General features: G+C 28.8%; 44 protein-coding genes and 3 riboswitches (2 of these 47 only partly in view). Of the genes, 2 read left to right on the top strand and 42 right to left on the bottom strand.

Translation table 11 applies throughout. From position 1 onward, the window contains the following. Window positions 1-610, top strand: the 3' portion of a protein-coding gene (locus HCG70_RS01120; protein ID WP_243279617.1) for an IS3 family transposase. The gene continues 236 nt to the left of window position 1, outside the view; only the last 610 of its 846 coding nucleotides appear in the window; the start codon falls outside the window, past its left edge; its stop codon occupies window positions 608-610. Between the two features lie 65 nt (window positions 611-675). Here HCG70_RS01120 and ligA read toward each other — a convergent pair whose 3' ends face one another. The 37 genes from ligA to HCG70_RS00935 all read right to left on the bottom strand — a co-directional run bounded on the left by ligA (window position 676) and on the right by HCG70_RS00935 (window position 50,044). Next, entirely contained in the window at window positions 676-2,661 is a 1,986-nt protein-coding gene (ligA, locus tag HCG70_RS01115) for an NAD-dependent DNA ligase LigA (protein WP_042399244.1), read from the bottom strand. Between the two features lie 27 nt (window positions 2,662-2,688). Beyond that, complete coding sequence (locus HCG70_RS01110; protein ID WP_221697381.1) at window positions 2,689-6,099, bottom strand: UvrD-helicase domain-containing protein; 3,411 nt, start codon at window positions 6,097-6,099, stop codon at window positions 2,689-2,691. 409 nt (window positions 6,100-6,508) lie between these two features. Continuing rightward, entirely contained in the window at window positions 6,509-7,225 is a 717-nt protein-coding gene (locus HCG70_RS01105) for a pseudouridine synthase (RefSeq protein WP_042399239.1), read from the bottom strand. Window positions 7,226-7,347: 122 nt separating this feature from the next. After that, window positions 7,348-9,345 (bottom strand): triple tyrosine motif-containing protein, encoded by a 1,998-nt coding sequence (locus tag HCG70_RS01100; protein ID WP_042399236.1) that lies wholly within the window; start codon window positions 9,343-9,345, stop codon window positions 7,348-7,350. A gap of 170 nt (window positions 9,346-9,515) precedes the next feature. After that, window positions 9,516-9,959: a YaiI/YqxD family protein gene (locus HCG70_RS01095; protein ID WP_042399233.1), complete on the bottom strand. Its 444-nt coding sequence runs from the start codon at window positions 9,957-9,959 to the stop codon at window positions 9,516-9,518. Between the two features lie 79 nt (window positions 9,960-10,038). Then, window positions 10,039-11,391, bottom strand: coding sequence for a glucose-6-phosphate isomerase (locus tag HCG70_RS01090; RefSeq protein ID WP_042399228.1), 1,353 nt, complete (start codon window positions 11,389-11,391; stop codon window positions 10,039-10,041). Window positions 11,392-11,647: 256 nt separating this feature from the next. Next, window positions 11,648-12,259 (bottom strand): DUF6241 domain-containing protein, encoded by a 612-nt coding sequence (locus HCG70_RS01085; RefSeq protein ID WP_052330695.1) that lies wholly within the window; start codon window positions 12,257-12,259, stop codon window positions 11,648-11,650. 81 nt (window positions 12,260-12,340) lie between these two features. Next, the gene (locus HCG70_RS01080) at window positions 12,341-13,213 is read right to left on the bottom strand and encodes a M15 family metallopeptidase (protein WP_221697380.1); all 873 of its coding nucleotides are present in this window, start codon (window positions 13,211-13,213) and stop codon (window positions 12,341-12,343) included. A 282-nt stretch (window positions 13,214-13,495) separates the two neighbouring features. Beyond that, on the bottom strand, window positions 13,496-15,037 hold the full coding sequence (gene guaA / locus HCG70_RS01075; RefSeq protein ID WP_042399225.1) for a glutamine-hydrolyzing GMP synthase: 1,542 nt from the start codon (window positions 15,035-15,037) through the stop codon (window positions 13,496-13,498). A 147-nt stretch (window positions 15,038-15,184) separates the two neighbouring features. After that, window positions 15,185-16,639: an IMP dehydrogenase gene (guaB, locus tag HCG70_RS01070; RefSeq protein WP_221697379.1), complete on the bottom strand. Its 1,455-nt coding sequence runs from the start codon at window positions 16,637-16,639 to the stop codon at window positions 15,185-15,187. A 169-nt stretch (window positions 16,640-16,808) separates the two neighbouring features. Further along, a riboswitch (purine riboswitch) is annotated at window positions 16,809-16,906 on the bottom strand. A gap of 388 nt (window positions 16,907-17,294) precedes the next feature. Then, window positions 17,295-19,655 carry a hypothetical protein gene (locus HCG70_RS01065; RefSeq protein ID WP_042399218.1) on the bottom strand — a complete coding sequence of 787 codons (2,361 nt, stop codon included), beginning with the start codon at window positions 19,653-19,655 and terminating at the stop codon, window positions 17,295-17,297. Window positions 19,656-19,678: 23 nt separating this feature from the next. Further along, entirely contained in the window at window positions 19,679-20,953 is a 1,275-nt protein-coding gene (locus HCG70_RS01060) for a PilW family protein (RefSeq protein WP_221697378.1), read from the bottom strand. Window positions 20,954-20,957: 4 nt separating this feature from the next. Next, a complete protein-coding gene (locus tag HCG70_RS01055) occupies window positions 20,958-21,479 on the bottom strand; it encodes a type II secretion system protein J (protein WP_042399212.1) in 522 nt (173 codons plus the stop codon). Next, a complete protein-coding gene (gene pilO, locus HCG70_RS01050) occupies window positions 21,433-22,188 on the bottom strand; it encodes a type 4a pilus biogenesis protein PilO (RefSeq protein ID WP_042399209.1) in 756 nt (251 codons plus the stop codon). The genes HCG70_RS01055 and pilO overlap by 47 nt, the downstream gene beginning before the upstream one ends. Beyond that, window positions 22,160-23,932, bottom strand: coding sequence for a pilus assembly protein PilM (gene pilM / locus HCG70_RS01045; protein ID WP_042399206.1), 1,773 nt, complete (start codon window positions 23,930-23,932; stop codon window positions 22,160-22,162). The genes pilO and pilM overlap by 29 nt, the downstream gene beginning before the upstream one ends. Window positions 23,933-23,950: 18 nt before the next feature. Then, window positions 23,951-24,340 carry a type IV pilin protein gene (locus tag HCG70_RS01040; RefSeq protein WP_042399205.1) on the bottom strand — a complete coding sequence of 130 codons (390 nt, stop codon included), beginning with the start codon at window positions 24,338-24,340 and terminating at the stop codon, window positions 23,951-23,953. A 59-nt stretch (window positions 24,341-24,399) separates the two neighbouring features. Further along, window positions 24,400-24,816, bottom strand: coding sequence for a prepilin-type N-terminal cleavage/methylation domain-containing protein (locus tag HCG70_RS17625; RefSeq protein WP_052330693.1), 417 nt, complete (start codon window positions 24,814-24,816; stop codon window positions 24,400-24,402). A 106-nt stretch (window positions 24,817-24,922) separates the two neighbouring features. After that, window positions 24,923-26,125: a type II secretion system F family protein gene (locus HCG70_RS01030; RefSeq protein ID WP_042399203.1), complete on the bottom strand. Its 1,203-nt coding sequence runs from the start codon at window positions 26,123-26,125 to the stop codon at window positions 24,923-24,925. A gap of 14 nt (window positions 26,126-26,139) precedes the next feature. After that, window positions 26,140-27,816, bottom strand: a complete 1,677-nt coding sequence (locus HCG70_RS01025; RefSeq protein ID WP_042399264.1) for a GspE/PulE family protein — start codon at window positions 27,814-27,816, stop codon at window positions 26,140-26,142. Between the two features lie 149 nt (window positions 27,817-27,965). Continuing rightward, window positions 27,966-28,715: an A24 family peptidase gene (locus HCG70_RS01020; protein WP_042399201.1), complete on the bottom strand. Its 750-nt coding sequence runs from the start codon at window positions 28,713-28,715 to the stop codon at window positions 27,966-27,968. Window positions 28,716-28,973: 258 nt separating this feature from the next. Further along, window positions 28,974-30,602, bottom strand: a complete 1,629-nt coding sequence (gene groL / locus HCG70_RS01015; RefSeq protein ID WP_042399199.1) for a chaperonin GroEL — start codon at window positions 30,600-30,602, stop codon at window positions 28,974-28,976. 22 nt (window positions 30,603-30,624) lie between these two features. Next, complete coding sequence (groES, locus tag HCG70_RS01010; RefSeq protein WP_042399195.1) at window positions 30,625-30,909, bottom strand: co-chaperone GroES; 285 nt, start codon at window positions 30,907-30,909, stop codon at window positions 30,625-30,627. 205 nt (window positions 30,910-31,114) lie between these two features. After that, window positions 31,115-32,431, bottom strand: a complete 1,317-nt coding sequence (locus tag HCG70_RS01005) for an O-antigen ligase (RefSeq protein WP_042399192.1) — start codon at window positions 32,429-32,431, stop codon at window positions 31,115-31,117. A 194-nt stretch (window positions 32,432-32,625) separates the two neighbouring features. Beyond that, window positions 32,626-34,128, bottom strand: a complete 1,503-nt coding sequence (locus HCG70_RS01000; RefSeq protein WP_042399189.1) for a 4Fe-4S dicluster domain-containing protein — start codon at window positions 34,126-34,128, stop codon at window positions 32,626-32,628. A gap of 270 nt (window positions 34,129-34,398) precedes the next feature. Beyond that, window positions 34,399-35,466, bottom strand: coding sequence for a M28 family metallopeptidase (locus HCG70_RS00995; RefSeq protein WP_042399186.1), 1,068 nt, complete (start codon window positions 35,464-35,466; stop codon window positions 34,399-34,401). Window positions 35,467-35,551: 85 nt separating this feature from the next. Continuing rightward, window positions 35,552-36,475: a DNA-3-methyladenine glycosylase gene (locus HCG70_RS00990; protein WP_042399183.1), complete on the bottom strand. Its 924-nt coding sequence runs from the start codon at window positions 36,473-36,475 to the stop codon at window positions 35,552-35,554. Between the two features lie 306 nt (window positions 36,476-36,781). Further along, window positions 36,782-37,204 (bottom strand): C-GCAxxG-C-C family (seleno)protein, encoded by a 423-nt coding sequence (locus HCG70_RS00985; RefSeq protein WP_042399180.1) that lies wholly within the window; start codon window positions 37,202-37,204, stop codon window positions 36,782-36,784. A gap of 113 nt (window positions 37,205-37,317) precedes the next feature. Beyond that, window positions 37,318-37,716: a PH domain-containing protein gene (locus tag HCG70_RS00980; RefSeq protein ID WP_042399177.1), complete on the bottom strand. Its 399-nt coding sequence runs from the start codon at window positions 37,714-37,716 to the stop codon at window positions 37,318-37,320. Between the two features lie 230 nt (window positions 37,717-37,946). After that, window positions 37,947-38,795 carry a 3-hydroxybutyryl-CoA dehydrogenase gene (locus tag HCG70_RS00975; protein WP_042399175.1) on the bottom strand — a complete coding sequence of 283 codons (849 nt, stop codon included), beginning with the start codon at window positions 38,793-38,795 and terminating at the stop codon, window positions 37,947-37,949. A gap of 276 nt (window positions 38,796-39,071) precedes the next feature. Continuing rightward, a complete protein-coding gene (locus HCG70_RS00970) occupies window positions 39,072-40,100 on the bottom strand; it encodes an electron transfer flavoprotein subunit alpha/FixB family protein (protein ID WP_042399172.1) in 1,029 nt (342 codons plus the stop codon). 22 nt (window positions 40,101-40,122) lie between these two features. Next, window positions 40,123-40,902: an electron transfer flavoprotein subunit beta/FixA family protein gene (locus HCG70_RS00965; RefSeq protein WP_042399169.1), complete on the bottom strand. Its 780-nt coding sequence runs from the start codon at window positions 40,900-40,902 to the stop codon at window positions 40,123-40,125. 16 nt (window positions 40,903-40,918) lie between these two features. Then, a complete protein-coding gene (locus tag HCG70_RS00960; RefSeq protein WP_042399166.1) occupies window positions 40,919-42,058 on the bottom strand; it encodes an acyl-CoA dehydrogenase in 1,140 nt (379 codons plus the stop codon). A gap of 202 nt (window positions 42,059-42,260) precedes the next feature. Continuing rightward, the gene (locus HCG70_RS00955; RefSeq protein ID WP_242833252.1) at window positions 42,261-43,070 is read right to left on the bottom strand and encodes a short-chain-enoyl-CoA hydratase; all 810 of its coding nucleotides are present in this window, start codon (window positions 43,068-43,070) and stop codon (window positions 42,261-42,263) included. 414 nt (window positions 43,071-43,484) lie between these two features. Next, entirely contained in the window at window positions 43,485-44,114 is a 630-nt protein-coding gene (locus HCG70_RS00950) for a redox-sensing transcriptional repressor Rex (protein ID WP_042399163.1), read from the bottom strand. A 396-nt stretch (window positions 44,115-44,510) separates the two neighbouring features. Further along, window positions 44,511-46,706, bottom strand: a complete 2,196-nt coding sequence (locus HCG70_RS00945) for a heavy metal translocating P-type ATPase (RefSeq protein ID WP_221697372.1) — start codon at window positions 46,704-46,706, stop codon at window positions 44,511-44,513. Between the two features lie 60 nt (window positions 46,707-46,766). Next, window positions 46,767-47,126, bottom strand: coding sequence for a metalloregulator ArsR/SmtB family transcription factor (locus tag HCG70_RS00940; RefSeq protein ID WP_394805632.1), 360 nt, complete (start codon window positions 47,124-47,126; stop codon window positions 46,767-46,769). 251 nt (window positions 47,127-47,377) lie between these two features. Continuing rightward, window positions 47,378-50,044, bottom strand: a complete 2,667-nt coding sequence (locus HCG70_RS00935) for a cation-translocating P-type ATPase (protein ID WP_042399157.1) — start codon at window positions 50,042-50,044, stop codon at window positions 47,378-47,380. Window positions 50,045-50,648: 604 nt separating this feature from the next. On the opposite strand from HCG70_RS00935, the gene HCG70_RS00930 reads away from it, so the two are divergent. Then, window positions 50,649-50,951, top strand: a complete 303-nt coding sequence (locus HCG70_RS00930) for a hypothetical protein (protein WP_042399154.1) — start codon at window positions 50,649-50,651, stop codon at window positions 50,949-50,951. 64 nt (window positions 50,952-51,015) lie between these two features. Here the strand turns inward: HCG70_RS00930 and mgtE are convergent, their stop codons facing one another. The 5 genes from mgtE to HCG70_RS00905 form a co-directional block, all read right to left on the bottom strand. Next, a complete protein-coding gene (mgtE, locus tag HCG70_RS00925; protein WP_042399153.1) occupies window positions 51,016-52,359 on the bottom strand; it encodes a magnesium transporter in 1,344 nt (447 codons plus the stop codon). Between the two features lie 267 nt (window positions 52,360-52,626). Further along, window positions 52,627-52,790, bottom strand: a riboswitch (M-box (ykoK) riboswitch). A gap of 91 nt (window positions 52,791-52,881) precedes the next feature. Continuing rightward, window positions 52,882-53,451 carry a xanthine phosphoribosyltransferase gene (locus tag HCG70_RS00920; protein ID WP_042399150.1) on the bottom strand — a complete coding sequence of 190 codons (570 nt, stop codon included), beginning with the start codon at window positions 53,449-53,451 and terminating at the stop codon, window positions 52,882-52,884. Between the two features lie 85 nt (window positions 53,452-53,536). Next, window positions 53,537-53,638, bottom strand: a riboswitch (purine riboswitch). A gap of 255 nt (window positions 53,639-53,893) precedes the next feature. Then, window positions 53,894-56,311, bottom strand: coding sequence for a L,D-transpeptidase family protein (locus tag HCG70_RS00915; protein WP_055291592.1), 2,418 nt, complete (start codon window positions 56,309-56,311; stop codon window positions 53,894-53,896). 160 nt (window positions 56,312-56,471) lie between these two features. Beyond that, window positions 56,472-56,972, bottom strand: coding sequence for a DedA family protein (locus HCG70_RS00910; protein WP_172676143.1), 501 nt, complete (start codon window positions 56,970-56,972; stop codon window positions 56,472-56,474). A gap of 222 nt (window positions 56,973-57,194) precedes the next feature. Then, a protein-coding gene (locus HCG70_RS00905) for a uracil-xanthine permease family protein (protein ID WP_042399147.1) crosses the window boundary here: on the bottom strand, window positions 57,195-57,671 show its 3' end. 876 nt of this gene lie beyond the right edge of the window; only the last 477 of its 1,353 coding nucleotides appear in the window; its start codon lies beyond the right edge, outside the window; the stop codon is at window positions 57,195-57,197.

Below are 57,671 nucleotides of genomic sequence, written 5' to 3'. Positions count from 1 at the left end.
TTATAGATTAATGAAATCTATGAATATGTCTGCTGTAATTCGTAAGAAGAGAAAGAGATATGTTCATAGTACCCCTCAAATAACTGCTGAAAATTTATTAAACAGAAACTTTATAACTGAAAATATTAATGAAAAATGGTTAACTGATGTTACAGAATTTAAATTAACTAACGGAACAAAAGCTTATCTAAGTGCAATTTTAGATCTTGGAGACAATAGCATCGTTTCTTATGTATTAGGTACTTCTAATAATAATAAATTAGTTTTTGATACACTAGATAAAGCTGTTATAACTAATCCGACGGCAACGCCACTATTTCATAGTGATCGCGGATTTCAATATACAAGTAAGAGCTTTAAACTTAAGCTAGATGCTATTAACGCCAAACAAAGTATGTCTAGAGTTGGGCGATGTATTGATAATGGACCTATGGAAGGTTTTTGGGGAATATTAAAATCTGAAATGTATTATTTAGAAAAGTTTCATACTTACGAACAGCTTGAAAAAGCTATAGATGAATATATAGAATTTTATAATACAAAAAGAATACAAAAAAAGCTAAAAGGCATGGCTCCGCTTGAATATAGGAGTCATACCTTAGCATCATAATTTTTTATTATTTACCCTGTCTACTTGACAGGGAGCAGTTCAAATTTGTAACTACTTTTTTATGTCTAAATCATTTTTTCAAATTCTTCTTCAGTTAAAACAGTAACTCCTAAATCTTGAGCTTTAGTCAATTTAGAACCTGCCTCTTCTCCTGCAATAACATAATCAGTCTTTTTACTTACACTTCCTGAAACCTTAGCTCCTAAACCTTCAAGTTTAGCCTTTATTTCACCTCTAGAGTAATTTTGCAATGTACCTGTTACTACAACTGTCTTACCATTAAAAGAACTCTCTACTATTACAGTTTCTTCAAATATAGGTTTTACTCCTAAATTGAATAATTCTTCTATTGTATTTAATACTTTTTCTTCATGGAAAAATTCTAATACACATTTAGCTACTATATCACCAACATCTTGGACTGAAATTAACTCTTCAAATGTAGCATTTTTTAATCCCTCAATAGATTTAAACTTATTTACTAAATCTTTAGCAGTTTTAACTCCTACATTAGGAATTCCAAGTGCATATATAAATCTATATAATTCTGGTGTTTTACTTCTTTCAACTGCATCTAAAAGATTTTGAGCCTTCTTTGGTCCAAATTTATCTAAAGTTAATAGTTCATCAAAATTAAGTTTATATAAATCTGCTATTGATCTAATATCTAGTTTTTCGAACAATTGCTCTGCTGTCTTTTCTGAGAATCCCTCGATATTCATAGCATCTCTACAAGCAAAATGAACTATACTTTTTACCAATTGCGGCTTACAAGATAATGTATTTTCACAGAAATAATGTGCTCCATCTAAAACTAAATGACTTCCACAAGCCGGACAAGTTTCTGGTACTTTTATTTCAGTAGCATTTTCTAGAGAATCTTCTACAACACCCATAATTTCTGGAATAACATCATTAGATCTTCTTATGAATACTTCTGCTCCAATCATTACTCCTTTTCTTTTAATATCATCCATGTTGTTTAAAGTTGCTCTTTTTACAGTTACCCCTGCTAGTTCTACTGGTTCAAGTATTGCTGTTGGTCCAACTCTTCCACTTCTACCAACATTCCATTCAACATCTAATAATGTAGTCGTAGCTTCTTGAGCTTCAAACTTAAATGCAATTGCCCATTTTGGGAATTTAATAGTATATCCAAGTAGCTCTCTAGTTCTTATGTCATCAATAGCAATAACTACTCCATCAATATCATAATTTAAATCAAATCTCATATCTTTGATTTCGTCTATATATTTTTTTACATCCTCTAGATTGTCTGCATACCTTATATATGCATCCATAGGAAGTCCCTTTTCCTTTATAAAGTTTAACATTTCTTCATAACTTTTAAAGTTTTGCCCTTCTTTATAACCTACATCATAAAAGAACGCAGAAAGTCCTCTTCTTGCTGTTTCTTTAACATTTAAATTTCTAAGTGCTCCTGCTGCCCCATTTCTTAAATTCTTAAGAGGAGTTTCTGATGTTGCATTATATTTCTCAAAAGCTTCAGTAGTCATAATTGCTTCACCATGAACTTCAAACAAGTCTCCTTTTGAAGTTTTTAAAGGAATAGATTTTATTGTCTTAACTTGAGCTGTTACTACCTCACCAGTTTCACCATTTCCCCTTGTAGCTGCAACTTCCATTACTCCATCTTCATTATAAGTTAAATTAATAGTAAGCCCATCAAACTTCTTTGTTATTACATATCTTAATGGCGGTAAGTTTTCGCCTCTAGAATTCATTTCATTTACAAATTTAACATTTCTATTATGCCAATCTATTATTTCTTCAAAGCTTTGTGCTTTATCTAAACTCCATAATCTAGCTTTATGTGTATATTTAGAAAACCCTTGTAAAGTAACATCTCCAACTCTTTGTGTTGGTGAATAAGGAAGTACATATCCTGTTTCTTCTTCTAAAGCCTTTAATTCATCATATTTACTATCATATTCTTTATCTGTAACTGATGGATTATCTAAAGAATAATATTCATAAGCATATTTATTTAAAAGTTCAACTAATTCTTCTATACGAGCTTTCTTATCCATTAAAATCTTCCTTTCTTAAATGGCAATTTATAAAAGTTCAAGCTTTGCCATTGATAACATTAAGTTCTTTATTCCTTGTTTATCAAATGCAATAGTTAATTTTTTATCTCCATTAACATCAGCAACTGATACAATTGTTCCTTCTCCAAACTTATTATGCTTAACTTTTCTTCCCATAGTTGCCTCTGCTGCTGTCATTAATGAAGATGAACTATTTGAATTTGTTGAACTATTTGTTCTTGATAGCCCACTTCCACCAAAGTTTCTATTTTCAAATGTTCCGTAATCACTTCTTAAACTATGTGGATTACTATAAGTTGGCTTAAATCTATTAGTTGAAGGTGTCTTAGCTGCACCCTGAGTTAAGTCTCTTGTTTCTCCAGTCATAGATACATATTCTCTTAATTCTGGCTTAATTTCTGAAATAAAGTCTGATTGAGGATATGCAACAGTTCTACCAAATACTCTTCTTACTTCAGCAGATGTCATAAATAAGGTTTCTTTTGCTCTAGTTATTCCAACGTAACAAAGTCTTCTTGATTCTTCCATTTCAGCATCACTATTAAATGAAGCTTGACCTGGGAATATTCCATTTTCCATTCCAACCATAAATACAACTGGGAATTCTAACCCCTTTGCACTATGAATGGTCATTAATACAACTGTTCCATTTTCATCTTCTTCATCTTCAAGTTTATCAGTATCTTGAACAAGTGATACCTTTTCTAAATAAGCTTCTAATTGAGTTTTATTTATATCAAAATCAGCTGATCCACTTCTCTTTTCTGCTTCATATGTTTTTTCAAAATCAACAGCATCTGATACTAATTCTTTTAAGTTTTCTATTCTACTCTTATCTTCTATTTGCTTTGAAGCCTCAAGTTCTCTAATATATCCTGTATCCTCTAGAATTGTTTCTATTAAATGTGATACTGGAACAGTCTCAGATATCATCATTAAATTTTCCATAAGTTCCATGAACTTTTCAATACCAGCACAGTTTCTCGCTGTTAGTGTTGGTATAGTTCTAACTTCTGATAATGCATCCCATAAAGTTAATTCATAACTTTCAGCAAAATCTAAAACTTTTTGTATAGTTGCATCTCCTATTCCTCTTTTAGGAACATTTATAATTCTTCTTAAAGCTATACTATCTGAAGGATTAACAAGCACCTTTAAGTAACTTAACATGTCTTTAATTTCTTTTCTATCATAGAACTTTGTTCCACCAACAATTTTATAAGCTATTGCAGCTCTTCTTAAGCTTTCTTCAAATATACGTGACTGAGCATTTGTTCTGTAAAGTATAGCAAAATCCTTGTATTGTCTATTTTGCTCTCTTTTTATTTTTTCAATTTGATTTGCTACGAAAGTACCTTCATCACTATCTGAAAACGCTCTATATATTTTAATTTTACTACCTAATTCTTGTTCAGTTCTTAATACTTTACTTTTTCTATTTGCATTATTAACTATAACAACATTAGCTGCATTTAATATATTACCTTTTGAACGATAATTTTGCTCAAGTTTTATAACCTTAGCTTCTGGATAATCCTTTTCAAAGCCAAGGATATTCTTAATATCTGCACCTCTCCATTGATAGATACAGTTGTGAACTACAATATCATTTGCAATATAGTTTCTTGCATTATCTATATTTAAATCATAAACGAATCCACTATATAATTCTCTTTCAATAGATACTATTCTATCTTCTTCTATTACACCATTATTATTTACAGCTATTATCATACCTTCTCTTAAACTTCCCATTGGCATGAACATAAAGCTCTTATCAGTACTTAATTTTGCTTTTCTTAATATTTCAAAATCTTCAACTGCGGCTAAATTTCTTGTAAATTCTTCTGCTTCATCATATAAAGCTCTTTCAGTTTCTACTCTATAGGTATTTCTCTCACCATTTCTAACATTAAATCCAGCAGATACAAACTTTTCTCTTTCTTCTTCTCCTGATGAATTTAATCCAATTCTATGGCTATATAATCCCCTTTGTATAGATTTTTTACCAGCAAAGAAGCTTATATTAACTCTCTTTCTAACCGAATTTTCCCTTATAACTGCATTACATAAATGATGTGGATATTCTTTATATAAATACTCTTCTTCCATAAGCCTTTCTGCTGCATCAACTGTATTTATTTCTTCAAACATTTTATTTATTTTCTCTTGAGATAAAACAATGTTTCTGCCTCTTGCATTAAATACCACTGTTGGTATTCCATATTTAATAGCATAATATTGTTCATAATAAGTTGCATCTTCTTTAGAATCACATACCTTTATTACCCAAATCTTATCTGCCTGTTCTCCATTTAATCTTACAGCTAATCCACTAGTATTTTTATTCTCTCTACTTCTTATAGATGAGGTTTGACCTATTCTATATCCAAGTCCATTTTTATACATTAAGTAAACATAATACTTATCTTCTTCTAATGCCACTTTTCCAAAAGTTAAATGATTTGGTGTTGATTTAATTACCTTTCCATTAACAGTTCTAACCTTAATTACTTCATTAGTATACTGTTTCTTACTTATATCAGTAATAGGTAAAATAGCTGTTTCTCCATTACCAGCTGCAACAAGTATATTATCTCCACACTTTAAATCTTCAATTTTCTTTGTTCCGTCTTTTGTAGTTATTAATGTTCCTTCAACTAAACATTGGTCATCATCACCTACTACACATAAATTTCTATGTTTAGCTGCAAGCAAAGTCACCAATTCATATTGAGCTCCATTTGTATCTTGATACTCATCTACCATGATATATTGAAACTTTCTTTGATAAAACTCTAAAGTCTCAGGATCTTTCTTAAATAATTCAACAGTCTTACAAATTAAATCATCAAAATCTAAAGCATTATTTTCCTTCAATCTTTTTTGATACATTTTATAAACTTCAGCAATCTTCTTTTCCCTAAAGTTTGATTCATGTTCTCTATAATAAGAATCAGCACTTTGCATATTATCTTTTGCTTTGCTTATCTTACCCATTATTTCTTGTTCAGTAATTTCTTTATCATTAATTTGAAGAATTTTTATACATTCTTTTATAAGTGTCTTTTGATCTGTTCCATCATATATAGTAAAATTCTTTTTATATCCTAACTTTTCAATTTCTCTTCTTAATATTCTCACACAAGTAGAGTGGAATGTTGAAATCCACATATCTTTGGCCTTATCTCCTATAATAGCCTGAACTCTTTCCTGCATTTCCTTTGCAGCCTTATTAGTAAAAGTAATAGCTAAGATTTTATATGGAAAGATATTAAGATCTTCTATCATATGAGCCATTCTATAAGTTAAAACTCTAGTTTTTCCTGAACCTGCTCCTGCTAAAATAAGTACAGGTCCATCCACAGTTACTGCGCCTTCATATTGTTCTTTGTTTAATAAAGATTTTAAATCCAAAAGAACATCCTCCCTTCAAAAACATATCTAAGTCAAATACCTTCAAAATCAAATCGAACGTATAATCTATCTAAAGCTTATTATAGCATAACAGTATATATTATTACCTTAAAATAAAAATTTAATTGTATGTTTATGGAATTTTATGGTTTTTATACCCTGTTTATTTATCAAATTTCCACTCCAAAAATTGCAAATTTAAAAAAGAACGCAAAAAAACGCAACCCTTGGGGCCAGGTTGCGCTTCAGCAATAAGCAATAAATAAAAAGGGGGCTATTTAATTCCTTTTATTTATCCTTGCATTAATATTATAGTAGAGAAAAAATTATATTGCAAGGGATTTTTGAAAAATATCTTGCTGATTTTTAACATCATGAATGTTATTCTATCATTTTTTGTTTTCTTTCGTTAAAAGCTCTTTAAAATGGCTAATTCCTCTTCTGTTAACTCTCTATATTCGCCTTCTTCTAAATCTTCATCTAAAGGTAAAGTTCCAAATTCTGTTCTTTTTAGATATACAACGCTCTTACCAACAGCTTCAAACATTCTCTTAACTTGATGGAATTTTCCTTCTTGAATAGTTACCATAACTTCTGAACCTTCATCAGTTGCATTTAATATTTCAAGCTTTGCTTCTTTACATAAATAACCATCATCTAAAGTAATTCCAGCTTTAAATTTTGCAACATCTTCATCAGTTACTTTTTTATCTATTTTTGCGTAATAAACTTTATCAACTTTCCATTTAGGAGAAATTAATCTATGATTTAATTCTCCATCATTAGTTAATAATAATAACCCTACTGTATCCTTATCTAATCTTCCAACTGGGAATGGTTCAAATACTTGATGATCAATTTCTAATAAATCAACAACAGTTTCATCTCTGTTATCATATGTAGCTGAAACAACCCCTTCTGGTTTGTTCATCATTAAATAAATAAATTTTCTATAAAATATTTCTTCACCATTAATTATTATTTTATCTTTTTCAGGATCAACTTGCATTCCACTATCCTTAGCTATTTCTCCGTTAACTTCAACTAATCCACTTCTGCAAATTTTCTTAAGTTCTTTTCTTGTACCATATCCTAAATTAGACAGTACCTTATCTAGTCTTTCCATACAACACCTCGTTAAACTTTATATAGCTTATTCTATTATTAATATTCCACAAATGCAAGAAATTAAAAGTACCGCTTCAATAGAACCTTCAAAATATGAATGTTCCATTAAAACGGCATTTCTTATTTTACTTCAAATTCTATTGTATCATAATCTTCATAAGGAATATCTTTATGGAAACTCTTAGCTAATACTAAAACTCTATAACTTCCATTTTTAAATGGAACAAATGTATAGTAACTCTTTCTACTATAACTTTGAGATAATACCCATTCTCCATTTATCATAATATAAAATTCATAACAAACTTCTTTTCCACCATGTGATGTTGCTTCAAAAGTTACTTCTTGTCCTATTTTGAATTCATCAGAGTAAAGCTGTATTTTAGTAGAATTAACAGGAGTTACTTCTTGAACATAGATAGAAACCTCTTTTTTACTATCATATTCTTCAGTAGACTTCACATTTTTCGCATAAATTACAAATGAATATTTTCCAGGACATTTCGGCTTTATTTTTATTGCTTTTTCTGTTACAAATCCAGTATTTTCTACCTCATATCCATTTATCTTTGTAACAAATTTAACTAAAACATCTTTAGTATTTTTAACTATTGCTTCAACATTAATAATATCATCTACTAAATAAATTTCCTTACTATTTAATAATACATAATCAATATCCGCTGCTATATAATCCTTTGCATCTATAAATAATGATGTTGATGCATCATATGGCCTTGAAGAAAATTCATCTTTAACTTTAATATCTACTTCATATGTTCCTGATTCAGCTGGAATAAAATCAATCCAATTATTTATTCCATAATCTATACTTTCTTTTTGAATTCCTTCTTTATAAATTGTAAATTTATAAAGAGGTTTTATACCACCATCAGTTTTTACTTTAATATTTATTTTATCTCCAATTATACACTTTCTGCCCTTATCACACTTAACATCAGATATTCTAACTGGCTTTTCTCCCTTATTAAAAATTTCATATTGAATAGAAGTAATATCCTCATGATCACCTTCAAATGAAATATCTTTAACTTTTAATGTTATTTTATATTTGCCCTCATCTCTAGGTTCCCAAACACACTCATTTCCTCTAATATATCCACTATCTTCAGAAATAGGCCCTTCTATTATATATCTATATAATAATTCTCTTCCTCCATCAACATCTGCCTTTAAATTAATAACAGTTCCAGCTGCTTGTGGTGATTTAACATCACTTTTAAAACTCCTAATTTTAATTTCTTCATACGGATCAACGTTATATAATATAACAGCCCTATCATCAAAACTTTTTGATGAAAACATATCCCTTACTAAACATAATAATTTATATTGACCAGGAACCTTTTCTTTAAACGTGACTATGCTTCTAGAAGAAAAATCTTGAATACAAATAACCTTTCCTTCCTTATTTACCTTCAAAAATTTATATAGTAATGGCCTATTTTGCTGATAATTTGATTCCACCTTAAAAATTAATTCTTCATTTACTAACTTATTGTTTGTTAAGCATTCAAAATTAGTAATTTCTATTTTATCTAATTCATTAACTTCAATCTTAACAGTAGTAAAATCATCTACATTTCTTTCAGAATCTATCTTTTTACATTCTATTAATATTTCAAAATTGCCAGCTTCAACTCCAGTAAAAATATATTCTCTCTCAGTGCTATAATCCCTTAGAATTTCCCAATCCTTTTCTCCATTAACCCAAAATCTATATAATACTAAATCTTCCTTAGAAGTTACACTTATCGTAGATTTTTCACCTACTCTTATTTTATTATTAACTTCTACTTCTTTTATCAACTTCTCATTTTCTATAACTTCATATTCTGATTTCCCAAGATAATCGTATGATTTCTTACATGAAGTTGATTTTCCTTGAACCATTATCATGTATCTTCCTGGCTTAGAGGGTTTCCATGTACATATATTGCTTTTAGAAAAATCCTGTATAGGCTTCCAAATTCCTTCTAATCCTTCTATAAATTTATATTCAACATCATCATTTTCAGTTGAAAATGCTGTAATATTTACACTCTCGTTCAAATCAGCAGGGCTTTTATTGTCAAAATCAATTAGTACCTCTTTCATTTTTCTTCCCCCTCACCATATTATCTATAATTAAGTTAATCACTTTACATAGCTTTATCGTTTTACATAATTTTCTATATAAATTATACTCTTTACTTTGCAAAATAAAAACTGAAATTTGTCTATGAAAGTATAAAAAAAAGAACAAACTATAGATATTTTTCTACAGTTTATCCTATATTTTTTTCTTTTATTAAATATAATAAATTTTTTCGTAATCTATCGTCATCTTCATAAGACCTTTTCTTTGCATTTGGTGTCTTTCCACCGCCTCTTCTTATCTTTTGAGATAAATGTCTTTGTTCAAGCATAGCACCTATATTTTCATTAGTATAAATATATCCCTTTGGACTAATTACACTAGCTTTTTTCCCTAAGCAAATGGCAGCTACACCATAGTCTTGTGAGATTACAATATCATTACTTAAACATTCATTTACAACCTTCATATCAACACTCTGAAATCCACTATCTACAATTCTAACTTCACCATAGCTTACATTTATATAGTGATTAATATCACAATATATTATAAGCTCTAATCCATATTCCTTTGCTATATTTACAATAATGGAGATACCAGGACAGGCATCTCCATCAACAATAATCTTCATTGTACTAAAACTTAAGGTAAACTCCTTTTCCCATCGTCAAAGGAGTAAGTTCGCCTTGCCAAATATAAAATTTGGAGGCTTACTTAAGTCTTGCTTCTAATTCAGCTTTTAAATCTTCGAATCCTGGTTTACCAAGTAAAGCAAACATATTCTTCTTGTATGCTTCAACACCTGGTTGGTCAAATGGATTAACTCCTAAAAGATAACCACTAATTGCACAAGCTTTTTCGAAGAAGTAAACTAATTGTCCAAAGTAATATGGTGTTAATTCTGGAATATTTAAAATCATGTTAGGAACTCCACCATCACAGTGAGCTAATAATGTTCCGTTGAATGCTTGTTTATTAACAAAGTCAACTGTCTTACCAGCTAAGAAGTTTAATCCATCAATATTTCCTTCAACTTCTTCTATAGTAAGTTCTTTTGTAGCTTTTTCTACATTAAGAACTGTTTCAAACATTATTCTGCTACCATCTTGAATGAATTGTCCCATTGAATGTAAGTCTGTTGAGAAATCAACAGCAGCTGGGAATATACCCTTTTGATCTTTACCTTCTGATTCTCCATATAATTGCTTCCACCATTCATTAAAATAGTGTAATGAAGGTTCATAGTTAACTAAAACTTCTACATTCTTTCCTTTATTGTATAATGCATTTCTCATAGCTGCATACTTATAACAATCATTATCTTTTAATGATGGGTTAGAGTATTTTTCTCTAGCATCAGCAGCTCCTTGCATTAATTCATCTATATCAATTCCAGCAACTGCGATTGGTAATAACCCAACAGCTGTTAATACTGAGAATCTTCCACCAACATCATCAGGAACTACAAATGTTTCGTAACCCATAGTGTCAGCTAATCCTTTTAATGCTCCTCTTTCTTTATCAGTAGTAGCAAATATTCTTTCCTTAGCTCCATCAACTCCATATTTCTTTTCCATGAAGTCTTTGAACATTCTGAAAGCTATAGCTGGCTCAGTAGTTGTACCAGATTTAGATATAACATTAACAGAAACATCTAACCCTTCAATAGCTTCAAATAAATCGCTAATATATGTTGAACTTATGTTATTTCCTACGAAGAATACCTTAGGTGTCTTTCTTGCATTATTTGGTAACATATTATAAAAGTTATTTGTTAACCCTTCTATAGCAGCTCTTGCTCCTAAATATGATCCACCAATACCAATAACTATTAATACATCTGAATTTTCTTTAATTTTGTTAGCTGCAACTTTAATTCTTGCAAATTCCTCTTTATCATAATTTACAGGTAGGTCTAACCATCCTAAAAAGTCGCTCCCTGCACCAGTTCCTTCATGAACAGTATTGTGAGCAAAATTAACCATACCTTCCATTTTATCTAATTCAGCCAAAGATGCATATGGTTGAACTTTTGATAAATCTAAACTTAAACCATTTTTCATAATTTTACCTCCGAATATTGTGGTATTTTTAACATTTTTTATTATATCATAATTTATCTTATGCTAACAATTTAAACCCAAATTATTTATCTATTTTGACGACATTATACGATATTACTTTCCGACTTTTCAAGACCTAAAATAATTTTTGTAATCCTACACTATAAATTCCTTATTTTTATAGAAATTTATAAATTATTTATCATTAATTCTTATATGCATATCCATATATATTATATTCATAAATATAATTAGATTATTCACTTAAAGAGTTAACAATAGTTTCTATACTTTGCTCATCTAACGATTTTGCCTTACCTATAGTTCCACCAAGTTTTGTCCATACATAATTATGAACTTCTACACCATTAGAAAAATCTAACCCTTTCCACTTCTTTAATTCTGTATCAAGATATTCATCTCTACCATTTAGCTGATATAAAACTTTATCTATGTTATCTTCAGTTATCTCATCTTTTCCCCATATGTTACCATCTTCAGCTATTATTATAGTATTTGCCATACGATGAATCATATCATATATTGTGTTAATATCAACAGCTTCAGCTGTAATATTCTCTTCTGTGTTATCAACATTTTCTTCTTGTATTTCTACCTCATTTTTTGATTCACTTACCTTGTTCAAAGCAAAATTAACTATTTCATATCCATTTGCCCATAAAACAGCAACAGTTGAAAGCGATAATATTAAAACAATTATAATTATTATAGCTTTTTTTGCTTTAGAACTTCCTTCTTCATAATCATCTTCATCTTCCTCATAGTCATTTTCATATTCTTTTGCATCAACAGTTTTAAATTCTTCTATTTTTTCTTTATCCTTATTTTCCATTTCATCTTTTCCCATATCAATACTCCTTTCACTTCTTCTCTTAACTATAACTTAAATCAATATCAACATATTAATATTTAATAAAATACTTTTTACCTAGTTACTTACACCCTTAAGTTCTTCTATTTGAAAATTCACTTCATTAATAAATTCTTCAAAACAAATCCCTCTATCCATAATATCTTTAGCTATATTAGCATTTCCAATATATCTAAAATGCCATGGTTCATAGTTATATCCTGTAATATCTTCCTTTCCCTTTTGATACCTAAGAATAAAACCATACTTATAGCAATTATTATATAGCCACTTAAATGCATCAGTATTTTCAAAACCCTCATCTAAGTATGGATAATCATTACACACTATGTCAATCGCCAATCCTGTTTGATGTTCTGATGCACCTGCCTCAGCTGTATATTGTCTAGTTTTTTCAACTCCTTTTACTTCTACTCTTGAATTATATAAATTTTCTTGAACGCTATAACTTCTATATCCAGAAATAGCTATAAGATTAACATTATCATTCAACGCAGCATTAAACATTTCCTTTGCTGCATTACTTGTCCTCTCATCTAACTGCTTACATTCAATATACTCTTCAAAAGCTATATCTGACTCAACCAAAGTACTAGGCACATAATCATCCTCAAGTTTATTATTTTCATTTACTAATATAAATAATTCATCATTCAATATACCTTCTAATCTTTTAATTTCATTACTTTTTAAAGTATCACTATCTGTACTAAAAGATTTATTCTGCTCTTGACTTCTAGACTTTGCTAACAAACCCTCTTTATTATTTATCTCCTCTATACTTTCATTTTTCTTGCTACTATTAACACTACTTTTATTATTATCTATATTATTATCACTTACGTTTCTAATTCCTAATGCAATTGCAACAACTACAAATATCCAACAGGACATTATTTTTAATTTATTAACCTCATTTCTATTATTCATATCCTCCTCCTATTAACACTATAATATTTGGTATATATTACCACAGTTTTTACTATAATACTTTTCACAACCTTTTTCTAGTAATTTTCTAAAAAAGCAGATAAGATTTTACCCTATCTGCTTTATAATTATCATAGTAAAAATTATGTCCATTATTAAATTTCATCACGCACTTACTGTTAAATTTTAACACATTTTAATTGTTTTTTCCATACAACTTTCAATATTGTAAATAAAAAAACTCGGAATGCTTAATAAAAGACATTCCGAGAATTTTATTTATTATTCAAATTCAATAGTTGCAGGTGGTTTTCCTGTACAATCATACATTACTCTGTTTACACCATTAACTTCATTTACTATTCTAGTAGTTACTTTTCCAAGAACTTCCCATGGTAAATCAGCAGATTCTGCTGTCATGAAATCACTTGTAGTTACAGCTCTTAAAGCAATTGCATAATCATAAGTTCTTTCATCACCCATAACTCCTACAGATCTCATATTAGTTAAAGCTGCAAAGTATTGACCGATTTCTTTATCAAGTCCAGCCTTAGCTATTTCTTCTCTATAAATAGCATCTGCATCTTGAACTATTCTTACTTTTTCAGCAGTTACTTCACCAATAATTCTAATACCAAGTCCTGGTCCTGGGAATGGTTGTCTGTATACTAAATGTTCTGGTATATTAAGCTCTAAACCAGCTTTTCTAACTTCGTCTTTAAATAATAATCTTAATGGTTCGATTATTTCTTTGAAATCAACGTAATCAGGAAGTCCTCCAACATTGTGGTGAGACTTAATTACAGCTGAATCTCCTAATCCACTTTCAATTATATCTGGATAAATTGTACCTTGAACTAAGAAGTCCACAGCTCCAATTTTCTTAGCTTCTTCTTCAAATACTCTAATGAATTCTTCACCTATGATTTTTCTCTTAGTTTCTGGATCTTCTACCCCAGCAAGAGCCTCATAGAATCTTTCTTGAGCATTAACTCTAATAAAGTTTAAGTCATATTGACCTTCTGGTCCAAATATAGCTTCTACTTCATCTCCCTCATTTTTTCTAAGTAAACCATGGTCAACAAATACACAAGTTAACTGCTTTCCAATAGCTTTTGATAATAAAACTGCTGCAACAGATGAGTCAACTCCACCTGATAATGCACATAAAGCTTTACCATTTCCTACTTTTTCTCTTATTTCTTCAATTGTCTTTTCAACAAATGAATCCATTTTCCAATCTCCAGAACACTTACAAATGTTATAAACAAAGTTTGATAACATCTTAGTTCCTTCTTGAGTATGCATAACTTCTGGATGGAATTGAACTGCATATAAGTTCTTTTCTGCACATTCCATAGCTGCAACTGGACAAACAGGAGTATTTCCTATAATTTTAAATCCTTCTGGAGCTCTTTCTATGTAATCAGTGTGACTCATCCAACAAATTGTTGATGGTGCAACACCTTCAAATAATTTTGATTCAACATCAACAGCAACTTCTGTCTTACCATATTCACTTACAGGCGCAGTAGCAACTTTTCCTCCAAGTACATGAGACATAAGTTGTGAACCATAGCAAATACCAAGTACAGGTATTCCTAATTCAAATATAGACTTATCACATAAAGGAGAATTTTCACCATATACACTGTTTGGCCCTCCAGTGAAGATTATTCCTTTTGGGTTCATTTCTCTTATTTTTTCAACGCTTAAATTATAAGGATGAACCTCACAATATACATTACACTCTCTAACTCTTCTTGCAATTAATTGATTATATTGACCACCAAAGTCAAGTACTAATACTAATTCTCTACTCATTAGAATCCTCCTAATGTTTTTTCTTTAATTATCTCGTAAAATTATACACTTTTCAACAAAAATGTTAAAATCTAAACACAGAAACTCCAAAAAGGAGTTTCCATATCTAACTATTAACTAAGAACTATTAACTATTAACCATCCAAACTATTCTCTAACACTATAATTTGGTGCTTCCTTAGTTATATTTATATCATGTGGATGACTTTCTCTTATTCCTGATGCAGTTTGAACAACAAATCCAGCATTTTCAAATAAATCTTCTAAAGTTGGAGCTCCAAGGTATCCCATACCTGATCTTATTCCACCTATTAATTGGTATAAAGTATCAGCTACTGGTCCCTTATATGCAACTCTTCCTTCAACACCTTCTGGAACAAATTTCTTAGTACCATTTTGGAAGTATCTATCAGAAGAACCTTTCTCCATAGCCCCTAAAGAACCCATTCCTCTATAAACTTTATAGCTTCTTCCTTGATATATTTCCATTTCACCTGGTGCTTCTTCACAACCAGCAAGCATTGATCCCATCATACAAGCACAAGCTCCACCAGCTAAAGCCTTAACTATATCTCCTGAATACTTAAGTCCACCATCAGCAATTACTGGAACTCCATGTTTTCTTCCTTCTTCAGCACAATCCATAACTGCAGTTAATTGAGGAACCCCTACCCCAGCAACTATTCTTGTTGTACAAATTGATCCTGGTCCAATACCAACCTTTATACAGTCAGCTCCAGCTTCAACTAAATCTCTTGTAGCTTCTGCAGTAGCAACATTACCAGCAATTATTTGAAGATCAGGATATTTAGCTTTTATCTTTTTAACACCATCAATAACTCCTTTAGAGTGACCGTGAGCTGTATCTAATGTAATAACGTCAACTTGAGCTTTAACTAAGGCATCAACTCTATCCATCATATCATTAGTTATTCCAACTGATGCTCCACAAAGCAGTCTTCCTCTTGAATCCTTTGCTGCGTTTGGATATGCTCTAACTTTTTCTATATCCTTTATTGTTATAAGACCTTTTAAGTTGTTTTCTGAATCAACTAAAGGTAATTTTTCTATTTTATGAGTCTTTAATATTTCTAAAGCTTCTTCTAATGTTGTTCCTTCTGGAGCTGTTACTAATGGACTCTTAGTCATAACTTCTGAAATTACTTTATCATAGTTTGTTTCAAAAACTATGTCTCTGTTAGTTATGATTCCTACTAATTGAGTTCCTCTTGTAACTGGAACACCTGAGATTCTATATTGAGACATTAATTCTAATGCTTCTCTTACTGTATGGTCTTCATTCAAGAATATTGGATCTGTAATTACTCCATTTTCTTGTCTCTTAACTCTATCAACTTCTTTTGCTTGATCTTCAATTGTCATGTTTTTGTGTATTATTCCGATTCCGCCTTCTCTAGCCATTGCAATTGCCATCTTAGATTCAGTAACAGTATCCATACTTGCACTCATTAGTGGTATGTTTAGTGTTATTGTCTTTGTTAATTGAGTTTTTAATGAAACTTGATTTGGTAAAACCTCTGATTTGTTTGGTACTAGTAATACATCATCAAATGTGTAAGCTGTTTTTAATATTCTTGCCATACTTAATCTCTCCTATCATAATTATTTATCTTTATATTTATGTAATAAATGCATTTTATATCTGATTATTTATTTTTGGGGTTAATCAAATAAAAAAAAGCATATTAAGTCCGCTATCTATAAGTGAACATTAATATGCTTTTACCCTATACATTATTCGTGTTTAGGTAAGTATATCAAACTCACTCATAGATGAAAATTTAAGGTTTTCAGTAGAAACACCCTGCCATATTCAGGGTTTATATGAGTTGTTTTATTATTCGTGTTTTTTCGCTTTTTATTATTATAGTTTATGGTTTATGGCTTGTCAATATAATAAATTGAAACAAATAAATGCTAATAATATATTTACCATCTTTGTGGTATATTATTAGCATTTATAAATATCTTATTGTTCATTTTTAGTAATTTTGTTAATATCTCTACTTATTTTATGATAAATTATTATTTCAATTCTTATTAAATACTAACAAACTTCACCTTAATATATTTGTTTTATTATAAAACTTATTATTAATAATTATTTGTTATTTTATTTTTTAATAATCTAGTTTTGTATCTTTAAATAATTTTATTATAAAAAAGCAAGTTCTATGTATTAAACATAAAACTTGCTTTTGTAATGATAATATTATTTATTACGTTAATTAAATTATTATTTTAACTTCCAATCCTGTGGATTCTCAGATGGTTTTTTTTCTGAATTGCTTCTTAAAGCCTCATATATCTGCTTGTCATATACTACACACTCACCTTGTTTATATCCCTTTTTAGATAACCAATATTGAGGATAATCACCTTCAATATCCCAATCATATCCTTCACTTGGATTAGATAAAGTTTTATCAGCTGTTACTATATAAACAATATTATTATACACTACCTTCTGCCCCTTAAAATATCCTTTTCCATTAATCCAATATAATGCATCATCTGTAACTATACTCCACTCATATCCTTCATTTGGATATTTTATACTACTAGAATTACTTGAATATGATATATTAGTTAAAGCTTCATAAATAATACCATTATACATTACTTTATCTCCAACGATAAAATTTGTATTCCTCCAATAAGGTATACTATCCGTATCTGTTTTTATATGCCACTCTTTAGCATCTGGTCTTGGTTCAACCGATTTCGCATCATTATCTATATATTCATATACCTCACCATTATATGTTACAATATCCCCTTTTTCATACTTCTTTCCTGTAACATAATAATATGGTCTACTGCTAATTAATTGCCAATCTTCATTTAATGAAGGCTCCTGAATTGTAGCATTAACCGCCTTGTATTGAAAACTACCATACTTAACAATCTCTCCGACTTTATACCTTTTACCACTAACCCATTCTTGAGGATTAGCCCCAGTAACTTTCCATACAAGTTCAGTTAATGGATTATCACCTTGTGTATCAGCTTTAGCTGTATATAAAACACCATTATATACAATAGATTCACCTTTTTTATAGCCTTTAGTTGAAATCCAATATGGTACATTATCACTTAATATTTCCCAACTATATCCTTCATCTGGTTTTTCACTTGTATCATATCTAGCTTTGTACTTATAGCCATTATATATTACTTCATCACCTTGACTAAAGTTCGGATCACTACTAGTCCAATATTTTCTTGAATTAGCTTCTACTACTCCCCAGTTACTATTTCCTCCTGGGTATCCAGAAGAATTTGATATATCAGAATTAGCCTTATATAATACACCATTATATATAACTTGACTATCCTTTTTATATGCCTTTTCACTATTAAATTCTGTAGGATATTCAGAAATTATTTCCCATGAGCTATATTTATATGGCTTATTACTACTGTTAGATATATCTGAGTTTGCTTTATATAATATTCCTTCATAAGTAACAATTGTATCTTTTTTATATGATAATGTTGGGCTCCATTCTAATGGCCAATCTGATATAATCTCCCAATTATCAAATTTATCTGGACTGTTGTCTTGATTACTAAGATCTTTTTTAGCTTTATATAGCACCCCTTTATGAACAACTAAATCACCAGTGTAATATACTAAAGTGTTTGACCATTCTAAAGGTTCATCAGATATTTTTTTCCAATTGTTAAATTTATCAGGATCATTACCACTATTACTTATGTCATGTATGGCTTCATATAAAAATCCATTATATATGACCCTATCACCTTTTAAATATTTCTTAGTACTCATCCACTCTAAAGGTTCATCAGATACTGGTCTCCAATCCCCCCAATACTGTGGATTATTGTTACTATTACTTATATCACTTGTTGCCTCGTATAAAACTCCCTTGTATACAGTCTTGAATCCTGTAGTATATGCAAGTTTATTACTCCACTCAATAGGATCATTTACCGGTATCCAATTTCCATATAAATCTGGTGGATTATTACTGTTAGCTCCTGTCGAATTTCTTGCGACATATACAATCCCATTATATATTACCTTATCTCCAACATTATTAGCTTTACTATTATCCCATTCAGGTATATTTAAATCTACCAATTCATTATTTTGTTTTGGTATATTATACGGCGCTGTAGCAGTATCACCTGAAGATACAATATCTAAAACAACATTAAAATAAATATTTTGATATACACTTTTTTTCCCTTCATTATCAGTTGCTTTTATTTCATATGTATAGCTTGGCCACATTCCGTTCCTAGTTATGTGAATTATACTATTCAATGATTTTATAATATCATTTGATTTTTTAGCATCATTATATGTAGAGTCATTAATATCATGCTTTATATTATCTATATCCGCTTCATTTAATATTGTATTTTTCTTTTTAGTAATTTCAGATATAATATACTCTCTAGCAACATTTACTGCTGAATCCAAATCTAAGTTACTATCAATAATAGTACTATAACTCTTATTTAATTTTGTAGTACCAATTACATAACTTGATACTCCCGTACAAACAATAAGTAATGCCGATAATAAAATTAATACATAAGCTAATGCTGAACCATTTTTTTTCATTATGTCTCCTCCCATTCGATTTATCATTTTAAAGAACATGAACTGATTTTATTTTTTATTTTTATAATAGTAGCTTCACTAATTCTTAATCTTTTTTCACTTTCGGCATACATCAATAATGTACCATTTGTATTATTTACATAAATATTTTTACCAGCTATCATACTTCCACTTAAATTGGTACTGCAATATTCTGAATTATTTATTTCTATATTTCCAGTACATATTATTATCGTATCTGTTAATTGAAGTTTGTTCCATTTCAAATTATTAGTAGTGCTATTATTTATAATCAATTTATTAGCATTAACTAAATAAACCTTATAATCATTTACAGTAAAGTATCTAATTCCTTCGCCAACCACCTTAATTTCATCTGATATTCCTAAATCAGTTATCTTTATTTTTTCTACTCTTGAACCATTTACTTTATCAAAATATAAGTTTTCATCTATTGTTTCCAAAACAATAGATGATTTGTACTCAAAGTTAAATATTGGGATATTTATTCCCTCCCCTTTATTTTGATGTATTCCATAAGCACTATTACTAATTTCATGGTTATATATTTTACTATTAACAACATAATAATTATCCAATTTTTTAGTGTCAAAAAACACCTCCTTATTATTACTATTTATACTTACTATTCCATCTACAGAGTTTGCGAGTAGAATTGGTTGCCTACTTCCACCACTATTTCCCAAACCAGTATTAGTAACATTCATATTAATATCATCATTTTCTGTTGTCTTAACCCCCCCATAATATTCTGATGAAATATTAGTTTCATCCATATTAAAAGTTAATATACCATTATTATTTCTAGCAACTATAGTTGTGGAATTATCTAAATCTTTTGCTAACACCTTGTTATTACTAAGCTCATAATATGCTATTCCAGAATTAATACTCTTATTAACGTAATCACTCTTCCATAATTCCTTTTTCCCACTAACATCAACTTCAAGAAAAACTTTCTTTTCAGTAACTATATCTACAATATATCTTCCTGTATAAATCTGTCCATCATATTGTATTGATGCTTCATTCAATACTTGAGTTACTCCAACATCTAGATATCCTATTATATTATTTACTTCAACACCTGTAATTTCATTTTCAATATTCATAATTACTGTTCTAAAGTCATTTTGAATATTAGTTTTATTTTCAGTTCTATTTATTATTTTATATCCCTGTTTAAAAACACTAAAAATAATAGGCAAAACTATCATAGCAATTGCTATAACAGCCATTAATTCAACTAAAGTAAATCCCCTTTTCTTTTTCTTCATACAATCACCTATTTATATATAATTCTTTCGAATCAATACTGCCTCCATAATTCATTTCTACCTTTACTAGATATAACTCCTTATCCGTAACTTTGCTAACATTAACGTTTAGTTCATATTTAGTTGTATAATTTGCTACATTAGAGTATTCAACCGTTGCATCAGTTAATTTCTTTAGCATTTCTTCCATATCATCAAAATACACATAAAAATCTTTATTCACAAAATTATCAAATTTATCTTTTTCTATATAATATTTTCTTGTATCACTACTATCTGAAACCTCTCCTCCAGCTTTTAACTTAAATACATCTAAAGCAGCTTTTAGGTAGTTAGTTGTATCTAAATATTGCTTACTTCTATTTTCAGCTTTTACTATATTCAACATATATGAACTTATTCCAACAAATAAAATAGAAAGGATGGCCATAGCAGCCATTATTTCTACTAAAGTCATCCCTTTTTTTCTGTCATATTTTTTATTTAAAGGAGTTGTCTTTTCCATAAATTCCATCATTGAACTCATAGCTTTCAGCCTCCTCATAATTTAAGTTATAAAAATTAGCTGTTATCCCTGCATTTAATTTAGTTCCTTCAAATGGACTTAATGATATATTAGAAACATCTGCAACCCTAGAATAATTCTCAACAGCCTTAACAAACTTCATTATATCTTCATACTCTCCAGTTAAAGTCATATTAACAATTTGCTTTTTTACAGCTTGTTCATCATTAGCTTCTATGCTCGCTTCTTGTGTTCCCCCCATATCAAGTCCTCTATCAATTTCTGTAACTACTCCATTTTCATCAGTTACAACACCATCACTTGACTTTATTTCTTCTTCTGAAACATCAGAGTTTGAAAAACTCAATGCTCTCATTTCTACATTGCTCCTACTCATTAACCCTTTTAAATCATAAATTATTTGAGCTACTGCTGGTGTTTTTGAAATTTCTTCTAATGCATTATCATATTTAACTTGTAATTCTTTTTGTTTTTCTTCTAACACCTTATTTTGCGCTGGAACCATAGCTACTCTTACTTGTTCAGCTCTCTTTGCATCTAAAGTCATTAAGTTATTAGAATATTGCTCAAGTTGAGGTAATATCAAAAATCTTAATCCTAAAACAAGAGAAAGAATAACAATTGTAGTTGATAATATAACCTTATCTTTTTTAGAAAGATTTTTTAAATAAAGTACAATACTATTCTGTTGCTTTTGCTTTGCTTCCATCTTTACTTACCCCTTCTATAGTAATTGAAAAACTATATTTTATTATAGTGTTTTTATTTATTTCAGAATTAGTTCCTTCTGATCCATTATTAGTCTTATCACTGTTATCTTGTATAACATTTGTTTTATCATTAGCATCATCAGATGCTAACTCTATTATTTCATCCCAAATGTTAACACTACCAGTTAAAGCAATAGGCATAAATGTGCCCCTTGTTGATATACTATCATTTTCTTCATCTAAACTAGATACTTCTATGGTCTCTTCAATTGGATTTATGTAACTAATCTTTGCATTACAAAACTCTTCACTCATTTCTAAATTTGCCAAGAATTCTGGAATTGCACTATATGTAGATGATTTTCCACTAATATTTATTAATCCACTATCAGTAAATGAAAATCCTTCAAATGTTATTTCTTTCGGTACATAAGTATTCAACTTAGAAATAATCTCAGATGTATTGCTTGTACTATTATCTATATCTTTAATTCTATTTATAAAATACTCCATTTTACTAATTTCAGATTGCAATTGTTGATTCTTTACCACTATCTCATTATATCTAGCAATATCTGCGTCAATATTTGCTATTTCCTTAGTTATAATCTTATTGATTACCAAAAACGGAGTCACGATAGCTATTATTGCTATTAAAATTAATATAGGCACTCTTACCAATACTTTATCTATATTGGCTTTATCTTTTTCTTTTTTAATAGTTTTAGGACTTAAGTTAAGTAATTTATTATCATTTCCTCTAAGAAGCAATCCATAAGATGATATATACTTAGGGAAATTATCTTTAAACTTAAGTTTTAATCCCAAATCTGATGGATCTTTTACTAATATACATGGTAATTCAAAATATTTTTCCAAATACTTTTCCATATTAGTCATTATCATATCTGCACATATTATAATAAAGTTTGTAACAGGCTTATTGGTTTTTTCAGAATTATAATATCTTACAGTGTTATTTACACTAGCTAATAAGTTTTCAAAATTCATCATTAACTGTTGATTATTTTCAAAAACATTGGTGACTTGCTTGCTATCTAGTGCTGTAACTGCTGCCTCATCATATACTTCATTAAATATATTCTTAATTCCAAAAGGAAGATTTCTTTCAAATTTTAAAACATTGCCTTCAATTATTCCAAGTGTTGAGCTATCTGCTCCAAAATAAAATATCCCAGTTGATTCCTCACTGGCAATATGATCACTACTTTTTAATACTCGAGCTAGAGAATTAGATAATATATCTATTACTTCTAATTCTTTACCTATTTCTTCTGCTATTTCAATTATTGGATTTATTTTTTCTTTAGTTGCTGCAACTAGCAGTATCTTATATGCTTTTTTTTCTTTTGTATTTATTTTTTCTACTATTTCATAATTCATATAGTAGTCATCTATATCTGGTATAAATTGTTTGAATTCAAAATTTACTGCCTCAATTAAAGCATTATTTTTAAGTATAGGTACTTCTATGTATCTTGTTATTATATCTGTTCCTCTTAAAACAAAGGATACATTTTTAATATCTCTACCATTAACATCTAAATAATCATTTAAAAGTTTAACTATAGAATCTTTATCTCTAACATTACCATCTTTACAATCACCATTTTCTAATTCAATAGTATGTGTCTCATATATCTTATTTTTATTTCCAATAAGAATATTTATAGATGTATCTGTTATTTGGATAGATAGTTTTTTGTTATTCACTATTGACATTAGGCTACCTCCTATTTATTATTTTTTCTTATATGGATTTTCACCTGTCCACTCTATTATTTTTCCATTTTCTATATTAATTTTATTAACAGCCTCTTGATCAGCTACAATAGATTTTAGAGATTTATATGTAATATCCTGTTGTAGTAAATCATGCAGCCCTTCATAATCTTGTAAAAAACCATTATTAATTAATTCCTTTAATTCAATATCCATGTTTATCACTTCTCCACTTGATAAAACATGATAAACTACATTTCTTGATTGAACTATTATATTTGTCTTTTTAGTTCTATTAATATATCCTGATACAGTTGGTACTAATACTGCTGCTAAGATTACTATAATAGCTATAACAGACATTAATTCAATTAATGTAAAAGCCTTTTTCTTATTTTTTATCCTCATAATTTCCTCTTAAAAAATCAGGACCAAAAGGTCCTGAAAATAAAGAAATAATTATAATTTTATTGAACTGTTGTTGCTAAATCAGCAAAATCATTTCCATCTAATACAATCTTATTAAGACTATTTGGATCAGAATTAATCATAAAAGCTTCTTTAACTGTCATCTCTTCTATATTTTTAATGGCATTAATTTCTAATAAATCACTTCCAATTAATGATGGTAAATCACCAATTTCAACATTTTCATTGTTAGTTAAAGTATATTTATCAGTTTCATTAGGTGCTGTAATATTAAACGTCTCCATAGCCCCTACTGCATTTCTAACTTGAGTAATTATAGCAGTCTTCTTCGATCTAGTAATATACCCAGATACAGTTGGTACCAATACTGCTGCTAAGATTGCTATAATAGCTATAACAGCCATTAATTCGATTAATGTAAAACCTTTTTTCTTTTTCATTTTTGTTAAGTTCATTACTTATCCCTCCATATTTTTTTATGTAATTATTTTATATAAAGAGGTTGTCCCTCATTTATAACTTGATTTAACTTATCACTTGCCATTCTAAACTTAAACCTGTCTAAACTGCCCCCATAACTTGGAACATTGGCATTGCTATGGATATTACTACAAATCCAACAACAATAGCTAAAAATACTATCATAATTGGTTCAATTAAAGCAGTTAATTTTTGAAGCGCAAAGTCTGCTTCTATTTCATAATACTCTGCTGTTTTCTTAAGAATATCATCCAAACTACCTGTATCTTCTCCAACCTTCATCATTTGAGTTAACATCTTAGGAAATATTCTTCTTGATTCTAATGTATCCCCAATTCCTGCACCCGTAGTAATTAACTTTGTAGATTCATCAATAGCTTCTTTTATAAATTTATTATCAACTGCATTACCTGCTATACTCAACGATTCGATAATATTCATTCCACCTTTAACTAACATTGCAAAGGTCCTAGCAAATCTTGCAGTAAATATTTGTTGTGTTATTTTGCCTAAATACTTGTCTGTTACTAAGAATTTATCAATTTGATACTGTATAGGATAATTAGTATCAATAAATAATTTTTTTACAACTATTATTGCAATTACTATTAATACTAATAATAAAAAATTCGAATTAATAAAATCGCTAATAGCAATTACTATCTTTGTTGGTATTGGAAGCTCTTGTCCCGCAGATAATATACTATCAACAAAGGTTGGAACAACAAAACTTACAAGGCCCATAACTATACAAATAGCAAATACTAATAAAAATTTCGGATAAGTTAGTGCTGCATCTATTTTCTTCTTTTGCCTATGTTGCTTATCATAATAATCAGCCATTTCTTCCATTACCTGATCTATATTTCCTGTTGCTTCTCCAACTTCAACCATTGCAGTAAGCATAAAAGGAATATCTTTATGTTTACGAAAAACCTCAGATAAAGCACTTCCTTTTTGAACTTCTTCATGTACATTATCCAATATTTTTCTTAACCTCTTATGTTCAATTTGATCTTTAATCATTCCTATAGCTCTAAGCATTGGAACACCTGCAGATAAAGTAAAATAAAATTGTCTACAAAGAATTGCTAAATGATCAAAAGGTATTCCCTTTTTAATATTAAACTCTAATGTAGCACCTTTATTATTCTCTCTTACTGAAATTGGGAATATCCCTTTGCTTCTAAGCATTTCTTTTACATCATCTTGTGTTTCAAGATCAATCATTCCTTTAACTGTAGAACCATCTAATGATTTACCTTCATATAAAAAAACAGGCATTTATCATTTCTCCTTTAATCACCTAATAAAGTTACTCTTAACAATTCTTCTACTGTAGAATTACCATTCAATACAACATTCATTGCAGACTTGTTTAATGTTTTCATATTATTTCTTAATGCAGCATTTGTAATTTCTTCTAGTGGTTTATCTGCATTAATTAAGTCTCTTATTTCCCTATTAATTTCCATAACTTCATATATACCAACTCTTCCCTTATATCCAGTATTGCTACATCTATTGCAGCCTACTTTTCTGTATAAAGTTAAGTCTTGATATTTAGGCACTCCTAAAATTTCTTTTTCATAATCACTTGCTATATATTCTTCTTTACAATGAATACATAGTTTTCTTATAAGTCTTTGAGCTATAATTCCTACTAAAGCAGATGAAACAAGATAAGGAGCAACCCCCATATCTTTTAATCTTACTATAGATGATGGTGCGTCATTAGTATGTATTGTACTTAGAACTAAATGTCCTGTTATAGCAGCTCTAACAGCTATTTCGGCTGTTTCAGTATCTCTTATTTCTCCAAGCATTACTATATCAGGGTCTTGTCTTAATATTGATCTTAATCCTGAAGCAAATGTTAATCCTGCTTTAGTATTAACGTTTACTTGATTAATCCCATCCATTGAAAATTCAACTGGATCTTCTACAGTGATTATATTTTTATCTTCTTTATTTAAATCCCTTAATAAGGAATAAAGAGTCGTTGATTTACCACTTCCTGTTGGCCCAGTAACTAATACTATTCCATGTGGCTTATTAATAATTTTATTTATCTTATCTAAATCATCATCAGCAATACCAAGTACTGATTTATCAACATTAAATGCACTTTTATCTAATATTCTTATAACTATTTTTTCACCATTTACAGTTGGTAAAACTGACACTCTTAAGTCTACATTTTCATCATCAACCCGAGTAAATATTCTTCCATCCTGCGGAATTCTTTTTTCTGCAATATCCATATTACCCATAATTTTTATTCTGGTAATCAGACCAGCCAATGGTTCCTTTGGTGAGTCAAATTGCTTTTGTAATGCTCCATCAATTCTATATCTTACACAAACCCTATTTTCAAATGGCTCTATATGTATATCACTTGCTTTACTTCTTACTGCATTTTGAATGATAGAATCAACAAGTTTTACAGCAGGTGCATTTTTTATATCTTCACTTAACTCTTCTTCAAGTACCTCATTAATTTTTTCTTGATTCCTAAATTCTTCTGCAGTTTTTTTCATATAATCTTCTGAATAATATTTTGATATTGCTTGTGCTATTTCAGCTTTACCACATAAAGCAATTTTAACTTCATATCCAGAAGCAATTCTAACATCATCCTCTGCTATTATATTAAGCGGATCATTCATTAAAACTAATAATTTACCTTCAATAAACTGAACTGGAAATACATTGTATTTTTTAGCTAAGGATTCAGAAATCATCTTAACAGCTTTTCTATCTACTGTTATCATATCTAAATAAATTCTTTGTATTCCAAGCTGTATCTCTAAAGCCTGTAATAAGTCATCCTCAGTAATAAAACCTCTTTCTATCAATACCTCTCCTATTTTATTACCTGTTTCTTTTTGAATCTTTAGCGCTTCTTGTAAGTCATTTTCTGTAATATAGTTAAGTTCAATTAACATATCACCTAACCTTTTTCTTCGATTCATTTTTCCTCCATGTAATACTTTAATATAAGGTTTATGTATATTTTTATTACTACCTTTTAAGTAATTATTTTTATTACTATATCTTAGTATAATTAGTAAACTATTGATATTCAATCATAATCTCATTTATTATTTAATTAAAAATTTAGTTAAAACAATCCTAAATAAATATCTATTAGCCTACTTCCATATAAGCAAGCTATTATTCCACCTATAGCTAAATATGGACCAAATGCAATCTCAGCTTTTCTTTCTTTTAACTTGAATATCAAGATTATGGTAGCAACTATTCCCCCTAAAATTATGGCTAAAAATAAAGTCACTAAAATACCTTTTATACCTAAAAATAATCCGCATATAAGTGCTATATCAATATCGCCCTCTCCCATACCTCTAGTTAAAATAACAATAAGGTATATAATACCAAACCCTATAAATGCACCTGCAATATAATTCCAAGGTATTGATTTTGTCTCCATCCATTCTAATACTGCAAATAATATTCCAGATACTACTCCAAAAACTACTGTTGAGTTATAAACATATTTGGTTTTAAAATCAATAAACCCTATTACTATTAAAAGTGATGCAAATAAACAGAACTTAAATAAATTTAAAGTAAATCCAAATTTTAAATAAATTGCTATATATAAAATTGCGTTTAATATCTCAACTATTGGATATTGTATAGAAATTTTCTCCTTACAACTTCTACATTTTCCACCTAAAAATATATAGCTTAACACTGGAATCAAATCTTTAGCTTTTAATTCATATCCACAATTAGTACAATGTGATGGTGGAAATGCAATTGATTCTTCGTTTGCTATTCTACAAATGCATACGTTTAAAAAACTTCCTATTACTAATCCAAAGATTACTACTAAAAAAATATCCATTACTACTCCTTAAAACAAAACTTACATTATATTATTATAGAAACAAATAATTGTAATTAATACTAATTAATTATATAGTACCATTTTTTATTACTATTTTCCATGTTTTATTCATTTTTTGTATTTTTTTGTATTTTCCTACAAAAAAACTTTTCTTTTCTAATTATATCTAATAATAAAATAAAAATAAGGTTATTACTAACTCATAGTTATAGTTAATAATAACCTTATTTATTGAAATGTTAATTTTTATTTATATTAATACATTCCATCCATTCCGCCCATTCCTGGTGCACCTTGCATTGGTTGTTCCTTTTGTGGAATATCAACTACAGCAGCTTCAGTAGTTAAGAATGTAGAAGCTACAGATGCAGCATTTTGAAGTGCACTTCTTGTAACCTTAGTTGGATCAACTATTCCAGTCTTAATCATATTTACATATTCATCATGTAAAGCATCATATCCCATTCCAGCTTCACTGTTCTTAATTCTTTCAATAATTACAGAACCTTCAACTCCTGCATTAATAGCAATTTGTCTCATTGGCTCTTCTAATGCTCTTACTATAATGTTAATACCAACTTGAGTATCAGCAACATCTGATTTTAATTCTGCAACCTTGTTAATAACATTAACATAAGCTGTTCCACCACCTGGTACTATTCCTTCTTCAACCGCAGCCTTAGTAGCAGCTAAAGCATCTTCTATTCTAAGCTTTCTTTCCTTAAGTTCTGTTTCTGTAACAGCACCAACTTTAATTACTGCAACACCACCAGAAAGTTTAGCTAATCTTTCTTGTAATTTTTCTTTATCAAATTCAGAAGTAGTCTCTTCTATTTGCATCTTAATTTGATTAATTCTTTCTTTTATATTAGCACTATCGCCTCTACCATTTACTATAGTAGTATTATCCTTTGTTATCTTAACACTTTCAGCTTGACCTAGCATATCTAAAGTAGTTTCTTTTAAATCTCTTCCTAACTCTTCAGAAATTACTTGACCACCAGTTAAAATAGCTATATCTTGAAGCATTTCTTTTCTTCTATCTCCAAATCCTGGAGCCTTAACAGCAACACAGTTAAATGTTCCTCTTAACTTATTAACTACTAATGTAGCCATTGCTTCACCTTCGATATCTTCAGCTATTATTAATAACTTCTTACCAGCTTGAACTATTTGCTCTAATACTGGTAATATTTCTTGTATGTTTGTAATCTTCTTATCAGTTATTAAGATTAATGGATTATCTAATACTGCTTCCATTTTTTCAGTATCAGTTACCATATAAGCTGAAACATATCCTCTATCAAATTGCATACCCTCAACTACTTCTAGTTCAGTACCCATTGATTTAGATTCTTCAACAGTAATAACTCCTTCATTACCTACTTTTTCCATAGCATCAGAAATAAGCTTACCTATTTCTTCATCAGCTGCAGAAATAGCTGCAACTCTAGCTATATCTTCCTTACCACTAACTGGTTTAGAAATTTCTAATATTTCACTAACTGCTTTATCTACAGCTTTTCTTATACCATTTCTAAGTAACATTGGATTTGCACCAGCTGTTACATTTTTTAATCCTTCTCTTATAATAGCTTGAGCTAAAAGTGTAGCTGTTGTAGTACCATCCCCTGCAACATCGTTAGTCTTAGTTGCAACTTCCTTTACTAATTGAGCTCCCATATTTTCATATGGATCTTCTAATTCTATTTCTCTTGCAATTGAAACACCATCATTTGTTATAAGTGGTGAACCAAACTTCTTATCTAAAACTACATTTCTTCCTTTAGGTCCTAATGTTACCTTTACTGTATCAGCTAGTTTATCAACACCAACTTGCATTGCTCTTCTAGCTTCTTCTCCGAATTGAATCATCTTTGCCATAATAAACTTACCTCCCAATTAATTATTCTACTATTGCTAATATATCGTCTTGCTTTAATATAATATATTCTTCACCGTCAACCTTTACGTCTGTTCCTGCATACTTAGAATATAACACCTTATTTCCAACTTCTACATCCATAGGAACTCTCTTTCCTTCAACCATTGCCCCTGGCCCTATTGCAACAACTTCTGCTTCTTGTGGTTGCTCTTTTGCTGTTCCTGTTAAAAGTATTCCACTCTTTGTAGTTGTTTCAGCTTCTAATTTTTTTATTACTACTCTGTCACCTAATGGTTTTATATTCATAAATAAACCCTCCTATATTTCATTTGTTAGCACTCACTTTAATAGAGTGCTAATATCTTTATATTTATAATATAATTTATAAAGTAAACTTTCAACAATTACTTTCTATATTATTACCTTACTAAGGTCAAATATTACTAATTATAGTAATTTATTTTTAATTTACTTTGTTTTCCATTATTTTTCTTGCTATTTTAAATTTTAATTAAATATCTATAATAGATGTAATACCTTTTTTATATGCCTTTAAAGCACACCCTAATAAAATCCATACTATAGGTGCTACTATTATTACACTAATATTAAATATACTTTGAATAATATATGTAAATACCACAATAAATAGAATTTTAAATTTATCATCTTTAATATTCTTAAATAATCCAAATAAAATCAATATTAATACTGAAATATATGAAATCACAGTAAAAATCCCTCCACTAGCAGCATACTCTAAAAACTCATTATGCGCCTTATCAAAATAATCATTTGTTGGACCTGCATAGCTCATATATTTTTCATAATAATCATCCATTAATCTTAATCTTAAAGTATCTGGACCTTGTCCCAAAAACGGACTATCTATAAAAGCATTATAGGCCATCTTCCAAATAAATATTCTACTCGATCCAAAGCTATCCTCTATTTCAACATCATCACTTACTACTGAAGTTGCAACAGTTTTTCCCTCATTAATTATCATTAAGGCTCTATTTGTTATTGCTCCTGATGAAATATAATTTAAACTTAAAAATATACTTGTAAAAAGTATAAATACTATAATAGCTCTATTTAAGCACTGTTTTCTTCTTATAATAAATATAAACCCAATCAATGCCATTACTCCAAATGCTACCCATCCACTTCTAGTTGTTGAACAAAGTAATGCCGAAAACATTAACGTAGTACAAAATAAATACTTTTTACCTCCGTTAAAAATATAGTAAGAAAGGTATATAGCTATAAATATTAATATGTATGTAGAAAAAAAGTTTCTATGTCCTATAGTTCCCATAGTTGTAGGCATTAATATGTCACCCAATGCAAATTTTTGAATAGGATCAATACCAAAAAATTGCATTATTCCATATATACTCATTAATGTAGGTGCTATAAGCATTATATTCCACATAGTTTTATTAATTTTAAAATACGTTGACGATACAATAAATAATAAAATATAAATAGCTATTGTAAAAAATCCCTCATCTCTATGATAATTACCCCAAAAAGCTTCATATTTATAGTCTGAAAATATTGCTGCTATTAATAATGTAAATAAAAATATCACAGCTAAAATACTTTCTTTATATAATTTAATCTTTTTATCTTTTATCACTATTATTAATAAAAGTATTGCTGCCGGATATAAAAACATTGACCTACTATTTGTATATACTGGCTTACTTACTGGCAATACAATAAAAGGTAAAACCAATATAATGAAATATAATATCCCCCTTATTATTGCTTCGTTATTAATCTCCTTAAATAAAATCGAATTTTTAATCTTTTCCCCCATTAAATACCTCTTTCTTATGTAACTTATAATTATTTTATCCTTATTTTTAGTTACAGTATATTTTTCATCTTAACATAAAATTCCATGTATTTAAATAAGCTGTGATTTCATCATACTATAGACAAATCCACAGCTCTATCTCATAACTTATTTATACAATAAATATCTTATATCAATTTTTATAACAATAACTATTAGTCTTCAGAAGGCATTCTTTCTAAATTAACATCTTCAAATTCCTCAAGAGTTCTATTCTTAAGAACAGCCTTAATAGTAGTTCCATTATTAATCTTAGTAAATGCAGCCTTAGCTCTCATTGGAGGAGCAATTACTCCTGCACCATTGATACATCCACCTTCACACATCATACCTTCAATAAAGTTTCCTGGTAACTTACCAACCTTGGCAAGCATCATAGTTTTTTTACAGTCAAGTCCTGAAGTTGGTATTGGTTTAAAGTCAACTTCAACTCCACTATCTGCAATATAATTCTTAATAGCTGCAGTCAATCCACCTGAAGCACCAAAGTTTCTTCCAAATACAGATGCATCATTAACATTTTCTTCTTCACATTCAAAAGGATTAACATCAAATGCTTCAAATAAAGCAAGTAATTCTTCAAATGTTAAAACATAATCAACTGCATCTTCTATTCCTATTCTAACAGCTTCACTCTTTTTCGCTGTACAAGGACCTATAAATACAACCTTAGCTTCTGGATCAACTTTCTTTACATACCTTGCTGCTGCAACCATTGGAGATACAGTTCCAGAAATTCTATCTTTTTCAGTTGGGTTAGTTTTTTCAATGAAATTTAAAAATCCTGGGCAACAGGAGTTAGTCATATATTTATCTCCTCTTTCCATTCTTTCAACAAATTCATTAGCTTCATGAACTGTTACTGCATCAGCTCCTAATGCTGCTTCAATCATTTCCTCAAATCCAAGTGCTCTTATAGCATTTCTAATCTTACCATAATTCATAGTAGGACCAAATTGACCAGTTATAGCTGGTGCAACAATTGCATACATCTTTCTATTTCTTCCAAGCCTCTTTGCAACTGGGACAATTAAGCTCTTATCAGAAATTGCTCCAAAAGGACATGCTCTCATACATGAACCACAATTAACACATAATTCCTGTTTAATCATAGCTCGTCTGTCATTAGGATTAATATCTAAAGCTCCTGTTGGACATGACCTCTTACAAGGTCTCATAACTTCAGATATAGCATCATAAGGACATGCTTTTTTACATCCCCCACATTCCTTACATAGCTCTTGATTTATATAAGCTCTTCCATTTACTATTGTAATAGCTCCAAAATTACATGCACTTTGACATCTATGAGCAAGACAGTTTCTGCATGAGTCTGTTACATTGAACTTGTTTATAGGACATCTATCACATGCTGCTTCAATAACATATATAATTTGTTCATCAGGTCTAATATCAATTAAATCTGGCTCAGCATTATCACCATTAGCAAGATATCCAGCTGCAAGCTTGGCTCTTTCTAAAACAATAGCTCTTTCTTTATAAACACAACATCTATATTGTGCAACTTCACCTTTAATAACCTCATAAGGAACCTTTTCAATACTTTCTAAACTAATTTCATCATTTTTTGCAAGTCTTGCAACTTCTGTTAATACCTCATGCTTTAACTTTTTAAGCTGAGTTTCAAACTTGAACATTTAACCACTCCCCTCCGTACTGTATACCACTTCTAATTATACAATATTTTCCCAATAACTTCTTTTCTTTTTCGAATATTCTGATAATATTTTTTCATATTTAAAGTTCAACATTTATCCTCAAAATCACATTTAATTTTATTTTTTTATAAATTAATTTCTAAATTTACTTATAAAAAAAATGATAGGATTTCCTTTTACAAATAAATCCTATCACTTCTTTAAAATAACTTAATAAATATACTTAATCAATTATAAAAAACTTCAATATTAATATATTTTTTCATCAGTCTTTATTATAAAATCAACTAATGCTTCTTTAATATCATCAATTAATTCAACATCTACAATTGACATATTATCATCATCAGTATGAACAACTCCTGTAATACCATCTTGCCCTATTACTAATGAAGCAGCATTTTCTCTTCTAAATGACATATGATCACTGCTACCTACAACTGCTCCTTCTTCATTCATTGCATAAGGAACCATCTCATAGTAAACATCATCTTCATCTAAAACTTCAATAAAATCATCATATAACTCTTGAGATGCAGGATCATTATTTTTCACTGCTAATCCTTCATTTCCTTTAACTCCAACACAATCAATATTGATATTATACCAATCATCATATGTTTCTTTAAATTCACTTACAAACTTTCTACTACCTATTAATCCAAGTTCTTCAGCATTAAATGCAGCAAAAATTATATCATATGGTGGTTTTTCATCACTATAATAATTAGCTAATTCCTTAGCACTTTCAAGTAAAACTGCAACACCAGATGCATTATCAATTGCACCTTCTATTTTGCTAACACTAATTTGTTGTGAATCAGTGTTGCTAGCTGCCTCTTCATTTTTCTTCCTTACTGTTACATGGTCAAAGTGAGCTGAAATTACAATTGCCTTAGAACTATCTTCACCTTTAATAACTCCAATTACATTATCAACTTCATTTTCATTATCTCCAGCAGGATTAAATATAGACCTCATTTCTTTATTTAAATCCACCTCTTGAAAATAGCTTCCATTATTAAATGGCTCTAACCCAATTGCTTCATAATAGTTTTTAATAAACTCTGCTGATTTAGTATTTTCATTAGTTCCTACTACTCTGGATAAATATTCATCACTAGTAAGTTCATTCATTATACTTTCAACATTTAAATCCTCTGGATTTTTTCCTGCTTCATTGTATGAACCTTGTTCCTTTGTTAATACCCCTTTACTAAATACACTTTGTTTAAAGCTACTTCCACATCCAGTAAAAAGCAAGCTTACTACTAATGCACTTGATATTATTGATATTAACCTCTTCTTTATATACATAGTAACCTCCCATAAAGTTATTAAGCTTTTGTCATTTTCACTTAGCTTATCCCTCTTATAACAATTCTATACATAACTTTAGTTACTATTCTACCTTTATATTGTTTTCCCTTGCATAATAAAATAAATATTGCTGAGCCATACCTGATAACTCTCCAAATTTATCTCTTCCAAATACTCTTATTTTATTTAATGATACATCTGGTGCTAAATAGAAATGTATCATTGCTCTTTTTATCCAAACATCAACTGGGAAAGCTGATTTTTTAGCCATTGAGAAAAGCATTATACAATCTGCAACCTTAGCTCCAACCCCCATAAAGTTTTGAAGCGCCTTATGACATTCATCAGTTGGCAATGACTTTATATATTCTAAATCAAACTGTTGTAATTCTTCATTTAAAGTTCCATTATTTTTAGCTTCAATTGCAGCATTAACCTTTCCTATTGTATCTACTATGTATTTACTTCTAAAAGATGCTCCTGTTTCTTTTATTTCTTCTAATGTTGCTTCTTTTAATTGTTCTGGAGTTGGGAATGCATAATATATATTTCCTTTATACTCAATTTTATCTCCCCATCTTTCAGATATCTTTTTAATAGTCTTCATTATTGAAGGAATACTATTTCTTGCTGATATTATAAAGCTTATTAACATTTCAAAAGGATCTTGATTTAATATTCTTATACCATAACCAAACTCAACACTTTTTCTTAAAAGTTCATCTTTAGATAATTCTTCTTTTATTTCTCCATAATTAACTTCTAAATCAAAATATTGTTTCCATATTTCGTTAAAGTCTTTCATATTAGTATTAAGTATTGTTACTGTGCTTCCCTCTTGAATTACTTCTATAACTCTTCTATATGCAACAATTATGTAGTCTGTATCAGTTATTCTCTCCCATCTAAAACATTGACCACATTCTAATATTTGTTTTATATTAAAATCTTTCACATTTTCTAATATTATTGAATTTTCTTTTTCTATTATATTTGTATAGTTCATTTCACACCTCGTTACTATAATAAGTTTTAAATCTTATCATTTATATTTTTATTGTTTCTAAGTTCATATTTTTATATTCTAAAGATAAATATTATTAATTAATAAATTCTATCTATTATGCTATATTAAATAAATTTATTTTTCAATATATTTCAAAATACTATTATCCATATACATTTAATAAAAATTCACTTTAATATCATCATTTTATTAAATAAGCCGTTATAGTTAAAATACTAAAACTATAACGGCTTATTTAACAAATTTGATTACTATACTTTATATTATAATAATTCTTTTCTTTCCCTATCTATTAATTGAATAATAATCTTTATAATCTTCAATTAATTCCTGTAGAACTTCAGCTGATACTATCATCATTTTTGAACATCTTGTTTCGCATTCATAATATTTTTCTTTTAAAGATATACAATCTAATGAATTCATTCTTCTATTAAATTCATATAAAAATTTAGAAGTCATTTCTCTAACATGTGGACTTTGGTGCCCTCTTTCTGTAGTGAACATTATCCCTAATGCTGCTATTGCTCCTGTTGCTGCACCACAAACACTTCCTATTGCCATTCCTCCACCAAAAGATGCCATTGTCATTAAAGTCTGCTTGGAAATATTTAAATCATAAACTTCATTAACTGCTACAAGCATACATTCTGCACAATTTAAATCATACTTTTTATCATAATATTTCATTGTAGTTTCTACTAACATTTAATTAATCTCTCCCTATAGTTCACATTTTCATTAGTTATATACCAATGGCACCTATCCTATAGCATTCCAATTGTTATTTCCTATATAAACAGGGTAAAGTCTTACAAAGACTAGCCATTAGATAAAGTTACATACTCATTTATAACATTAAAAACTTTCTTAAGTAACTGATCCATATTCTTGCCTCTTAAAAAGTTCATTTCGATTTCTATTCCACCAGTTAAAAATAACTTTATTTCTGAATCCATATCAAAATGCCCTGCTGTTTCTATTGCATAAGTAACTATTTTGCTATATGGAATCGCATAATATTCTGTTTTCTTACCAGTTATCCCTTGTTTATCACATATCAAAATCTTTTTATCTGTAAATAAGGCTGCATCTCTAACAGTCTTTACTGCAAATAGTGGTTGCTCATTTCTACTTACAAAATAAAGTAATGATTTTGGTATCTCTACTTCTCCATAAAAATTAAACACTCTTTTATTATTGTTAGTTTGATCTTCCATGTATTAACTCCACTCCTTTTACTATGCTAATATTTACATATCCTTTTATAAACCTTAGTACTTTATTATGATAATTATACCATAATACAATAAAGAGCAACTACCCGTCGATAGTTGCCCTTTAAAGTTAAATTAAAACGCTTATTTCCAATATATTATTTAAAATATATTATATCTCTTTAAATATATCATTAATTAATTTTAAAAATTTATAATTATCTTAATATCAATTAAGCATTATAGTTGTAGAATCCTCTTCCTGTTTTTCTACCTAACCATCCTGCTCTAACATACTTTCTTAAAGTACTACTAGCTCTATATTTAGTATCTCCAGTTTCATTATATAAAACATCCATAATAGCTAAACAAACATCTAATCCAATTAAATCCCCTAACGCTAAAGGTCCCATTGGGTGATTTGCACCATATTTCATAGCTGTATCTATGTCTTCTACTGATGCAATTCCTTCTTGAAGAATAAATGAAGCTTCATTAATCATTGGAATAAGTATTCTATTAACTACAAATCCTGGAGCTTCTGCAACTTCTACTGGTTCTTTCCCAATTGCTAAAGATAATTCCTTAACAGCATCAAAAGTTTCTTGAGAAGTAGCCATACCTCTGATAATTTCAACAAGCTTCATTATTGGAGCTGGGTTAAAGAAATGCATTCCTATAACCTTTTCTGGTCTACTAGTTGCTGAAGCAACTTCTGTTATTGATAAAGAAGATGTATTTGAAGCTAAAATAGTTTCTGGCTTACAGATCTTATCTAACTCAGCAAATATTTCTTTCTTAATTTTCATGTTTTCAATTGCAGCTTCAACAACTAAATCACAATCTGCAGCTAAATTCATATCAGTAGTTCCTGAAATTCTAGATAAAACATCTTCCTTAGTTTCTTCAGTCATTTTTCCTTTAGCAACTAATTTAGATAAACTCTTATTAATTCCAGCAAGTCCTCTTTCAACAAACTCATCTTTTATATCTCTAACTATTACTTCATATCCCTTTTGAGCAAAAGCTTGAACTATTCCTGCACCCATAGTTCCTGCACCTAAAACAAAAATCTTTTCCATATCTAAACCTCTCCCCTTTTAACAGTGACAAGTGATAATTGGTAAATTACAAGTTGTTATATGACCATTTGATTACCACTTTATCTTGATTCTGTTATTATTTAATTCTCAAATTTTTTACACCATAATTTCTTTATTTCATCAACATTATTTTTATTAAAGTAAAAAAATCCTAGGCTATTTTACTTTATACATTATTATAAAAATATGATTGGCCACTTATATTTTTATAATTTTAATGTTTATATATTTATATTTTTCCCCGAATAAATCAAACTAGATTCTGCACACTAATGGTTCTTCAGAATCAACAGATTCTTTTAATTTACTTATCATTTCTGGAATAACTTTATTTAAATCTCCCACTATTGCATAGTCTGCAACCTTCATTATTGGAGCAGTTTCGTCTTTATTTATAGCAATTATCATATCTGATTCTTGCATACCAGCAACATGTTGGATTGCTCCTGAAATACCACAAGCAACATAAATTGTAGGTCTTACTGTCTTACCAGTTTGTCCAACTTGATAATCTCTTTCAATCCAACCTTTATCTACAGCACCTCTTGATGCTCCAACAACTCCACCTAAAACTGTTGCCAATTCTTGTAAAAGTGCGAAGTTTTCTTTACTTCCAACTCCTCTACCACCAGCAACTATAACTTTAGCTTCTCCTATGTCAACAATATCCTTATTAGCCTTTACTACTTCAACAACTGTTGTTCTAATATCTGACGCTTCTAATTCAACAGAAACATTTTCTATAGTATAGTTTTCTTTCTTTTCAGTTAATTTAGAAAAAACTCCAGGTCTTACTGTAGCCATTTGTGGTCTATGATTTGGACATGCTATAGTTGCCATTAAGTTACCACCAAATGCAGGTCTTGTTGCAAGTAAGTCACCATTCGTAACATCTACTTCTAAAGATGTACAATCTGCAGTCAATCCAGTTGAAAGTCTAGCTGCAACTCTTGGACCTAAATCTCTACCTATGAAAGTAGCCCCTATAAATAATATTCCTGGCTTTCTTTCATTTGCTAATTCACAAATAACTTTTGTATATCCATCAGTTGTATAATTTTCTAATGCTTCATGTTCAGCTACTAATATTTCATCAGCACCATGTTCTCCTAAAATATCTGCTAAACAAGCAACATTATTTCCTAATAATACTGCAGTAAGTTTAACTCCTAATTCATCAGCTAATCTTCTACCTTCTCCTAATATCTCTAATGAAACCTTTTGTAATTCACCATTTCTTTGTTCAGCAAATACCCAAACGCCGTTATATTCTGATATATTCATCTCCAATTACCCTCCTATTATCTTAGATGTAGTGTTTTTCCTTTAACTTTCCTAAAACATATGCTACTGCTTCTGGAGCTGATTCTTTAATAATTTCTCCTGCACCTTTAGCTTCTTTAGTCATAGATTTCTTAACCTTTGTTGGAGAACCTTTTAATCCTAGTTCTTCAACAGGTATATCAAGGTCTGCCGCAGTCATAATTTTCACTTCTTTATCTACTGTATCGAAGATATATTGAACATTCATATATCTTGGATGATTTAATTCTTCAATTGCAGTTAAAAGCACTGGTGTTTGAACTTTTATTAATTCATATCCATCTTCTAATGCTCTATTTACTAACAATCCATCCTCTTCAACTTTAACACCTTGTACATACGTTACTTGTGGAACACCTAAATGTTCTGCTATTTCAGGACCAACTTGTGCAGTATCACCATCAATAGCTTGTCTTCCACCAAAAATTATATCGTAATCTAATTGTTTAATTGCTGCTGCAATAGTCTTTGAAGTTGCTAATGTGTCAGCTCCCCCAAATGCTCTATCTGTTAAAAGGATAGCTTCATCAGCTCCCATGCATAAAGCTTCTCTTAATGCATTTTTTGCTTGAGGAGGTCCCATACTAACTACAGTTACATGAGCTCCATAGTTTTCTTTTAATTGTAAAGCTGCTTCTAAAGCATGCTTATCTTCTGGATTTATTATTGAAGGAACACCGTCTCTTATAAGAGTTCCTGTTTTTGGATCTATTTTTACAACTGTTGTATCTGGTACTTGTTTTAAACAAACTACTATATTCATTATTAAAAGCCTCCCTCTATCTTAATGCAGCGCCTGCGATAACCATCTTTTGAACTTCAGAAGTTCCTTCATAGATTTCAGTTATCTTAGCATCTCTCATCATTCTTTCAACTGGATATTCCTTAGTGTATCCATATCCACCATGAATTTGAACAGCCTTAGTTGTCACATCCATAGCAACTTCAGCAGCAAATAATTTTGCCTTAGCAGCATCTACTGAATATGGAAGCTTGTTTTGTTTAAGCCATGCAGCCTTATATACTAATAGCTTAGCAGCTTCAATTTTTGTCTCCATTTCAGCAATCATCCATTGTAATCCTTGGAATGCTGATAAAGGTCTACCAAATTGTTTTCTTTCTTTCATATATTTAACAGCTTCTTCATAAGCTCCTTCTGCAATTCCTAAAGCTTGAGCAGCTATACCGATTCTTCCTCCATCAAGAGTTTTCATTGCTATACCAAACCCTTTACCTTCTTTTCCAATTAGATTTTCCTTTGGAACTACACAATTTTCAAATATAAGCTCAGTTGTAGAAGATGCTCTAATTCCTAACTTATCTTCTTTCTTACCAATTGAGAATCCAGGGAAGTCTTTTTCAACTATGAAAGCAGATATGCCTCTAGTTCCTTGAGACTTATCTGTCATTGCAAATACTATAAAGGTATCTGCTACTCCACCATTAGTAATGAATATTTTAGATCCATTTAAAATATAATTGTCTCCATCTAAAACTGCAGTAGTTTGTTGTCCCGCAGCATCTGTTCCTGCTCCCGGTTCAGTTAAACCAAATGCACCTATCTTTTCCCCTTTTGCAAGTGGAATTAAGTATTTTTCTTTTTGTGCTGGTGTTCCATTTTCATATAATAAAGAAGCACAAAGTGAAGTATGAGCTGAAACAATAACTCCAGTTGTTCCACAAACCTTTGATAATTCTTCAACAGTTATGATATATGATAATACATCTCCGCCAGCGCCACCTAATTCTTTAGGAAATGGTATTCCCATCATTCCTAGCTCTGCCATCTTCTTTACATTTTCCATTGGAAATCTTTCTGTTTCATCAATTTCAGCAGCTATTGGTTTTACTTCATTAACTGCAAATTCTCTAACCATTTGTCTTACTAACTCTTGTTCCCTAGTTAATCCAAAATTCATTGCTTTTTTACCTCCCTGCAATACCCTGTTTATGTGTATAGTTACAAGTAAATATGTAAAATACACTTAGCTTATATATTTAAAATTTATTAAATAACACCCTTTTTATAGTTAATAGTTAAGGAATAAATTCGGCATAGGCCAAATTTTAAAAATATATTTAAGAAACTCCATAAAGAGTTCCTACCAAAACTATTAACTCTTAACTATTCTTAAAGTTCTTTTCTCTTCTTTCTAAGAAAGCTGTCATTCCTTCAACTTGGTCTTCTGAATCAAAGCATTTTCCAAAATCATTTGCTTCGATTTCAATTGCTTTATCTATATCAACTTGCATTCCTCTATTAATAGCATCTTTACAATACTTAACTGCTATTGGTGCATTTGCACAAATAACTGAAGCCATTTTTCTTGCTTCTTCCATTAGGTTTTCTAATGGAACAACTTTATTAACTAAACCAATTCTTAAAGCTTCATCTGCCTTAATCATTGCACAAGTATAAATCATTTCCTTTGCCTTACCTAATCCAACTATTCTAGGCAATCTTTGAGTTCCTCCAAAACCTGGTGTAATCCCAAGACCAGCTTCTGGTTGAGCAAACTTTGCCTTTTCTGAAGCAATTCTTATATCACAAGCCATTGCAAGCTCACATCCTCCGCCTAAAGCAAATCCAGATATTGCTGCTATAACAGGCTTGTCTAAATTTTCTATTCTTCTAAATACCCTATTTCCTAAAAGTCCAAATTCTTCTCCACCCTTGGCATCTAAATCTTTCATCTCGGCAATATCTGCACCTGCTACGAAAGATTTTTCACCAGCTCCAGTTAATATTACACAATATACATTGCTGTCTTGTTCAATATTAGAAATTGCTAGATCTAATTCTCTTAATGTATCAGAATTTAAAGCATTTAATGCTTTAGGTCTATTTATTGTAACTATTGCTAAATTCCCGTCTTTTTCAAGAGTCACATTTTTCAACTCTTCTTCTAAAATTACATTTTTAATTTCCACAAATCCTTCCTCCCTTTTTATACCATAACTCCTCATAAACACCCTGTTCTTTGTTATATAATTAACAAATTAATTAAAAAAAATTCTCTTTTTCCCTTTTCTTTGGTTAGAAGATTCTGAATAATCACAACCTACTTATAATTATAATATCTAATTTTCTCATTTGCAATTAATATTTTCCTATTTGGTATATAAATTCCACTTTTTCAATCTTTTTCTTAGTATACGTTTACTATTTGAGTTTTATTCTCTTTGTTCATTTGTTAACATGCAAAAAATATATAAATTTATCCTCAATAAAGTATAAATTTTGAATTGAAAAAACACTTGAATTTATAATAATGAAATAGCAAATCAAAATTTTAGCTATAATAAAATTTTGATTTGCTATTTCGTCTAAACTATTTAATTATTTTATTCATCTTTCATTAAGTATACTAATGTTAATAAACTTTCAGAAAGATGTACATTTTCAACTTTAACGTCATTTGGTACAACTAAATCAACAGGTGCAAAATTCCAAATACCTTTTATTCCACCCTTCACCAAAAGATCACAAACCTTTTGTGCATTAATTCTTGGCACGCAAATAATTCCAATGTTAACATTACTATTTTCTAAATAACTATTTAATGTATCAATATCTCTTATTTCTACATCTCTTATCTTCATTCCGATAAGCTTTGGATTAGCATCAAATATAGCCTCTATAGATAGCCCTAATTCGGAGAATCTACTATAATTTGCAATTGCTTGCCCTAAATTACCAGCTCCTATAATGATTCCAGTATAGTCTTTATCTAATCCTAAAATTAAACTAATTTGTTTATATAATTCTTTAACATTATATCCGTATCCTTGTTGTCCAAAGTCACCAAAATTATTTAAATCTTGTCTTATTTGAGATGCTGTAAATCCTATCTTTTCACCTAATTCCTTTGATGAAATTCTATCTACATCATTTCTCATCAACTCTTTCAAATATCTATGGTACTTTGGTAATCTTTTAATTACTGCCATAGAGACACTTTTCTTCTTTTCCATAGTATATGAATCTCCTTAATTTATTCCAATAATTTCCCCATTTATTTAAACTTTGATAATATAATAACATACTTTTAACATTTTTTCTATTAATTTAATAATTATTGAAATTTTTTATTCACATTTCATTTTCTTATTTTATTTAATTATATTAATATTATCATAACAAATTATATAATGAAATTTTAATTTTTCATTTATTATTTTGACCTAAAAACAGAGACTTATGTATAACGTAGCAGATGCGTTATACATAAGTCTCATAAGCATTATATCAGATTTTAAACACCTCTGATATTGCAACAAGAATCAAAGTGATCTTGTACGCCATTCCCTTTTGCCTAAAATTTTCTGGACTTATTATATTATAATTAAAGCTTTATCTTTTGTCAATATTTATCGAATTATCCTCATTGAATTTAATACCGCAAGTAAAGTTACCCCAACGTCTGCAAATACAGCTGCCCACATATTTGTTAATCCAAAAATAACTAATATCATAACAGCTACCTTAATTGCTAAAGAAAAAATAATGTTTTGCCATAATATTTTACTAGTTTTTCTTGATACTCGTATGGCTTCTGAAATAGCTTCTACTTTATCTTTCATTAATACTACATCTGCAGCTTCAATAGCAGCATCTGATCCTACACCACCCATTGCAATTCCTATATCAGCTCTTGCTAGAACTGGAGCATCATTAATTCCATCTCCGACAAATAAAACTTTTCCATTTGCTGATTTTTTGTTTAGTATTTCCTCTACTTTATTAACTTTATCACTTGGCAATAAATCAGCATGAACCTCATCAATACCAATAGCTTTAGCAACCTTATCTGCAACTACTTTGCTATCCCCTGTAAGCATTATAGTTTTCTTAATTCCAACACTCTTTAATTCAGTTAATGCTTCTTTTACATTTTCTTTTACTTCATCAGAAATAACTATATTACCTTTATATTCTCCATCAATTGCTATATGAACTATAGTACCAATAGTGTCAACCTCATCATAAGAAATATTGTTACTCTTCATTAATTTAGAATTTCCTAATAGCACCTTTTTACCTTTTATTATGGCCTCAACACCATGACCAGCAACTTCCTTATAACTTTCAATTTCATTTTTATTAATTTCTTTACCATATGCATTGGCAATTGATAAGGCAATTGGATGATTCGAATTTGATTCACCAATAGCTGTTATTTCTAATAACTCATCTTCACTTATATTTTTAGCGTTTATATTTGTTACTTTAAATACTCCTTTAGTTAAAGTTCCTGTCTTATCGAATACTACTATTTCACTTTCTTTAAGTGCCTCTAAATAGTTTCCACCTTTAACTAGTATTCCTTTTTTAGAAGCTGCTCCTATACCAGAGAAAAATCCTAGTGGAATTGAAACTACTAATGCACATGGACAAGATACAACTAATAGTGATAATGCTTTATAAAGCCACTCTAAAAATGTTGCATCTTTAATCAAAAGAGGAGGAACTATAGCAACTATTATTGCAATAAAAACTACAATTGGAGTATATACTTTTGAAAATTTTGTTATAAATTTTTCTGTTGGTGCTTTCTTATTTGACGCATTTTCAACTAATTCTAATATTCTTGCAACTGTCGATTCACCATACTCTTTATTAACTTTAACCTTTAAAACACCATTGTCATTAATAGCTCCTGATAAGATTTCATCACTTGTCTTAACTTCTCTCGGTACAGATTCACCTGTTAATGCTGAAGTATCTAAAAAACTTGTACCTTCTATAACTGTACCATCTAAAGGAACTCTTTCACCTGGTTTAATTATGATAATCTCTTCTAAATTTACTTCTTCAGGAGAAACTTTAAATTCAATACCATTTCTCAGAACATTAGCATAATCAGCTCTAATATTCATAAGAGAAGAAATAGATTTTCTTGATTTATTTACAGCATATCCTTGGAATACTTCACCTATTTGATAAAATAGCATAACTGCTACGGCCTCTGGATATTCTCCAATGAAGAACGCTCCAATAGTAGCAATGCTCATAAGAAAATTCTCATCAAATACTTCTCCACGAAGAATATTTTTTATAGCTGTTAAAATTACCTCTCCGCCTATTGCTAAATAACTCGCTACAAATAGTATAATAGAAATTTTATTATTTCCATTGTATAATAAAGCAATTGCATATATAATTGCTCCAACTATTAATAGCCAATTATCTTTTAGAATTTCTATTTTCCCATTTGAACTCTCTTCTTTCTCATGACTCTGCTCATGAATTTTATCTTTACTACCCTCATGATGATCATTATCTTTTGAACAACAACTACTTGTGCATGCTTTTGTCTTATTTTTTATTTCTTTATTATCTATTTTTTCTTCAACTTTTACATGTGGTTCTAATTTTTTTACTATTGATTTTATTTCATTTATTATTTCACTTTTTAAGTTTTCTTCCTTTATTTCAGCAGTTAATACTGTAGTAGAAAAATTTACTGTTGCTTCTTTTACACCATTTATTTTATTAACTTTATCTTCTATTTTATTAGCACAGTTTGCACAATCTAATCCATTTAAAACTAATTTTATTTCCATGTATCTATCCTCCCATTAAATAAATTTAAAAAGTTTATTTTTTATTGATTTTAATCTTATTTATTCAGTAATATGGTGTAATCCTGCATCAAAAATTTGTTTTATATGCTCATCATCTAATGAGTAATAAATTACCTTTCCAGCTCTTCTAAATTTAACAAGTCTTGCTGATTTTAATACTCTTAACTGATGTGAAATGGCCGATTGACTAATATTCAATAAAGCTGATAAATCACATACACACATTTCTGATTCAAATAATGAACATATTATTTTAATTCTTGTGCTATCTCCAAATACCTTAAACAGTTCTGCTAAATCATATAATATTTCCTCTTGTGGTAATTTATCTTTAACTTCTTCAACTACATCTTTATGAATAATATTACATGAACAACTTTCAACTTTATTTTCCATCATAATTTCACTCCTTAGTTTATATTATTTGTATTTAAAATTATTTTATTGATTTTAATACTCTTTCTTTAACGCAAACACATGAATAATTGTTCATATGTTTATATTTCTATTATATGCTTATCCTAGTAATTTAGTCAACTTTTTTTGTAAATTTAAGGACTTCTTGATTTTTATTTGAAATCTATTAGTCTTTTTAAGGTTTAATATATAAAAAAAGGTAGGAAATCACCTACCTTTTCAATTAATATGATCTAAGCTATATCTTTTAACTCACCAGATCTATTTATATTTGCATTATTTTTACTTTTTTTATTTTCTATAAATTCAAAAATTACTTTTTTCAACTGAATTATTAAAGTTGGAATAAATGCAAGTACATAAATTGATACATATTGATTAAACGCTAAATTTTCAACTTCAAATAAATTTTGAAGGAAAGGTACAAATAGTACAGCATTTAATAATACTAACCCTACTCCAAATGCATACCACACATATTTATTAGAGAATACACCTAATTTAAATATTGAACCTTTACCTCTACAGTTAAATCCATGAAATAATCTTGCTAAACACAATGTTGCAAATGCCATAGTTGAAGCTGTTAATGGAGTTTCCTTTGGATTTCCTATATAAAAAGCAACCATTGTAAATATCGCAATTAATAATCCCTCAAATCCAATTCCTAATAAGAAATCCTTATTTAATATAGATTCATTTTTCCCTCTTGGTTTATCCTTTAATAAATCTCTATTTGATTTTTCCATACCAATTGATATCGCAGGTAAACTATCTGTTAAAAGATTTATAAATAGTAAATGAACAGCTGCAAAAGGCATTGGTAAAGCCATTATTGAAGAATATAAAACTGCAATTATTCCAGAAGTATTACCTGATAATAAGAATTTAATAGAATTCTTTATATTATTATATATACCTCTACCATTTGAAACTGATTTAACTATTGTTGCAAAATTATCATCTGTTAATATTACAGATGCAGCATCTTTAGATACTTCTGTACCTGTTATTCCCATTGCAATTCCTATATCAGCTTGCTTTAAAGCTGGTGCATCATTAACACCATCACCTGTCATAGCAACAATTTGCCCCTTATCTTGCCAAGCCTTTACTATTCTAATTTTATGCTCTGGAGATACTCTTGCATAAACAGATATATGTTCAACATTTTCTCTCAATTCTTCATCTGACATTTTATCTATTTCTAATCCTTCGATTGCCCTATCTCCATCTCTTAATATGCCAATTTCTTTAGCAATAGCAGATGCTGTTATCTTATGATCACCAGTAATCATAATTGGCTTAATACCAGCTGTAATACAATCAGCAACAGCTTGTTTACTTTCTTCTCTTGGTGGATCAATCATTGAAATTAATCCTAAAAAAGTATAATCATATTCATCTTCTAATGTTAATTCTCTGACTTCATCTAATTGTCTATAAGCGAAAGAAAGAACTCTTAATCCACTTTCAGACAAACTTCTATTTACATCTAAAATTTCATTTTTATCTTCTAATGTTAATTCCCTAACCCCATCTGATGTCATAATATATTTAACTCTATCTAAAATTACATCAAGAGCCCCTTTTGTAAACATAATATTTTTACCATCTATCTTATGAAGTGTACTCATAAGCTTTCTATCAGAATCAAATGGAATTTCAGCTAATCTATTATACTCATTTCTTAAGTTCAATTCATCAATTTCAATATCATGCCCTAAATTAACTAATGCAACTTCTGTTGGGTCTCCTATTTCTTTTCCTTCTCTTGAGGTTGAATCATTACATAAAATTGAATTCTTAATTAGATATTCTTGAACCTTATTATCTAAGGAAATTTCTGAACCATTAATTAATTTTTTATCTACATAAACTTTTCTTACAGTCATCTTATTTTGAGTTAATGTTCCGGTTTTATCTGAACAAATAATCGAAACAGACCCTAATCCTTCAACCGCTCTAATTTTTTTAATTATTGCATTTTCTTTTGCCATCTTTTGAGTTCCTAATGCTAAAACTATAGTTACAATAGAACTTAATGCCTCTGGAATTGCTGCAACTGCAAGTGCTACTGCAAACATCAAAGAATCAAGTACTGGCATTTTTCTATATAGTGATAACCCAAATACAATTGCACAAATAGCTAATATTATTATTGCAAGTTTTTTACTAAAATCATCTAAGGTAACTTGAAGTGGAGTTTTCTTTTCTTGAGTTTCATCCATAAGAGTTGCTATTTTACCTATTTCAGTTTTCATTCCTGTATTTGTAACAAGTACTAAGGCTCTACCATAAGTTACTAATGATCCCGAAAACACCATATTCTTTTGATCACCTAATGCTACTTCTTCTTTATCAATTTTCTCTGTAATTTTATCTACACTTAATGATTCACCAGTAAGTGAACTTTCATTTACTTGAAGCGAATAACTTTCAATTACTCTTCCATCTGCTGTAATTAAATCTCCAGCTTCTAAAACTAAAATATCACCTGGCACTACATTTTTTGAGTGAATCTCAATCTTACTTCCATTTCTTATAACCTTTGCTGATGGTGCTGATAATGCTTTTAGTGAATCTAATGACTGCTCAGCTTTAAAGTGTTGAACTGTTCCTAATACTGCATTTAATATAATTACAGCAAAGATTACAATAGTACTTTCAACATTATTACTTAACATAGAAATAATTCCTGCAGCAATTAAAATGAATATTAATAAATCTTTAAATTGACTTATAAATACCTGTAATACACTCTTCTTTTTCTTTTGATTTAACTCATTCAATCCATACTTACTTATATTTTCATCTACCTGCTTTTCATTTAGTCCATCTTTTGAAACATTGAATTTTTCTAATATTTCTTCTGTTTCAATTGAAAAATATTTTGACATTGTACATCCTCCCTTATTTATATAATATATCTCTCTTTTTTATAAATAAAAAAAGAGACTCTTAATATAATCCTCAACTTAAGTTATTCTTTACTTAAGGATTATATTAAAAGTCTCGTAACCAAATTGGTATATAACACCAGGCCTATGCCGCGATTGTTGATGTTATATTTTATACTACTCCCCTTTAACAGGTTATTTAATTTCTATATGAGTTATTATATACCTCTTATCATTTATTGTCAACAATTCCCACATAATATTTTTATATATTTTATGACTAGTTTATATCTATTTATAAATATTTATTTGTGAATATTCATAAAAATATTCTTTTTGCATAATTATGAATATATTATATTTAATATATTGTATTTTTATGGTACAATTAATTCATAAACCTACCAGGCAAAAATAGGTTTAAAACAGAGGTAGTCTGCTAGTGCCTCTGTTTTTTCTTTTTATCTCAAAATAGTTTTAAGTTTTAATTTTATTTTTGTAAACGTTTAAAGGAATTTTAAATTCTTTATAGAATATATATGTATAAATACATTTATTTATGGTATTTAGGGTGTATTAAAAATTTTTAAGTGAGGGATTTAATATGGAAGGTATTTATAAACACAATAAAGATTGTTTCGATGTTTACATCAATGATAGAACTACAACAGATACAGATGAATTTTTAGGAAAGGTTTTAAAATACCTAAAAAATAATGGTTTTTCAGTTTCCTTAAAAGGTTTCGATAAATATAATCGTCCATTAGTAGAAATTAATGGAACTCTTCATACAGCAGATAGAAATGCTGCTTGCTGCCTTGTGGAAAGATTTATAAATGTAAAAAATGAAATTAATTTAAATGAAGATTCAGAACGATATAATAAAATAGCTAGCTTTATCCAATAATAATTTCTAATAAACTGACCCTTCTGTTGCTTTTACTGCTTCAGAAGGGTCCATTTATTTTTAATTACATAAGATATTGAATTAATAATGTTGCTAATCCTAGGAAGAAGAAGAATCCTAAAACATCAGTAAATGTTGTAACAAATATTGATGATGCTAGTGCTGGATCTACTTTAAATTTCTTTAAAACAACTGGTACTAAATATCCAGTAATAGTCGCTACTATCATATTTAAAAGCATTGCTACTGATATAATTATTCCAAACATGAAGTTTCCTTCCCAAATATATCCTAATACACCAATTATGAATCCAATAACTACTCCAGTTACTACCCCTACTCCAATTTCTTTAAAGAATACCTTTTTCATATTCTTAAAATTAAGTTCTCCTAAAGCTAATCCTCTAACTATGATAGTAAGTGTTTGAGTTCCTGCATTTCCGCCCATTCCTGTAACTATTGGCATGAATGTAGCTAAAGATACAACTGCTTGGATTGTTCCTTCAAACATTCCAACTACTGCTGCAGCTAAAATTGCAGTTACTAAATTTACAATTAGCCAAGGTAATCTGCTCTTTACTGAATCTTTTAATGATCCATCAACCTTTTCACCTTCGTCAACACCACCTAAACGATGTATATCTTCTGTAGTTTCATCTCTTAAAATTTGCATAACATCATCAAATGTTACTACTCCAAGTAATCTATTTGAATTATCAACTACAGGCATAGTTAAATAACCATACTTTTCAAATCTATGACCTACTTCTTCTTGATCTGTATTATAAGGTATTCCTTCTATCTTTGTATGAATGACATCGGATATTCTAGTATTAAAGTTTTTAGTAACTAACTCCTTTAATGATATTACACCTTTAAGCTTATCAAAATTATCTACTACATATAAATCATAAATATTTTCATTTTCTTCACCATATTTTTGTAAATATTTCAATGTCTCTTCTACTGTCATATTTTCTTTAAGTGCTACAAATTCTGTTGCCATGATACCTGCTGCAGTATCTGGATCATAACTTAATAATTGACGTACTTTTCTTGCATCTTCATCTGTCATCTTTTCTAATATTTTGTTAGCTTTTTCTTCATCTAACATACCTAATAAATCCGTTAATTCATCAGATGACATTTCCTCTACAATATTTTTTTGTTTATTTTCTGAGAACTCCATTAAAATTGAATACTTCTCTTCATCATCAGCTTCATCAATTATATCTGCAATTAAACCTTCTGGTAATCTGTATAAAATATCCTCTTTATCCTCTGGATAATCTCGTAAAACATCTAAAATATCTACCGGGTGTATGCTTTCCACATATTTAATAATACTTGCTTGTGGAGCATGTAATAAAAATTTTCTTAACTCATCTTTATTCATATTTAATTTCATAGCATTTCCTCCTAGTTTTTATACATAGGAAAAAAGCCATCTTTACTTATAATTTTAATGATATATATCCAATTCAGATTATTAGCTACATATCATTAGAACTATATAAGATTGTGGTATAAATGACTATATTCCAATGTATCTTATATTTAGTTTTTTCAATAATTAAATTTTCACTCAGATAAGGGTCCATTTAATACCACCTCCTAAAAATACAAATAAAAAAGACTTTTTGTCTCTACAACAAAAAGCCTGCTAATCACTTACTTCTCAATTTGTAGAGCTTTAGCACTATAAAGCGTAGACATATTCTTCAGTCAGCTACATTAAAAATCACCTTCGCGATGATTTCTGTTGACCCATTGGAATCTCTGGATTTTTCTGGGCAGCAGCATTTTTCTTTATAGGAGCCTCACCTAACAATCTTTATTAACTTTCATTATACTTATATAGTATTCTTATAATTTCAATTTGTCAATTTTTTAAAATGTTTATTGAAAAATTTATAGAATATTAATTATCTTATATAAATTCAATTATACCTTTTCCTAATTTACCAATTCTAGCTAAAGAATACACATCATATCCTTTTTCATCTAAAATTGCTCTTCCTGGTTGGAATGATTTTTCTATTACAATACCAATTCCTCCAACTTTAGCACCAGCTTCTTCTACTAATCTTGCTGCTCCTAAAGCTGCTTCCCCGTTAGCTAGGAAATCATCTATTATTAATACATTATCATCCTTTGATATGTAATTTTTTGATAAAGTTAATTCATAATCTGTCCCTTTTGTAAATGAATGTACAGTAGTTTGATATACTTCACCATTTAATATTTTAGAACTTTGCTTTTTTAATGTAACCATTGGAAGCTCCATTTGCATAGCTGTCATTACAGTTGGTGCAATACCTGAACTTTCAATAGTAAATATCTTTGTAATTCCATGATTCTTATAGTATTCTTTAAAATATGTACCTATTTCATACATTAATCTTGCATCAACACCATGATTTAAAAATGAATCAACCTTTAATACTGTCTCACTTAATGCTCTTCCATCTTGTAATATACGCTCTTTTAAAATTTCCATTGCATTCCCTCTCCTAAACTTACTTAAAAAAAATAACACCTCTAAATATTTAGAAGTGTTGTACATTCTCTATACATATAATTCAAATATAATAACAACACCTCGTAGTCTACTGTTTTACGGTCAGTAGGTAGAAACTTTCGGACCAAATTACCGATTTTATACGAGTATTTTAATAAATTCACTTATTCGTATTATACCACGAACATTAATTTTGTAAATATATTTTTAATTTGTATTCATCAATGTTTCTAAAAGAGTTATACTATTCCTTTTAACTCTAAAAATATATTATTTTTTAACTTCACCTAAAAAAACTATAATTTAATACTTTTCACAAATTTAATTTCTAAATTAAAAACATAGAATTTTATCTAAAAGACCTTATCAAATTATTTATGTAATTCTTAATCACATCTTAATTTGATAAGGTCTATTTATTTTAATATCTACAAATAATTGTTGTATAATCTTCTATATTTTCATAAATAGCTTTAGCAACGCTATATGGCATATTTACACATCCATGAGAACCATTTGTCTTATATATTGATCCTCCAAAGCTACTTCTCCAACTTGCATCATGAAGTCCTATTCCTCCATTAAACGGCATCCAAAAACTTACTGGTGAAGCATATCCATCTCCTCTTAGTACATAATCTTTAGCTTTCCAATCTAATTTATATACACCAGCAGGTGTTGAATGGCCCTGACTAACATTACCAGTTACTACATCTCCTTGAGTAATAACTTCACCATTTTTATAATATATTACTGTTTGATTTGTTAAATCTACTTCAACAAATGTATTAAGAACATATTCATCAGTTGCTTTTGGTGTTTTAAATGTTAATTCCTTCGTATCTGTACCACCACCTTCTATAGCAGAAGTAATATCAGCTATAGCTGTATCTCTATCTAAATAATAAATTCCTGGTGTTGTACTTATTTTTATTGTTTCTCCTGACCATCTAGTAAATGTTCTTGTGCTACCTATATTATCATACTTGTCCCCTAATTGATTTACATACTCTCTAATACTATCTTCATTTAAAGATACATTAAAATCATCATCAATTGTGATCCATTGATTAATCATACTTCCATCAATAACTTCTGAACTTTCATTAATATTAAGTGTTACTTTAGCATTTACATACTTGTCAGCAGTTTTTTTCGCTTTAGTAACAGCTTTTGATTTAGAAGTATAAGTTGGATTTTCATAACAACCTTCATCATCTAAATTCAATATAGAATTTACATTTTGAATATTATTAAATATCTTTGAATTTAATTTATCAATCTTAACTTTATTACCAATATCTTCTTTTACTATTTCATACTCTCCATTTGCATAATTAAGACTAGCATTAACAGGATTTGTTACATTACTTTCATTAAGAGCTTCTAAATTTCCAATAGCTTGATTTAATAAACTTTCATCATAAGAAACTCCTTCAGACACATCATAATTCTTATGTTGGAATATTGATGCTATCCATAAAAATGGATTTTGTTCATCTAAAATATTATTAATAGCTTCAGTAAAATCATATTTTAAATTAATAGCTTCTCCACTTATTGTTTCTGTTTTATCATTTCTTTCTTCTAAAGTAAGTACATATTCATTTGCCTTATTTGCCATTAATTCTTGAGCTGATTTATTACTTTTTCCTGAAATACTTACGCTATTAATTGATGTTCTAAAGAAGAAATGACTATTAAAATATAATGCCATTAATAAGTAAACTCCTAAAATACATGCTAAAATACTTGCAGCAATAATTAATCCCTTATCGCTATTCTTTTTAACTTTACTTTTTGGTGTTTTTATTTCTTTATCTAATTCAACCGTTGCCATTTTAGGGTTATTTTCTATCTCTTTACTTTCTATATCTTTATTGAAAGTATTATTATCTTCTAAAATTTTGTCTATCTCATTTATATACTTTTCATAATCATTAATATTCATCTTATTTGCAAAGTTCTTAATACTTTCTTTTGCTTTAATTATATCTTCATTTGTATCTATACTTAATGTTGCATAATATTCATCTAATAATTTATGCTTATATTCATGGATATTATTATATCCTAAAAATTCTCCCAAATGTTCTATTTGATTTTCTTCATCACCATATTTATATAGTAATGCCTTATATATATTTTCATTATATGGATTAAGTTTTATTATTTCTTCTATGGTGTTAGTTTCTTCATCTTTAGGAATCTCATCTTTTAGCAAAGCTTTTATTAACTCATTGGATTTTTTTATATCTTCTGTTTCACTATACTTATCTACAGAATCAACATTATTATCATTTAAAAAATCAATAATTGCAAAATTAATATTAAATATACTTTCTATCATTGAGTTTATAAGCTTGTCTAATATTTTTTTTGGAATTGTGCATCTATCATTTTTATTATCTGTTTCTATATCCTTTTCCTTTATTTCGAAAGGTGTTTTTATTAAATCTGAATTAATATTTAATTTAGATAATATTAAATTCTCATTGCTATCTTCATCATGTTTATTTTTAATTTCATCTAAAGTCTTTCCCCAAGTGCAGTACTTATTGAAATAATATTCCTTAAAAAAGGTATCATTATCTATATCGCTTATTTCAAATTCTTTTATAATATTTACTGCTATTTTGATATAATTATTTAAATAATTATACCCAAAAGTTTCTCCATCTTTCTTCAACTGATCTAAATCATTAAACCTATTTATACATTCATTTTTAAATGTATCAACTGACTTAAATGCTTCTTGAAGAAACCTTTCTCTTATCTCATTTAATTTAACAAATTTGCTTGAAAAATCGATATCCCCATTTAATATCCTAAAGTTCATACTGCCTCCCATACTTTTAGCACCAAATTTATTAATGCATTATCCCCATTTTTTATTTTTTCACCTTTCATAATAATATTATTCTTTTGTTAATTTATTACAATTTTAACACACTTGTTAATTAATTGGTATCAATATTTTAATTTAAACTTATTTAGCTCTAAAAAAATAAATGACTAAAAGCATAACCTGCATAAATAAATGCAAAATTCCATATTGTAATTCCTATTGTTGAATATAATGAAAACTTAAAAAAATTTACTTTAAATGTACCTACAACTATAGATATTAGTGTTCTAGCTACAGGAATAAGTCTAGATAAAAAGATACCTAAATCTCCATACTTTTCTATATATTTAAATGTTTTATCAATAGGCTTTTTCATTTTAGGAAATTTATTTTCAATCTTATCTATAATGGGATTTCCACAATAATAACCTATTGCATATAAGCACCAACTTCCAAGTAGTCCTGCTATCACTGATGTAATAAGTGTAAATGGAAAATTTAGTCCTCTTGATTTTATAAGTATTCCAGCTGCTGGCATTATAATCCCTGCTGGTAATCCTGGTAAATTTAAATATTCTAAAAAAACTATTCCAGCCAAAAATAAGTAACCATATTTATCCATATATGATAATATATCATTAATATTAATCATTTTCCCCTATCCCTTCTATATAATTATACAGAACAAGAAATTTTAGTAAAGTTTACTAAAAAATTTTTAATTTATATTCTAAAAAATCTCTTTAAACCTTATCTTTTCCATTAAATTTATACTATATTCATTTATATAATAATTCTTTTAAAATAAAATAATTCCCTGTAGAATAAAAAACTTTAACTTTTATTCTACAGAGAATCTCTAATTTTAATACTTTTATGCAGTTACGATATTATTTTCTTCTTCAATTTCATCATTAATCTTATCTTCTTTTAAAACTATATTTAATACTAAAGCTACTATAGTTCCAATAGAAATTCCTGATGAGAATACCATTTTTATTCCTTCTGGTAATTGTCCTATAAAATCAGGTCTAAATGTAACTCCTAATCCTAATCCAAAAGAAGTTGCAATTATTAATAAATTACGTTCTGTAAGCTTTACTTTGCTTAATGTCTTAATTCCTGCAGCTGCTACAGTACCAAACATAACTATACCAACTCCACCTAAAACTGGTTGTGGAATTTGAGTTATTAATGCAGCAATCTTAGGTAAGAATCCAAGTGCAACTAATATTATACCTGCCATAACAGCTACATGCTTACTTGCAACCTTTGTTAACGATATAACTCCAACATTTTGACTAAATGATGTATTTGGGAAAGAACCTACTATTCCACCAATAATACTTCC

It is taken from the genome of Clostridium sp. K04 (assembly GCF_019734375.1).
GTDB classification, from domain to species: domain Bacteria; phylum Bacillota; class Clostridia; order Clostridiales; family Clostridiaceae; genus Clostridium; species Clostridium saudiense.
This window is presented reverse-complemented; position numbering and strand designations above follow the sequence as displayed.

Coding starts and splice junctions, on each gene's coding strand:
- ligA (WP_042399244.1), bottom strand. CDS start 2,661: ATGGATAAGAAAGCTCGTATAGAAGAATTAGTTGAACTTTTAAATAAA.
- HCG70_RS01105 (WP_042399239.1), bottom strand. CDS start 7,225: ATGGAAAGACTAGATAAGGTACTGTCTAATTTAGGATATGGTACAAGA.
- HCG70_RS01100 (WP_042399236.1), bottom strand. CDS start 9,345: ATGAAAGAGGTACTAATTGATTTTGACAATAAAAGCCCTGCTGATTTG.
- HCG70_RS01095 (WP_042399233.1), bottom strand. CDS start 9,959: ATGAAGATTATTGTTGATGGAGATGCCTGTCCTGGTATCTCCATTATT.
- HCG70_RS01090 (WP_042399228.1), bottom strand. CDS start 11,391: ATGAAAAATGGTTTAAGTTTAGATTTATCAAAAGTTCAACCATATGCA.
- HCG70_RS01085 (WP_052330695.1), bottom strand. CDS start 12,259: ATGGGAAAAGATGAAATGGAAAATAAGGATAAAGAAAAAATAGAAGAA.
- HCG70_RS01080 (WP_221697380.1), bottom strand. CDS start 13,213: ATGAATAATAGAAATGAGGTTAATAAATTAAAAATAATGTCCTGTTGG.
- guaA (WP_042399225.1), bottom strand. CDS start 15,037: ATGAGTAGAGAATTAGTATTAGTACTTGACTTTGGTGGTCAATATAAT.
- guaB (WP_221697379.1), bottom strand. CDS start 16,639: ATGGCAAGAATATTAAAAACAGCTTACACATTTGATGATGTATTACTA.
- HCG70_RS01065 (WP_042399218.1), bottom strand. CDS start 19,655: ATGAAAAAAAATGGTTCAGCATTAGCTTATGTATTAATTTTATTATCG.
- HCG70_RS01060 (WP_221697378.1), bottom strand. CDS start 20,953: ATGAAGAAAAAGAAAAGGGGATTTACTTTAGTTGAATTAATGGCTGTT.
- HCG70_RS01055 (WP_042399212.1), bottom strand. CDS start 21,479: ATGAGTTCAATGATGGAATTTATGGAAAAGACAACTCCTTTAAATAAA.
- pilO (WP_042399209.1), bottom strand. CDS start 22,188: ATGGAAGCAAAGCAAAAGCAACAGAATAGTATTGTACTTTATTTAAAA.
- pilM (WP_042399206.1), bottom strand. CDS start 23,932: ATGTCAATAGTGAATAACAAAAAACTATCTATCCAAATAACAGATACA.
- HCG70_RS01040 (WP_042399205.1), bottom strand. CDS start 24,340: ATGAGGATAAAAAATAAGAAAAAGGCTTTTACATTAATTGAATTAATG.
- HCG70_RS17625 (WP_052330693.1), bottom strand. CDS start 24,816: ATGAACTTAACAAAAATGAAAAAGAAAAAAGGTTTTACATTAATCGAA.
- HCG70_RS01030 (WP_042399203.1), bottom strand. CDS start 26,125: ATGCCTGTTTTTTTATATGAAGGTAAATCATTAGATGGTTCTACAGTT.
- HCG70_RS01025 (WP_042399264.1), bottom strand. CDS start 27,816: ATGAATCGAAGAAAAAGGTTAGGTGATATGTTAATTGAACTTAACTAT.
- HCG70_RS01020 (WP_042399201.1), bottom strand. CDS start 28,715: ATGGATATTTTTTTAGTAGTAATCTTTGGATTAGTAATAGGAAGTTTT.
- groL (WP_042399199.1), bottom strand. CDS start 30,602: ATGGCAAAGATGATTCAATTCGGAGAAGAAGCTAGAAGAGCAATGCAA.
- groES (WP_042399195.1), bottom strand. CDS start 30,909: ATGAATATAAAACCATTAGGTGACAGAGTAGTAATAAAAAAATTAGAA.
- HCG70_RS01005 (WP_042399192.1), bottom strand. CDS start 32,431: ATGGGGGAAAAGATTAAAAATTCGATTTTATTTAAGGAGATTAATAAC.
- HCG70_RS01000 (WP_042399189.1), bottom strand. CDS start 34,128: ATGTTCAAGTTTGAAACTCAGCTTAAAAAGTTAAAGCATGAGGTATTA.
- HCG70_RS00995 (WP_042399186.1), bottom strand. CDS start 35,466: ATGTATATAAAGAAGAGGTTAATATCAATAATATCAAGTGCATTAGTA.
- HCG70_RS00990 (WP_042399183.1), bottom strand. CDS start 36,475: ATGAACTATACAAATATAATAGAAAAAGAAAATTCAATAATATTAGAA.
- HCG70_RS00985 (WP_042399180.1), bottom strand. CDS start 37,204: ATGTTAGTAGAAACTACAATGAAATATTATGATAAAAAGTATGATTTA.
- HCG70_RS00980 (WP_042399177.1), bottom strand. CDS start 37,716: ATGGAAGATCAAACTAACAATAATAAAAGAGTGTTTAATTTTTATGGA.
- HCG70_RS00975 (WP_042399175.1), bottom strand. CDS start 38,795: ATGGAAAAGATTTTTGTTTTAGGTGCAGGAACTATGGGTGCAGGAATA.
- HCG70_RS00970 (WP_042399172.1), bottom strand. CDS start 40,100: ATGAATATATCAGAATATAACGGCGTTTGGGTATTTGCTGAACAAAGA.
- HCG70_RS00965 (WP_042399169.1), bottom strand. CDS start 40,902: ATGAATATAGTAGTTTGTTTAAAACAAGTACCAGATACAACAGTTGTA.
- HCG70_RS00960 (WP_042399166.1), bottom strand. CDS start 42,058: ATGAATTTTGGATTAACTAGGGAACAAGAGTTAGTAAGACAAATGGTT.
- HCG70_RS00950 (WP_042399163.1), bottom strand. CDS start 44,114: ATGGAAAAGAAGAAAAGTGTCTCTATGGCAGTAATTAAAAGATTACCA.
- HCG70_RS00945 (WP_221697372.1), bottom strand. CDS start 46,706: ATGGAAATAAAATTAGTTTTAAATGGATTAGATTGTGCAAACTGTGCT.
- HCG70_RS00940 (WP_394805632.1), bottom strand. CDS start 47,126: ATGATGGAAAATAAAGTTGAAAGTTGTTCATGTAATATTATTCATAAA.
- HCG70_RS00935 (WP_042399157.1), bottom strand. CDS start 50,044: ATGTCAAAATATTTTTCAATTGAAACAGAAGAAATATTAGAAAAATTC.
- HCG70_RS00930 (WP_042399154.1), top strand. CDS start 50,649: ATGGAAGGTATTTATAAACACAATAAAGATTGTTTCGATGTTTACATC.
- mgtE (WP_042399153.1), bottom strand. CDS start 52,359: ATGAAATTAAATATGAATAAAGATGAGTTAAGAAAATTTTTATTACAT.
- HCG70_RS00920 (WP_042399150.1), bottom strand. CDS start 53,451: ATGGAAATTTTAAAAGAGCGTATATTACAAGATGGAAGAGCATTAAGT.
- HCG70_RS00915 (WP_055291592.1), bottom strand. CDS start 56,311: ATGAACTTTAGGATATTAAATGGGGATATCGATTTTTCAAGCAAATTT.
- HCG70_RS00910 (WP_172676143.1), bottom strand. CDS start 56,972: ATGATTAATATTAATGATATATTATCATATATGGATAAATATGGTTAC.